50 protein-coding genes and 1 pseudogene (1 of these 51 only partly in view) are annotated in these 57,671 nt (G+C 65.4%); 22 read left to right on the forward strand and 29 right to left on the reverse strand.

All coding sequences use genetic code 11. The features are described 5' to 3' along the window. The 3 genes from LDO54_RS36715 to LDO54_RS36725 form a co-directional block, all read left to right on the forward strand. Positions 1-725 (forward strand): serine hydroxymethyltransferase (locus LDO54_RS36715; protein ID WP_224017845.1); only part of this gene is annotated, 725 nt, incomplete at its 5' end. Positions 726-765: 40 nt separating this feature from the next. Further along, positions 766-1,383 (forward strand): plasmid fertility inhibition factor family protein, encoded by a 618-nt coding sequence (locus LDO54_RS36720; protein ID WP_224017697.1) that lies wholly within the window; start codon positions 766-768, stop codon positions 1,381-1,383. Between the two features lie 124 nt (positions 1,384-1,507). After that, a complete protein-coding gene (locus LDO54_RS36725; RefSeq protein WP_224017699.1) occupies positions 1,508-1,726 on the forward strand; it encodes a hypothetical protein in 219 nt (72 codons plus the stop codon). A 29-nt stretch (positions 1,727-1,755) separates the two neighbouring features. Here the strand turns inward: LDO54_RS36725 and LDO54_RS36730 are convergent, their stop codons facing one another. The 3 genes from LDO54_RS36730 to LDO54_RS36740 form a co-directional block, all read right to left on the reverse strand. Continuing rightward, on the reverse strand, positions 1,756-3,156 hold the full coding sequence (locus LDO54_RS36730) for an MFS transporter (RefSeq protein WP_224017701.1): 1,401 nt from the start codon (positions 3,154-3,156) through the stop codon (positions 1,756-1,758). Positions 3,157-3,532: 376 nt separating this feature from the next. Further along, positions 3,533-4,912 (reverse strand): cation:dicarboxylate symporter family transporter, encoded by a 1,380-nt coding sequence (locus LDO54_RS36735; protein ID WP_224017703.1) that lies wholly within the window; start codon positions 4,910-4,912, stop codon positions 3,533-3,535. 27 nt (positions 4,913-4,939) lie between these two features. Next, positions 4,940-6,310, reverse strand: coding sequence for a class-II fumarase/aspartase family protein (locus LDO54_RS36740; RefSeq protein ID WP_224017705.1), 1,371 nt, complete (start codon positions 6,308-6,310; stop codon positions 4,940-4,942). A gap of 151 nt (positions 6,311-6,461) precedes the next feature. Here LDO54_RS36740 and LDO54_RS36745 point away from each other — a divergent pair, with 151 nt between their 5' ends. Beyond that, positions 6,462-7,223 (forward strand): GntR family transcriptional regulator, encoded by a 762-nt coding sequence (locus LDO54_RS36745; protein WP_224017707.1) that lies wholly within the window; start codon positions 6,462-6,464, stop codon positions 7,221-7,223. 397 nt (positions 7,224-7,620) lie between these two features. Here LDO54_RS36745 and LDO54_RS36750 read toward each other — a convergent pair whose 3' ends face one another. After that, on the reverse strand, positions 7,621-8,445 hold the full coding sequence (locus tag LDO54_RS36750; RefSeq protein WP_224017709.1) for an SDR family NAD(P)-dependent oxidoreductase: 825 nt from the start codon (positions 8,443-8,445) through the stop codon (positions 7,621-7,623). 111 nt (positions 8,446-8,556) lie between these two features. Between LDO54_RS36750 and LDO54_RS36755 the strand changes: the two genes are divergently transcribed. Continuing rightward, the gene (locus tag LDO54_RS36755; RefSeq protein ID WP_224017711.1) at positions 8,557-8,934 is read left to right on the forward strand and encodes a MerR family transcriptional regulator; all 378 of its coding nucleotides are present in this window, start codon (positions 8,557-8,559) and stop codon (positions 8,932-8,934) included. A 14-nt stretch (positions 8,935-8,948) separates the two neighbouring features. Continuing rightward, positions 8,949-9,479 (forward strand): AraC family transcriptional regulator, encoded by a 531-nt coding sequence (locus tag LDO54_RS36760; protein WP_224017713.1) that lies wholly within the window; start codon positions 8,949-8,951, stop codon positions 9,477-9,479. Between the two features lie 28 nt (positions 9,480-9,507). Here the strand turns inward: LDO54_RS36760 and map are convergent, their stop codons facing one another. The 3 genes from map to LDO54_RS36775 form a co-directional block, all read right to left on the reverse strand. Continuing rightward, complete coding sequence (gene map, locus LDO54_RS36765; RefSeq protein ID WP_224017715.1) at positions 9,508-10,278, reverse strand: type I methionyl aminopeptidase; 771 nt, start codon at positions 10,276-10,278, stop codon at positions 9,508-9,510. After that, the gene (locus LDO54_RS36770; protein WP_224017716.1) at positions 10,275-10,487 is read right to left on the reverse strand and encodes a ParD-like family protein; all 213 of its coding nucleotides are present in this window, start codon (positions 10,485-10,487) and stop codon (positions 10,275-10,277) included. The genes map and LDO54_RS36770 overlap by 4 nt, the downstream gene beginning before the upstream one ends. Before the next feature lie 205 nt (positions 10,488-10,692). After that, positions 10,693-11,820: a branched-chain amino acid aminotransferase gene (locus tag LDO54_RS36775; RefSeq protein WP_224017718.1), complete on the reverse strand. Its 1,128-nt coding sequence runs from the start codon at positions 11,818-11,820 to the stop codon at positions 10,693-10,695. Between the two features lie 12 nt (positions 11,821-11,832). On the opposite strand from LDO54_RS36775, the gene LDO54_RS36780 reads away from it, so the two are divergent. Next, positions 11,833-12,090: a hypothetical protein gene (locus LDO54_RS36780; RefSeq protein ID WP_224017720.1), complete on the forward strand. Its 258-nt coding sequence runs from the start codon at positions 11,833-11,835 to the stop codon at positions 12,088-12,090. 387 nt (positions 12,091-12,477) lie between these two features. Here LDO54_RS36780 and LDO54_RS36785 read toward each other — a convergent pair whose 3' ends face one another. The 7 genes from LDO54_RS36785 to LDO54_RS36815 all read right to left on the reverse strand — a co-directional run bounded on the left by LDO54_RS36785 (position 12,478) and on the right by LDO54_RS36815 (position 21,750). Continuing rightward, complete coding sequence (locus tag LDO54_RS36785) at positions 12,478-14,337, reverse strand: sensor domain-containing diguanylate cyclase (protein ID WP_224017731.1); 1,860 nt, start codon at positions 14,335-14,337, stop codon at positions 12,478-12,480. After that, a complete protein-coding gene (locus tag LDO54_RS36790) occupies positions 14,334-15,464 on the reverse strand; it encodes an extracellular solute-binding protein (RefSeq protein ID WP_436975768.1) in 1,131 nt (376 codons plus the stop codon). Before LDO54_RS36790 ends, LDO54_RS36785 begins: the two co-directional genes overlap by 4 nt. A gap of 310 nt (positions 15,465-15,774) precedes the next feature. Then, positions 15,775-16,689 carry a sulfurtransferase gene (locus tag LDO54_RS36795; protein WP_224017735.1) on the reverse strand — a complete coding sequence of 305 codons (915 nt, stop codon included), beginning with the start codon at positions 16,687-16,689 and terminating at the stop codon, positions 15,775-15,777. After that, complete coding sequence (locus LDO54_RS36800) at positions 16,686-17,885, reverse strand: phosphotransferase enzyme family protein (protein ID WP_224017737.1); 1,200 nt, start codon at positions 17,883-17,885, stop codon at positions 16,686-16,688. Before LDO54_RS36800 ends, LDO54_RS36795 begins: the two co-directional genes overlap by 4 nt. Before the next feature lie 33 nt (positions 17,886-17,918). Continuing rightward, a complete protein-coding gene (pnuC, locus tag LDO54_RS36805; RefSeq protein ID WP_224017739.1) occupies positions 17,919-18,545 on the reverse strand; it encodes a nicotinamide riboside transporter PnuC in 627 nt (208 codons plus the stop codon). A 43-nt stretch (positions 18,546-18,588) separates the two neighbouring features. Beyond that, on the reverse strand, positions 18,589-19,512 hold the full coding sequence (locus LDO54_RS36810) for an ABC transporter substrate-binding protein (protein ID WP_224017741.1): 924 nt from the start codon (positions 19,510-19,512) through the stop codon (positions 18,589-18,591). A 24-nt stretch (positions 19,513-19,536) separates the two neighbouring features. Next, on the reverse strand, positions 19,537-21,750 hold the full coding sequence (locus LDO54_RS36815; RefSeq protein ID WP_224017847.1) for a TonB-dependent siderophore receptor: 2,214 nt from the start codon (positions 21,748-21,750) through the stop codon (positions 19,537-19,539). A 353-nt stretch (positions 21,751-22,103) separates the two neighbouring features. Between LDO54_RS36815 and LDO54_RS36820 the strand changes: the two genes are divergently transcribed. Both LDO54_RS36820 and tkt read left to right on the forward strand, forming a co-directional pair. Beyond that, complete coding sequence (locus LDO54_RS36820) at positions 22,104-23,000, forward strand: LysR family transcriptional regulator (protein WP_224017742.1); 897 nt, start codon at positions 22,104-22,106, stop codon at positions 22,998-23,000. Positions 23,001-23,179: 179 nt separating this feature from the next. After that, the gene (gene tkt, locus LDO54_RS36825; protein WP_224017744.1) at positions 23,180-25,225 is read left to right on the forward strand and encodes a transketolase; all 2,046 of its coding nucleotides are present in this window, start codon (positions 23,180-23,182) and stop codon (positions 25,223-25,225) included. Positions 25,226-25,293: 68 nt separating this feature from the next. Here the strand turns inward: tkt and LDO54_RS36830 are convergent, their stop codons facing one another. After that, positions 25,294-26,421 (reverse strand): aminotransferase class V-fold PLP-dependent enzyme, encoded by a 1,128-nt coding sequence (locus LDO54_RS36830; RefSeq protein ID WP_224017746.1) that lies wholly within the window; start codon positions 26,419-26,421, stop codon positions 25,294-25,296. A gap of 264 nt (positions 26,422-26,685) precedes the next feature. Between LDO54_RS36830 and LDO54_RS36835 the strand changes: the two genes are divergently transcribed. Beyond that, on the forward strand, positions 26,686-27,204 hold the full coding sequence (locus LDO54_RS36835) for a surface-adhesin E family protein (protein ID WP_224017748.1): 519 nt from the start codon (positions 26,686-26,688) through the stop codon (positions 27,202-27,204). Positions 27,205-27,217: 13 nt separating this feature from the next. Here LDO54_RS36835 and ligD read toward each other — a convergent pair. Together ligD and LDO54_RS36845 are read right to left on the reverse strand one after the other, a co-directional pair. After that, positions 27,218-29,956: pseudogene (gene ligD / locus LDO54_RS39395) on the reverse strand (DNA ligase D). A gap of 39 nt (positions 29,957-29,995) precedes the next feature. Beyond that, positions 29,996-30,859 carry a Ku protein gene (locus tag LDO54_RS36845; RefSeq protein WP_224017750.1) on the reverse strand — a complete coding sequence of 288 codons (864 nt, stop codon included), beginning with the start codon at positions 30,857-30,859 and terminating at the stop codon, positions 29,996-29,998. Positions 30,860-31,028: 169 nt separating this feature from the next. Between LDO54_RS36845 and LDO54_RS36850 the strand changes: the two genes are divergently transcribed. Continuing rightward, complete coding sequence (locus LDO54_RS36850; protein WP_224017752.1) at positions 31,029-31,181, forward strand: DUF6496 domain-containing protein; 153 nt, start codon at positions 31,029-31,031, stop codon at positions 31,179-31,181. 24 nt (positions 31,182-31,205) lie between these two features. On the opposite strand, the gene LDO54_RS36855 is transcribed toward LDO54_RS36850, so the two are convergent. Beyond that, positions 31,206-33,281 (reverse strand): hybrid sensor histidine kinase/response regulator, encoded by a 2,076-nt coding sequence (locus LDO54_RS36855; protein ID WP_224017754.1) that lies wholly within the window; start codon positions 33,279-33,281, stop codon positions 31,206-31,208. Positions 33,282-33,451: 170 nt separating this feature from the next. After that, the gene (locus tag LDO54_RS36860; protein WP_224017757.1) at positions 33,452-35,491 is read right to left on the reverse strand and encodes an NADPH-dependent 2,4-dienoyl-CoA reductase; all 2,040 of its coding nucleotides are present in this window, start codon (positions 35,489-35,491) and stop codon (positions 33,452-33,454) included. A gap of 283 nt (positions 35,492-35,774) precedes the next feature. On the opposite strand from LDO54_RS36860, the gene LDO54_RS36865 reads away from it, so the two are divergent. From LDO54_RS36865 to LDO54_RS36895, 7 genes are all read left to right on the forward strand, one after another. Further along, entirely contained in the window at positions 35,775-36,182 is a 408-nt protein-coding gene (locus tag LDO54_RS36865; protein WP_224017759.1) for a DUF2946 domain-containing protein, read from the forward strand. 185 nt (positions 36,183-36,367) lie between these two features. Continuing rightward, complete coding sequence (locus LDO54_RS36870) at positions 36,368-37,216, forward strand: hypothetical protein (protein WP_224017848.1); 849 nt, start codon at positions 36,368-36,370, stop codon at positions 37,214-37,216. Between the two features lie 49 nt (positions 37,217-37,265). Then, on the forward strand, positions 37,266-37,637 hold the full coding sequence (locus LDO54_RS36875; RefSeq protein WP_224017761.1) for a copper resistance CopC family protein: 372 nt from the start codon (positions 37,266-37,268) through the stop codon (positions 37,635-37,637). Between the two features lie 122 nt (positions 37,638-37,759). Further along, positions 37,760-38,719: a substrate-binding domain-containing protein gene (locus LDO54_RS36880; protein ID WP_224017763.1), complete on the forward strand. Its 960-nt coding sequence runs from the start codon at positions 37,760-37,762 to the stop codon at positions 38,717-38,719. Beyond that, the gene (locus LDO54_RS36885; RefSeq protein ID WP_224017764.1) at positions 38,716-39,606 is read left to right on the forward strand and encodes a LysR substrate-binding domain-containing protein; all 891 of its coding nucleotides are present in this window, start codon (positions 38,716-38,718) and stop codon (positions 39,604-39,606) included. Before LDO54_RS36880 ends, LDO54_RS36885 begins: the two co-directional genes overlap by 4 nt. Positions 39,607-39,749: 143 nt before the next feature. After that, positions 39,750-40,904, forward strand: coding sequence for a methionine aminotransferase (locus LDO54_RS36890; protein WP_224017766.1), 1,155 nt, complete (start codon positions 39,750-39,752; stop codon positions 40,902-40,904). A 19-nt stretch (positions 40,905-40,923) separates the two neighbouring features. Continuing rightward, positions 40,924-41,703 carry an ABC transporter substrate-binding protein gene (locus tag LDO54_RS36895; protein ID WP_224017768.1) on the forward strand — a complete coding sequence of 260 codons (780 nt, stop codon included), beginning with the start codon at positions 40,924-40,926 and terminating at the stop codon, positions 41,701-41,703. A gap of 35 nt (positions 41,704-41,738) precedes the next feature. Here LDO54_RS36895 and LDO54_RS36900 read toward each other — a convergent pair whose 3' ends face one another. Then, complete coding sequence (locus LDO54_RS36900) at positions 41,739-43,268, reverse strand: methyl-accepting chemotaxis protein (RefSeq protein ID WP_224017770.1); 1,530 nt, start codon at positions 43,266-43,268, stop codon at positions 41,739-41,741. Positions 43,269-43,752: 484 nt separating this feature from the next. Between LDO54_RS36900 and LDO54_RS36905 the strand changes: the two genes are divergently transcribed. After that, a complete protein-coding gene (locus tag LDO54_RS36905) occupies positions 43,753-44,943 on the forward strand; it encodes a glycosyltransferase family 4 protein (RefSeq protein WP_224017773.1) in 1,191 nt (396 codons plus the stop codon). 78 nt (positions 44,944-45,021) lie between these two features. Here the strand turns inward: LDO54_RS36905 and LDO54_RS36910 are convergent, their stop codons facing one another. After that, positions 45,022-46,101: a GNAT family N-acetyltransferase gene (locus LDO54_RS36910; RefSeq protein WP_224017775.1), complete on the reverse strand. Its 1,080-nt coding sequence runs from the start codon at positions 46,099-46,101 to the stop codon at positions 45,022-45,024. Between the two features lie 435 nt (positions 46,102-46,536). Here LDO54_RS36910 and LDO54_RS36915 point away from each other — a divergent pair, with 435 nt between their 5' ends. Further along, a complete protein-coding gene (locus LDO54_RS36915) occupies positions 46,537-47,997 on the forward strand; it encodes an MFS transporter (RefSeq protein WP_224017777.1) in 1,461 nt (486 codons plus the stop codon). Between the two features lie 71 nt (positions 47,998-48,068). Here the strand turns inward: LDO54_RS36915 and LDO54_RS36920 are convergent, their stop codons facing one another. Both LDO54_RS36920 and LDO54_RS36925 read right to left on the reverse strand, forming a co-directional pair. Further along, positions 48,069-48,290 carry a hypothetical protein gene (locus LDO54_RS36920; RefSeq protein WP_224017779.1) on the reverse strand — a complete coding sequence of 74 codons (222 nt, stop codon included), beginning with the start codon at positions 48,288-48,290 and terminating at the stop codon, positions 48,069-48,071. Positions 48,291-48,397: 107 nt separating this feature from the next. Next, positions 48,398-49,258, reverse strand: a complete 861-nt coding sequence (locus LDO54_RS36925; RefSeq protein ID WP_224017781.1) for a LysR family transcriptional regulator — start codon at positions 49,256-49,258, stop codon at positions 48,398-48,400. Between the two features lie 148 nt (positions 49,259-49,406). Between LDO54_RS36925 and LDO54_RS36930 the strand changes: the two genes are divergently transcribed. Then, a complete protein-coding gene (locus LDO54_RS36930) occupies positions 49,407-50,789 on the forward strand; it encodes a DHA2 family efflux MFS transporter permease subunit (RefSeq protein ID WP_253074446.1) in 1,383 nt (460 codons plus the stop codon). A gap of 408 nt (positions 50,790-51,197) precedes the next feature. Continuing rightward, positions 51,198-52,595 (forward strand): MFS transporter, encoded by a 1,398-nt coding sequence (locus LDO54_RS36935; RefSeq protein WP_356792749.1) that lies wholly within the window; start codon positions 51,198-51,200, stop codon positions 52,593-52,595. 112 nt (positions 52,596-52,707) lie between these two features. Here the strand turns inward: LDO54_RS36935 and LDO54_RS36940 are convergent, their stop codons facing one another. From LDO54_RS36940 to argE, 6 genes are all read right to left on the reverse strand, one after another. Next, a complete protein-coding gene (locus LDO54_RS36940; RefSeq protein ID WP_224017791.1) occupies positions 52,708-54,024 on the reverse strand; it encodes a dicarboxylate/amino acid:cation symporter in 1,317 nt (438 codons plus the stop codon). A gap of 167 nt (positions 54,025-54,191) precedes the next feature. Continuing rightward, positions 54,192-54,479, reverse strand: a complete 288-nt coding sequence (locus tag LDO54_RS36945; protein WP_224017793.1) for a hypothetical protein — start codon at positions 54,477-54,479, stop codon at positions 54,192-54,194. 6 nt (positions 54,480-54,485) lie between these two features. After that, positions 54,486-56,138 carry an ABC transporter substrate-binding protein gene (locus LDO54_RS36950; protein WP_224017795.1) on the reverse strand — a complete coding sequence of 551 codons (1,653 nt, stop codon included), beginning with the start codon at positions 56,136-56,138 and terminating at the stop codon, positions 54,486-54,488. A 52-nt stretch (positions 56,139-56,190) separates the two neighbouring features. Further along, entirely contained in the window at positions 56,191-56,457 is a 267-nt protein-coding gene (locus LDO54_RS36955) for a DUF7661 family protein (RefSeq protein ID WP_224017797.1), read from the reverse strand. Continuing rightward, entirely contained in the window at positions 56,454-57,008 is a 555-nt protein-coding gene (locus LDO54_RS36960) for a GNAT family N-acetyltransferase (protein WP_224017800.1), read from the reverse strand. Before LDO54_RS36960 ends, LDO54_RS36955 begins: the two co-directional genes overlap by 4 nt. Before the next feature lie 41 nt (positions 57,009-57,049). Then, positions 57,050-57,671: the 3' end of an acetylornithine deacetylase gene (argE, locus tag LDO54_RS36965; protein ID WP_224017802.1), read on the reverse strand. It continues 638 nt past the right edge of the window; 622 of the gene's 1,260 nt are visible here — the last part of the coding sequence; the start codon falls outside the window, past its right edge — the gene reads right to left on this strand; it ends in the stop codon at positions 57,050-57,052.

Raw genomic sequence — 57,671 nt, forward strand, 5'->3', positions numbered from 1 at the left:
CATCGGCGTTCGCGCTGCGCATCGACTTCGAGCGTATCGCCAAGGTCGCCAAGGCCGTCGGCGCGTACTTCATGGTCGACATGGCGCACTACGCGGGCCTGATCGCCGCGGGCGTCTACCCGAACCCGGTGCCGTTCGCCGACTTCGTCACCACGACCACGCACAAGAGCCTGCGCGGCCCGCGCGGCGGCGTGATCCTGATGAAGGCCGAGCACGAGAAGGCCATCAACTCGGCAATCTTCCCGGGCATCCAGGGCGGTCCGCTGATGCACGTGATCGCCGGCAAGGCCGTCGCGTTCAAGGAAGCCGCGTCGCCGGAATTCAAGACCTATCAGCAGCAAGTGGTCGAGAACGCACGCGTGCTGGCTGAAACGCTGGTCAAGCGCGGTCTGCGTATCGTCTCGGGCCGCACGGAAAGCCACGTGATGCTGGTCGATCTGCGCGCGAAGAAGATCACCGGCAAGGCGGCGGAAGCGGCGCTCGGCGCGGCGCATATCACCGTCAACAAGAACGCGATTCCGAACGACCCGGAAAAGCCGTTCGTGACGAGCGGCGTTCGTCTCGGCTCGCCCGCGATGACCACGCGCGGGTTCGGCGTGAAGGAAGTCGAACGGGTCGGCAACCTGATCGCCGACGTGCTCGAAGCCCCGGAAGATGCCGCCACGATCGAGCGCGTGAAGGCTCAGGTCGCCGAGCTGACGACGCGCTTCCCGGTATATAGCTGAGGCGCGCACGCGCCGCCGCCCCGCCCGACAGGACAGCCTCGTGCAAACCTACCTCGGTCCGCGCCTCGCCGCGAACGGCCAGATACTCGCCCTGTTCAAGGTGCCCACGCGCCAGGGCGAGGTCTACATGAGCGTCGGCCGCACGGAATTCGGCAACGACGAACGTGCGGTCGTGGAGGTGCGGCGCGATGCGCTGTTCGGCCTGTGGCGCAACGACATGCCCGGCGCGATCCGCGCGCTTCCGGCCCGCGGCCTCGACGCTGCGGTATTGAGCGAAAAGATCGAACTCGCCGACGAAGGCTTCCGGCTCGGCATAAGCGATCCCGTTCCGCTGATGGAAGTGCGCTGCGGTGTAAGACCCAGAATCGGCGCGCCGTCGATCAACGAGACTGTCGCCTTGAACGCAACGGCGCAGCCTTATCTTTCGGTGATCGACGGCGTGGCGCGCGCGCTGTGGCTCGCATCGCAGGGCTCGCCCTGTTTTCCGGTCGAATGCGACGTTTCCGAAGCGCCGTTGCTCGCGCGGCTCGCGGGCACGCGCCGCAGCCGCTGGATGCGCGTGTCGGAAATGCTGCCGCTTTCGTCGTTTCCGCACGGCGTTCATGCGCCGCGTGCAGATAGTACGGACTCCCATTCAATGAAAGGAGCATTTCACTAACGCGGACGCGTTTCCCGAGCGGGGGACTGCGTGGGCGCGTCCGGGTTCATTTCGATGTCGATTCAACCGTGGCCGAATATAATTCCCTCATACAAAATGATTCGTCACACAGGGGAACCCCGGTATGAACCGCATCTTCATGACCCGCGAAGAAGTCATTCACCTGCTGCTCGAAGCCCACGCAACGGCCCGAGGCGGCGTGCCGACCTTGATCAAGCCGGTCGGCCGGGATCCGGCCAAGATCGAAGCCCTCGACCGGCTGCTGCTCGACGTGCGCGCCGGACGCGTCAACGAGATCCGGCTCGACGCCGAGGACAGCACGCATATCGCCATTACGGACTGATCCGCCAGCAGAAACTCGCCCGCAGCGCGCTAGCCGCGCGCTTGCGCGCCGGCGCCCGACGCCGTCAAACCGCGCGTCAGGCTGACGACCGCGCCAATGCCCGCGAAGATCGCCGCCACGGCGAGACATTTCGTCGTCCGCTCCGTGACGTTCAGCTGAAACAGCATCGTCACGAGCGACGATCCCAGGCACCATCCCACCGTCCGCGCGACCGCCACCAGGCCGCCAGCCGCGCCGCTGCGCGCGACCGGCCCGGACGTCATCATCGTCGTGTTGTTCGGCGTCTGGAAGAAGCCGAAGCCCGCGCCGCACACGGCCATGCGGATGGCGATTTCGAGGTCGGTCGGCGTGCCCGGCAACAGCACCAGCGACACCAGCCCGCCCGCCAGCACCGCGAGCCCGACGCTGCCGAGCACCGCAGCCGGGTAACGGGCGGAAAGACGACCGGCGATGGGCGCGGCGGCGGCGACGAGCAAGGGCCAGGGCGTCACCAGCAAGCCGGTCTCGACCGCCGAGCGATGCAGCAAGGTTTGCAGCAGAAACGGCACGGAGATATACGCGATGATCTGCGCCGCGTACGAGCACACCGACGTGACCGCCGAGAGCGCGATCACGGGAATGCGCAGCAAATCCAGCGGCAGCAGCGGCGTCGCACGATGGCTTTGATGCCAGACCAGGGCCATCAGGAACAACGCGCCCACGACGAGCATGATCACCGCCCGGCCCGTATCGTGGCCGAGAATATCGACGCCCATCACGAGCAAGCCCAATGCGATTGCGTTGAGCGCGGCGCCTGCCAGATCGAACGGACGCGGCGCGCCCTGACTGCGCGGCGCAACGGCGAGAAACAGCGGAATCGCCACGAGGCACGCGGGCACGTTGACGAGAAAGAGCCAAGGCCATGCGGCGATCGAGAGGATCAGCGCCGCCACCGTCGGCCCTAATGCACCGGACATCGCGACCACCAGCGCAATCGAAGCAAAGCCGCGCGCAATGAGGCTGCGCGGATAAATGGAACGCACCAGTGCCGGACCCAGCGCCGCGAGACACGCGCCGCCGACACCCTGAAGCACGCGCGCGGCCACCAGAACGGGCAGCGACGGCGCGCTCGCGCAGCACACCGAGCCGATCAGGAACAGCACCAGCCCGATGGCGTAAATGCGCTTGTGCCCGATGATTTCGCCGAGCGCGGCGGCCGGCAGCAGGCATACGGCCACGGCAAGCTGATAACCGTTGACGACCCAGACGACCGCCGCGTCGCTGGTACCCAGTTCGCGAACGAGCGTCGGCAGCGCGATATTGGCGATGGCGCTGTCGAGATTGCTCAGCAGGATGCCGAGCAGGATGCAGCTCATGACGAGCCAGCGCTGGCGCTCCGGCAAGCCTTGCCCTTCTGCCGGGCGCTGCGGTTGTTCAATGTGTGATTGCAAAGTCAGACTCCATCGGCGCTCAATTAATCGGGATGACGAACGAATTTCGCCGGATCGACGCACCTAAGCTCGTCCATCGACCGGAATCGATAGCGCGCGAATTGAAACAAGCGGGAAAGACAGCGAGAAAGTCGATCAGCGTATTCATGGCGTCGATCAAGCGTAGAAAGTCATCGACCCGCATTGACGGGCTGACGACCAGGTACGCGTTGGTTGACGTAAACGCTTACGGCCGCCATTGCGGCGACCGGGTGATCTTAATGCAGCCGCTATTTTTTCGCAATGGAATCTCTTCCATTGAAATAGCGGCTTGCATAAAGATTACATGCGACATTACATGCGCGCGCAATGACACGCGCAGCGGCTCAACGCGCGCTCAACGCACGTTCCTTCCGTCGATCGACATGATGGGCTTGTGCTCATGCGTGTGCGAATCGTCGCGCGATATCGGTGCGCGTGCATTCAGCCAGCCCTCGGCGGCCTGCGCATCGAACGTGCCCGACCACTTCGCAACCACCACGGTCGCCAGCGCGTTGCCGATCGTGTTGCAGGTGGCAATCGCCATCGACATAAAACGATACACGCCGAAGATGATCGCCACGCCTTCGACCGGCAGCACGCCCGTCGACGCAACCGTGGCCGCGAACACCACGAACGAGCCGCCCGACACCGTCGCCGCGCCCTTCGAAGTCAGCAGCATCAGCAGCAGAATGCCGAGCTGATGTTCGAACGTCAGCGGCACGTTGTACGCATGCGCGATAAAGAGCACGCCCATCGACATGAAAATCGAAGTGCCGTCGAGGTTGAACGCATAACCGGTCGGCAGCACGAGGCCGACGGTCTGCTTCGCGCAACCGAGTCGTTCGAGTTTGACGAGCAGGCGTGGCAACGCGCTTTCCGACGAAGCCGTACCCAGCACGATCAGGATTTCGTCCTTGATATAGCGGAGAAAACGCCACATGCTGAAGCCCGCGAGCCGCGCGATCGCGCCCATCACAACGAACACGAACAGTGCGATCACCGCATAGAAACTCAGCACCAGTTGAGCGAGCGCGATGAGCACCGCCGTGCCGTTGCTGCCCACCGCGAACGCGACCGCGCCGAAGGTGCCAAGCGGCGCGAGCTTCATCACCACGTTGATGAACGCGAACAGCACCTGCGAAACGAGATCGAGTCCTTCGCTGATGCGCACGCGCCGCGCTTCGGGAATCGCCAGAATGCCGATGCCGACCATCACCGCGAGCACGACCACCTGCAACAACTCGCCCTTCGCGAACGCGCCGATAAAGTTGTCGGGCACGAGGTGCATCACGAACGCGCTGAAGGTTTGCGGCGGCGGCGCCTTCGCGGCAGCCACGGCATTCGCCGCCGCGTGCGGCGCGATCGCGGTCATGCCCTTGCCGGTCTGGAACAGATTGCCGGCGAGCAGACCCACGGCGAGCGCGATCGTCGAGACGCCCTCGAAGTAGACGAGCGAGCGCCAGCCCACGCGGCCCGCGCTGCGCGCATCGCCCGCCGACGCAATGCCGTGCACGATCGTGAGAAACACGAGCGGCGCGACGCCCGCCTTGATGAGCGCGAGGAAAATGTCGCCGAGCACCTTGAGCTGCGCCGCGAAGGCCGGAAACGCAAGACCCACGCCGATGCCCAGCACGAGCGCGATCATCACCTGCATGCCCAGCCGCTTGTACCACGGTTGCCGCGCAAGCGGCGCCAACGATTCGTGTGCCTCGTTCGCGAGGATCTTGTCGTTCATGATGTGTGCTCCTCCAGCTCCGTCCGATCAGATCTCGCTCGACAAGGCGAGCGCGCGGTCCACCATCTGCGGCGCGAGGCCCAGATAGTTGGCCGGATCGGTCATGCGATCGATAGCGGCGCGATCGAAATGTTGCGTGACCTCGGGCAGCGCGGCGAGCGCCTCGGCCAGCGTGCCGCCGTGCTCGTTGACTGTGCGGCACGCGTCGTAGACCAGATCGTGCGCCTGCTGACGGCCCGTGTACGGCGCCATCTGCATCATCGCGGCCTCGGCCACGATCAGCCCCTTGCTGATGCCGAGGTTGTGCTTCATGCGCCCGGTGTCGACGATCAGGCCGCCCAGCGCGAATTTCGCCTGATGCAGCGCGCCCGACGCGAGAATGAAGCTCTCGGGAATCGCGATCCATTCGGCGTGCCACGGGCCGGTCGCGCGCTCGAAGTCCTGGATCATCGCGTCGACCATCAGGCCCGCGTGCTGACGCACGGCCTTGGCCGCCGCGAGCATCAGCTCGCTCGAAATCGGATTGCGCTTTTGCGGCATCGTGCTGCTCGCGCCGCGGCCCTTCACGAAGGGCTCGTAGACTTCGGCGAATTCGTTGGACGCCATGATCATGATGTCGGTCGCGATCTTTCCGAGCGAGCCGGTCACGAGCGCGAGCAGGTTCACGGCTTCGGCGAAACCGTCGCGCGCGACGTGCCAGGTCGTGGCCGGCACGCCCAGACCGAGTTCCTGCGCGAGCGCCTTTTGCACCGCGAAACCCTTCTCGCCGATCGACGCGAGCGTGCCCGCCGCGCCCGCGAATTCCACCACGGCCACGCGCGGGCGCAGTTGCGCGATGCGCTGCTGATGGCGGTCGAACATCGCGAGCCAGATCGCCGCCTTATAGCCGAAGGTCACGGGCAGCGCCTGCTGCAGATGCGTGCGGCCCGCCATCGGCGTGTCGCGATGCTTGTTCGCAAGGTCGCCGAGAATGCCGCGCAGTTCGCGGATATCGGCGTCGATCGAATCGAGCGCGTCGCGCACCTGCAGCGCCACGGCCGTATCCATGATGTCCTGCGTGGTGGCGCCCCAGTGCACATAGCGCCCCGCTTCGCCGCACATGCCGACGAGCTGGTGCACGAGCGGCAGGATCGGATAGCCGACGATGTCGGTTTCCTCGCGCATATGGTCGAAGTCGATGCGCTCGATGCGCGACTCGCGCGCGATGGCGTCGGCGGCTTCGGCCGGAATCACGCCGCAGCGCGCCTCGGCTTTCGCGAGCGCGACTTCGACGTCGATGTAGCGCTGGATCAGTGCGGTATCGGAGAAAACGGCGCGCATTTTGGCGGTGCCGAAGGCGTCGCGAAACAGGATGGAATCGACGACGGTGCTGGAAGCGGGCATCTGGCTGGGGATCATGTTCGGTATCAGGCTTGGACTCGACATTCAGGGACGAACCGGCGAAGGAATCGCCGAATATGTTCGGACATATTTAGAGTAATATGTTCGAACATATAGAGCAAGTCGTGATTTACCCCTACGCCGGACGTGCGCGCCTTAAACTTCCGTCATGAACAGACCCCGCTTTGCCGAAATCGCCCGCGATCTGACCGAGGGCATCGCCTCCGGCCGCTTTCCGGTCGGCAGCTACTTGCCGACCGAGCTGGAATTGCGCGACCAGTACCAGACGAGCCGCCACACGATTCGCGCGGCGCTGCACGAACTTCAGCAACTCGGTTTCGTTTCGCGCCGCAAGAACGCGGGCACGCGCGTGGAGTCGGCGCAGCCGCGCAACGGCTTTCGGCCGACGCTGGCGTCGGTGGACGATCTGGTGCAGTTCGGCAGCGAGCATCTGCGCGAAGTGCAGTCGGTGGAGGACGTGGTGGCGGACGCCGGGCTCGCGGACGTCCTGCAATGCGACGAGGGCGAGCGCTGGCTGCGGATTTCGAGTCTGCGCGTGCAGCGCGACGCGCCGCGCGCGCGCGCGGCGGAACGGGCCGTGGCGGTGGGCTGGACCGATGTCTATATCGATCCGGCGTATCAGGAAGTGGCCGATCAGGCGCGCGCCGAGCCGGACACGCTCATCAGTTCGCTGATCGAAACGCGCTACGGACGACGCGTGGCTGAGATTCGCCAGGACGTGAGCGCGCTGCTGCTCGCGCCGGACATGGCCGCGCGCCTGGCCATCGAGGCCGGAACGGCGGCGTTGCGCGTGGTGCGCCGATATCTGGATGCAGCGGGGAAAACGTTCGAGGTGTCGGTGACCGTGCATCCCGCCGAGCGCTTTTCGATTTCGATGCGCCTGACACGATCGGACGAAGACAATCCGTAATGGCCGCGCGAATGTGCTTACCGCCCAGGCGGCAAACACATTCGTCGGTCATCAACAGTCTCTCAGATTCCAGCGAATCGCCGTTCATGAATGACGGCGTGCCGAGAAGGTAATCGACGGTAAGTTTTCGATCAACTTCGCTAAATCGCTACAGCCAACACTTCATTCACAAATACCGTGAATGGCGCGTTCATGTGACGATTCACTGGACACTCCGCGCGCAATCCGCTACGTAAGCCGACGTAATTTAGGCAAATAGACGCGCGTGCATTGCCCTGATACCGTTTTCCTGTCCGTGGCGTGATTGCCGCGGATACCTCCAGATCGATTCCGCTCCGGGAAAGATCTTTCCGTCGCGTCCCCCCGGTCGCGACGGCTTTTCTAATCGCGGATGTGTTTAGCCGCCAGCGTGTTTTGTCGTGAATTGAACCGGCTTTGGTCTGAGGATTTTTTCGACGAGCCGAGCGGCGCCCTGACGATTCAACAGCCGCGGCAATTGGGCGAGCAACCAGTTCTTCGCGCCCACGACCCGATGGCAATCGTTGCGATCCACGGCCCGAAACGCTTCCTGAATGACGCTTTCCACCGGCATCGGCGCGCCAACAGCGGCCTCCTGCGCGCCGACGACATCGAAGAATCCCGTTTGCGTCGCGCCCGGACACAAAGCGAGTACGCGAATCCCCTTCTGCCGGTTCTCGGCCCAGATCGCCTCGGAAAATGACAGCACGAATGCTTTGGTCGCGCCGTAAACAGCCATATACGGATCGGGCTGAAATGCGGCGGTGGACGCCACATTAATGACGACGCCATTCGATTTCGCCAGCATGCCCGGCAGCGCGAGATGCGTCAGCTCGACTACGGCCATGCAATTCACGAGCATTTCCTCGCGCTGACGCGACATTGCAATCGTTTCGAATCGCCCGTATGTCGCAAAGCCTGCGTTGTTGATCAGCACGTCAATATGACTTCCGGTGGCTTTCAGATGCGCGGCAATGGCATCCACAGCGTCCGGCGCGCTCAGATCGATACTCAGGAAATCGGCCGCGCAGCCATACTCGCGTCGCAAGGTTTCCGCGAGATTGCGCAAGGTGTCGCCCGAGCGCGCCACCAGCAGCAGTTTGGCCCCGCGCCTCGCGAGCGCAATCGCGAATTCGCGGCCAATACCCGACGATGCGCCGGTGACGAGTGCGGTCTTTCCGCGAAAATCGAAAGGAATGGTCATAGCCAGTTGAGCGTGTGAAACACAGAGTGAAAGACGACTCCGACTCTAAACCGTTGACTAAAGACCACGGTCAAGTCCTAATGTCGGCTCACGACTTCGAATGGAAGCAGCATGCTCATTGGCGAACTCTGTAAACAGGCTGGCGTGTCTCGCGATACGGTTCGCTATTACGAACGATTTGGTTTGCTCGACAAGGCGACGCAACCGCACGTCACGAATACCTATAAGCAGTATTCGGCGCTTTCGCTTCAGCGGATACGCCTGATCGTCCACGCCAAAGCGCTCGGTTTCACTTTGGCGGAAATCCGCGATGTGATCGACGTATGGGATAGCCCGGGTTTCGGCACGGCGGACAAGGTCGCCTGTCTTCAGGCCAAGCTAAAAGAACTCGACGAAAAAAGTCACGCGCTGAGCGAGTTGCGCGCGGGACTGCTCAATGCGCTCGATAAAGTGGGCGGCGAATGCGTGGATGCGGAGATTGCCGGTTAAAGGTAGTCGTGACGATGCGCACGCTCTACATTCAACCGGACGCTGCGCAAGGTTTGCCCAGTCAGTGCCACACCGTGGCGATCTCCGATCTGCTTCGGCAATTGATTGTCAGCGCGATGGCGATAACGGGCGATTACACCGCGGATTCACGCGACGGACGCCTGATGGGTTTGCTGCTCGATGAACTCAATTTCCTGCCCGTGCTGCCGCTTCATTTGCCGTTGCCCACGCACCCGTATCTGGCCGATATTTGCCAACAGTTGCTCGATGCGCCCGACGACAAACGAACACTCGGTGAATGGGCGAAAGTCGCCGGCGTCGATGCAAAAACGCTGCAACGCGCGTTCGCCCGGCAAGTGAGCATGACCTTCGGGCAATGGCGGCAGCAGGCGCGTCTGCTCATGGCGCTCGAACGGCTGGCGACGGGTCAGAGCATTCTCGATGTGGCGCTCGGCATGGGATACGACAGTCCGAGCGCATTTACCGCGATGTTCAAAAAGCAGCTCGGCGTGGTGCCGAGCGAGTATTTCCGTATCAGCGAGTAAGCGGATCCAGGCGGATCGGCGACGGTTTTCAATGCCTGTTCAACGTCTCGCCGGGGCGCAGCGTCAGCACGCGCACGCCGTTGCGCGTCACGGCCACCGTGTGCTCGAATTGCGCGGACAGCTTTCCGTCGCGCGTCACGACCGTCCAGCCATCGTCCTCGGTCGCCACAGCGGCGCGGCCCTGATTGAGCATTGGCTCGATCGTGAACACCATGCCCTCGCGCAGCGTCAAGCCCGTGCGCGGTTTGCCCCAATGCAGCACCTGCGGATCCTCGTGCATTTCGCGGCCAATGCCGTGCCCGCAATATTCGCGCACGACCGAATAGCCATTGCGCCGCGCATGCCGCTCGATCGCGTGCCCGACATCGCCGAGCGTCGCGCCCGGACGCACGGCGCGAATGCCCTTCCACATCGCCTCGTAAGTCACATCGACGAGACGTTGCGCGAGCGGCGACACCTCGCCGACCAGATAAGTCTTGCTGGAATCGGCGATATAGCCGTTCTTCTCCAGCGTGATGTCGAAATTGACGATGTCGCCGCTTTGCAGAATCTCCGCCGCCGACGGCACGCCGTGACAGACCACGTGGTTGCGCGAAGCGTTGAGCGCGTAGGCATAGCCGTACTGCCCCTTGCTGGCCGGGCGCGACTTGAGCTCGTTGACGATGAGGCCGTCGACGAGATCGTTCACCTGCATCGTCGACATGCCGATCAGGTTCAGCCGATCCAGATAGCCGAACACGTCCGCGAGCAACTTGCCCGACTCCGCCATCAAGGCGATTTCCTCAGGCCGCTTGGTCACGCCGACGCCACCTTGAGCGCTTCCGCCGCCACGCCCGCGGCCCGCAGTTCGCGGGCGACGATCTCGTTGAACGGCGTCGTCGGATTCATTTCGCACAGCATGCCGATCTTGATCCAGAACGCCGCCTGCGCGTTGATCGAGCGGCACGACACCGCGCTCGCCTTGCGGATTTGATCGTGCAATTCGTCGTCGATATTGACGATGCCCATTTGCGACTCCGTATATATGAAACGTATATGGATCGTATAGCGTAAACCGGACGCCGTGCAACCGATTTCTGATTTCCGGCTCAGCTGCACGACCGAGGGCGGAATTCCGGTCCGACGCGCGTCCTGGGCACGTAAACGCAAAAACGGCGCTCAACGAGCGCCGTTTTTACGCGATATCGGCATCGCGCGATGCCGAGAGAACCGCTTACTGGCCGGCCGTCACGGGCTGAGCCTCGACCGTGCGCACCCAGCCGCGCGAATCCGGCGCCTTGCCGCGCTGGATGTCGGTGAGCAGCGTGCGCAGCTGGCGCGTGACCTGGCCTTCGCCGCCGTCGCCAATCGTGAACTCGCCGCCGGCGTGACGCACCGCGCCAATCGCGGTCACGACCGCCGCCGTACCGCAGGCGAAGGTTTCCTTGACGCGGCCCGAAGCCGAATCGGCCTGCCATTCGTCGAAGGCATACGGCGCTTCATTGACCGTGAAGCCCTCGGCGCGCGCCAGTTCGATGATCGACGCGCGCGTGATGCCCGGCAGGATCGTGCCCGACAGCGGCGGCGTGCGCAGCGAGTTGTCGTCCATCAAGAAGAAGATGTTCATGCCGCCGAGTTCCTCGATCCAGCGATGCGAGGCGGCGTCCAGGAACACCACCTGGTCGCAGCCGTGCGACGAGGCTTCCGTCTGCGCGATCAGGCTGGCCGCGTAGTTGCCGCCGCACTTGGCCGCGCCGGTGCCGCCGGGCGCGGCACGCGTGTAGGTGTCCGACGCCCAGACCGTGACCGCCGACTTGCCCGACTTGAAATAGGGGCCGACCGGGCACGCGATCACGCAGAACACGTATTCCGAGGCCGCGCGCACGCCCAGATAGTTCTCGATCGCGAACATGAACGGGCGCAGATAGAGGCTGCTGCCGTTGCCGCCCGGGACCCAGGCGCGGTCGATGTCGACGAGCGCCTCGACGGCGCCGAGGAACAGTTCTTCCGGCAGTTCTGGCATCGACATTCGGCTGGCCGAGGCGCGGAAGCGCTTGGCGTTCTCGAGCGGACGGAACAGCGAAACCTCGCCGTTGTCGCGACGGTAGGCCTTCATGCCTTCGAAGATTTCCTGCGCGTAATGCAGGACGGCGCAGGCCGGATCGATTTCGAACGCGCGGCGCGGACCGACTTTGGCGTCGTGCCAGCCGAGCCCTTCCTTCCAGCGGATCGTGACCATGTGGTCCGTAAACACCTTGCCGAATACGGGTTCGGCGATCAATGCGGTGATCGCGTCGGCGGGCGTCGGCTGCGGGTGGCGTTCGAGGGCAAACTCGGGCTGAGGGGTGGCAGTCTTGTTCATGGCGTGTAAAAAATGCAGAAAAAAAGCGCCCGTAATGGTCGGCGGCCCTCCAGTATGGCAATTTCGCCGCTCACGCGCCAGCGAACACACCGTTTTGTGCACTGCAACGTATTCGCTGCCCCGAAACGTCCGAATGAAAATGTAAGGAAATGGGATGCCCAGTTGAACGATCAGGGCATCCAGCGGCCGGCAGGCGATAGTCGATTTGGCGGCTTCCGCGACTCCGAAGCGCAGGCATTCGTCGCGCAGAATCACGCGGGAACGTTTTGAAAAGCGGAGAGCGTTGCGCACGCCGATCGACTCGCATCGCTATGGGGAAAGTGGCGCGACACAGACTTATCGGGTGTCGGCGGACAACGAATGTCGACGCGCGAGCAAAGCGCCCGCGCATTCGATCCAGGGATATCCGCGAACGGCAATGGTCCGACGGATGAAATAAAAAGAGCCAGCGCTAGCTGGCACAAGCCGATCGTTGCCGGGGAAGCAAACGCGGCGGGGAAATCAGCTTACCGAATTAACCATTCGGTACAAATCTGCCCCGAGTGTAATCGCAGCGTCAGCAAAAATCCATGACACCCTAAATTTGTTTTGTAACGTCGATGGAATAAAAGCAGGCTTAATCAGGAAGCGGATCGAGCAAACGCACGAACGATTGTTTTATTCGTCGCCGCGCGAAGGAGTGTCGGTATCGGCGACCCCTTCGGGCGCAATGTCGTGTGAATCGGCCTGTGAATCGGCCTGTGAATCGGCCTGTGAATCGGCCTGTGAATCGGCCTGTGAATCTGCACGTAAATTAGCGCGTGAATTGGCGCGATCCCGATAACGCACATAGTCGGCGCCCACCGATGTCTTGGCGATATACATCGCGGCATCGGCTTTCGCGAGCAATTCCCTCGCATGGTCGCCATCGTCTGGAAACTCGCTGACGCCGATGCTCACGCCAACATCGACCCACTGCGCGCCGAGCGGCACCGCCACTTCCATCGCGGCCTGAATGCGCGCCGCCGTCGCCGCGATCGACTCCGGCGAGCGCACGTCGCTGGCGAGGATGACGAACTCGTCGCCGCCGAAGCGGGCCACGATGTCCGTATCGCGCAGCGCCGCGCGAAGACGCTGCGCCACCACCGCGAGCGCCGCGTCGCCGGCCGAGTGGCCGAATTGATCGTTGATCTGCTTGAAGCCGTTCAGATCGACGAACAGCACCGCCAGCCTTTCGCCGCACAGCGCCGCGCGCCGGATCGACATCTCGAGCTGATCCATGAAGCGCATGCGATTGGGCAGACCGGTCAGCGTGTCGTGCCCCGCGAGATGCGTCAACTCTTCCTGCCGCGCATGGAGCGCGTGGACCTGCGAGCGAATCTCGCTGCGCATGTGTTCGAAGCAACGCGCGAGCACGCCGATTTCATCGGAGCGCGACACGGGCAGACGCTGCATGGCGTCGTCGTCGAAAATGTGCGTCACCGCGTGCGCGAGCGTGCGCAGCGGACGCACCAGCGCACGCGCGAACAGAATCGCCAGCACGATCGCGACGACACTCGATATCAGCGCGAGACGCACGATCTGCGCGCCCAATGCGTTGGCGGGCGCGAGCACATCGCTGAGCGGCCGCGCGAGCCCGAGCGCGACGAAACGCTTGCCGTCGACGACGCCATACGGCAGGCGCACGAACGCGAACACTTCGGCGGGCGGCTGATGCGGATGCGCGTAACCGGTAAACGTCACGTTCGACTGGCTGCCGTCGAACAGCGAACCGGTGAGCGGGAAACTCTTCTGCATCAGCACGCGCCGGCCGCGCTCGAAACCGAAGGTCTGCGCCGGGTCGGGATGAACCAAAAAATCGCCCCACTCGTTCGCCATGTACACCGCGTAATCGGCGGGCAAATCGCGTTCGATCCGCTCGAACACGCGGCCCAGATCGACGTCGATCACCAGCACGCCGACGTTGCCGCCGCCCGCATCGGCGATGGGCGTGCCGATCCTCACCACAGGCTGGTCCGGGTCCGATCCGCCGCCCCCTTCGAGCCCGACCGGCGAGAGATAGACGCGCCCCGCGCTCGCGAGCAGCGTATCGAACACGTAGGGAAACTGGCCCTTCTCCTGCAAGTCGTCGTCGGGGACGATCGCGATGTCATGCTCGCCGCGATTGACGCGCACGCGTTCGAGCCCGAAGTGGGAGCGCGAAATCAGACGAATCTGCCGATACTCGGGATGCTGCCGCATGAAGCTGACGAACACCTGCTTGAGCCGCGCGCTGCCGGGATCGGGCGCATCGCCGCGCGCGAGCGGCGCGGACGAAGGCAGCGTCGCGAGCACGAGCGCGTCGGCGGCGACGTCGCCGAGCGCGGCGGTGAAGCGCTGGCCGAGCAGTTGCGTCGACGTCAGCAGGCTGTGCTGGGCTTCGCGCATCAGCATCTGGCGATTGGCCTGATAGGTCGAATAACCGGTGGCGCCCGACGCGAGCACGCCGATGCACACCAGCAGAATCGAGAGTCTGGCCGCCAACCCGAGCTTGATCATTCCGGGAAGGTCCTCAAACGGTCGCCCGATTCGATGCGCTGCCAGAGCGCTTCGCGTTGCCCGATGCTCTCGACGAGCTGAAGCCAGACGAGGTTCGGCCCCGCGCCGGACGCGCCGCCGGGCACGGGCGTCATCGTGTTCGCGAGCCCTTCTCGCTGCGTCAGCTGCTCGCCGATCGACGGCTCCTGCATATAGTTGATCCACGCGTGCGCCAGCGTCGCATTGCTCGCGTTGCGCGTGATCGCCCAGCAATCGAGCCACGCGAGCGCGCCTTCGTCGGGCACGACATAGCCGACATCGACGCCCGCCTTGCGCAACTGCTCGACCTGCTGCGTGCCGTAGTTGCCGAACATCAGCGCCGCGTGATGCTGCACGAACAGCGCGGTCGCCTCCTCGGGCAACGTGTAATACGTCAGCAGATTGCGGCGCAAATTGACGAGTTCGCGCGTGACGGTACGCATCTGTTCCGGCGTGAGATGAAACGGATCGGGATAGCCCAGCGAGAGTGCCGTGAACGAGAAGTTGTGCTGCGCACTATTGAAATCGAGCACCTTGCCGCGATAGCGCGGATCCCACATCGCGCGCATCGAGCGCGGCGCGACCGGAATCTGCTTGCGGTCGTAGATGAGGCCCATCGACGAATAGGTGAACGGAATCGCATAGGCCTGGCCGCCATGCACGAGTCCGCCGATGTCGGCGAGCCGCTGAAAATACGGCTGCTGCCAGTGGCGATTGGGAATCTGCTTGAGGTCGAGCGTGGCGAGCATGCCCGCCTGCGCGTAGCGCGCGATCTCGGCGGTATTGGCCGCGAGCACGTCGAAGGGCGGCGGCACGGCGCTATGCATGCGTGCCCATAGCGCTTCGTCGGAATCGACGAACGTGACTTCGACCTTGGCGTGAAAACGTTTTTCGAACGCCTGGACCCAGTCGTCGTCAGCGTAGCCGGGCCACGCGAGCACGCGCAGCACCGACTGGCGCGGGGTGTTCGAATCCGCGAGCGTGCCGGTCCAGAGAAAGCTCAACCCGAGGATGACAACGGAAATGGGCATAGCCCATCCGCGCTTGCGACAGGGGCTGCCCACACCCGGAATGACCTTGCCAACGACGGTAGTGAAGCGTCGCCACATGTCGCCAACTTATTCGATGCTGTTTCAGGGTTTCGCATCGCGCGTACCCCTTTTTGACGGAGCGAAGACCCGGCTTCGCTCGCCCCCGATTTACAGCGGTAATCCAATTATGGATTCCCGCTGCATATTCTAGCGAAGAAAGAAAAACAGAATATGCGTTTCGGGTTTTTATCCACATGGGGAAAAAGGGGTCGTTTTAAATGGGGAAATCGTGTAATGGGAGGCGTGTTTCGTTGCTGGAACGGCGTTGCAATAAATCTGTCACCGGGACGCTAATTCCTCGTATCGAATCATTAACCAATCCGATGAATCACCCGCGCCCCACCACCACCGGCAACGCCAAATCCGCCGCCCATTCCTGCCACGACGCGTCATAAATCGACACATCGCCGCGCCCGGTCAGCGTCAGCGCGAGCGCGTCCACGGCAGCCGAAATACCCCCGCCGCAATACACACAAACCGGCTGCTCCCGATCCAGCGCGCCCAGCGCCTCGCGCAGCACCGAAACCACCGCGTACCGTCCGCTCGCATCGAACAATCCGCGCGCGGGCACATTCAAACTGCCCGGAATATGTCCGCGACGCGCATAGCGGCTCGCCGCCTCGCCCGCGAACACCTCCGCCGACAGCGCGCACACGAGCGTGCTGCGAAGCTCGCCTGCCACGATCGCCTCGACGTCGGCGCGATCGGCCCACATGCCATCGCGTTCACACACGTCGATCACCCCACGCGCCACCACTTGAGCCGGCCCGCTCTCGACCGGCAGATCCGCCTCGCGCCATGCCCGCCAACCGCCATCGAGCACACGCGCCTCGATGCCGATCCAGCGCAGCATCCACCAGAGCCGCGCGGCCCAGAATCCATCGGCGCGATCGTAGATCACCACGCGCGACGTGTTGCTCACGCCCAGTTCGCCAAGCGCCTGCGCGAGCACAGCCGGCGCGGGCCGCATGAACGACAGCGTCGCGTGCGGCGCGCTCAACGCGTCGGTCAGATCGGCATGCCGCGCGCCCGGCACGCGCTGCGCGAGCCAGCCGTCGCGCCCGCTCGCCACGCGGTAGTCGCCGTCGAAACGCGGCGACGGCAACTCCACCTGCGCATCGAGCACGACGAGATCCGTCGCGCCCAACTCGCGCGCCAGCGCCTCCGGTTCGACCAGCACGCGTGCGCGGCGCGCGGCATCGTCGGCCTCGCTCTGCGCCTGGATGGCCTTTGCAACGTTCATGATTCGCCCTCCTCACTACGTCGCGCGCGCAGCCACGCGAGCAAACGTTGTCCGTCCTCGCTCTCGAACCAGCGCGCGTGTCCGATCAGATAGCCGTCGTAGGCGGCGCGCACGCCCGTTTCGTCGCCGAGAATATCGTCGAAATATTCGACTTCGAGCAGCGCGAATTCCGTGTGCACGATCGGCAGCAGCGCGATCAGCGCCTCGTATTCGGCGTCGCTCAGCGGCGCGAGCGACGCATAGCCGTCGAGCAACGCGCCGATGTGTTCGTACTGCACCGTGCACGTTGCGGGCGCGGCGAGCCAGTCGATGGCATTGCGCTCGATGGCGAGCGCGAGATCGTAGACCGCGCAGGTGCGATCCGCGAGGCCGAAGTCGAGCACTGTGCGCACCTGCGCGCCCGGCGCGGCATCGGTCCACAAAAGGTTCGAGGCGTGCCAGTCGCCGTGCGTCCATTGCGAACGCAGCGCGGGCAATAGCGGCACGAGGCGCGCGTGCGCGGGCGCGATGGCCTCCGCGATATCGGCGCGCCAGTCGTGCTTCGCCAGCGAGCGCGCGAGCCCCGGCTGCGCCTGCACCCAGACGTCGAGCGCGGCTTCGAGATCCGGCGAACTCAGCACGCGAAAGCTCGACAACAGCGGCTGCAACGCGCGTGCGGGCGCGTCGTAATCGGCGGCGGCCCGATGCAGGCGCGCGAGCGTGCGGCCAGCCGACCACGCGTGGCTCGCATGAAAGAACGGCTTCCACGACATCACGCCGCGATACGTATCCATGCCCGGCGCGGCCGCGTGCACTTCCCAGGTCCAGTCGCCCTGCGCGATGGCGGTGTGGCCTGCGCGATCCACGAGTAAATCCGCGACCGGCACGCCACGGCTGCGCAGATGCGCGATGAAATTATGCTCCTCGGCCAGTCCGGCGGCGCTGCGCAAACGCGCGTGATGGCGCTTCACGAACCACGCGCGGCCATCGAGCGTATGCGCGAGCACCGCCGAAGAAAACGGCCGCGGGCTATGCCACGCGATCTTCGCGAGCGGCGCGAGATCCGCGTAACCGGCGAGCAGGCGCTCGACTTCGTCGCGCGTGATAAGCGGCCAGTCGCGCTCGGTTTTCTCGCCGTCGACGGTGAATTGCGGCGCGGCTCCGGTCGCGTCCTGATTCGATGCCGGAGCCGAGTTATGCGATGTGTCGTGCTTCATGATGTCGATAATATCGATGGCCTTCCCACCGCATCAAACGCGGCTGCCCGGAGCGGCATACTCAGCTTGTGCAGCCTGAGCGGCATCGGCGCGCCGCGCGCGCGACCAGTCGCGCCAGCCGAGCGCCGCGAGCACCAGAAACAGCGCATACAGCCCCGACGTCAGATACAAGCCCTTGTAGATGAACACGCCCACGTAAATCACATCGACGACGATCCACAAGGTCCACGACGCGATATAGCGACGCGCGGTCCAGTACTGCGCGACGAGGCTGAACGCCGTCAGCGAGGCATCGACCCAGGGGAGCGCCGCATCGGTGAAATGCGCCATCGCCGCGCCGAGCAGCACGCTGCCGATCACTGCCGCGAACAGATCGGGCGCGAGACGCGCGAGACTCACGCCGCCGACCGGCACGACGGGCTGAACCGCTTCGCCATCGCCGCCGCGCTGCTGCGCGAGCCAACGATGCCAGCCGTAGAGTTGCAGCACGGCGAACGCGCCTTGCAACAGCGCATCGGAATAGAGCCGCGCGTCGAAGAAGATCCAGCCGTACAGCGCCACCGAGGCCAGCCCGATCGGCCAGCACAACATCTTGCGGCGCGCCGTGAGCCAGATGGCGAGCGCGCTGACGATAACGCCGATGATTTCGAGTGCGGACATGATGTGTAAGAGGTTCGTTGTCGGGTAGACGCGGCCGCGTGCCTTACTGGCGCGGATCGTCGGGCAGGAAAGCGTTGGTGAACGCGTGCGCGCTCTGCGAGGCGTCGCGCAGCACGCCATGCTTGCCAAGCCACTGCGCGTACGGATGCACGAGCGCATCGCGCTGCACGCCCCACGCGCCGTCGTGCGTCCATGTGGGCGCGATCAGCGGCAGCGAGCGCTTCAGCAGCGCGCGCGGAAAATACGGAATCACGCGCTCCAGCGAGGGCAACGCACGCTCCGGCTCCTGCGCGACCGCGAGATAACCGCGCCGCGCCGCCGCCAGAAACCCGCGCACGAGTTCGCCGCGCGTCTCCAGCGTGTCCTCGTGCGCGCCGAGCAGATAGCTATGATAGGCGGGCGCGCCGATTTCATCGACGGGCCAGATGCGGCGCTCGTCGTCGGGCACGCGCGAGGCGAACAGCGTATCCCACGCCCAGTAGCTGCCGAACGAGGCATCGGCCTCGCCGTCGAGAAAACTCTCGGGCGGCAGTTCGCGCACGCCGCTATCGACGATCGTGATCGCATCCGGGTCGCCGCCGTCGTGCGCAACGAGGTGACGCACCATCGCGAGACCGCGCGGCGTCGGGTTCAGCGCGAGACGCCGCCCGGCCAGATCGCGCGGCCGTTCGATGCCGGTGGACGCCACGGTCTGGATCGTCTCCAGCGCGCGATGGTTGATCGCCGCGATGCCGACGAGCGGATGGCCCGCCTCGCGCTGCACGAACAGGCGATTGCTCGGGAACACGCCGAAGTCCACATCGTGACGCGCGAGATGCGCGAGCGCGTCGCCGCGCGCGGGATCGGGCACGACGATCTCCAGGTCGAGTCCCGCCTCGGCGAACCAGCCCTCGTCGCGCGCCACGTAGAAGCCCGCCGCGTTCGTCCACGGATGGAAGTATTCGAGCATCAGGGTCATTCGGGTCATGCACAGTCTCCAGAGGCCACGCGATCAGAAGTCATACGTCACGGACAGACGCGCCGTGCGCGGCGCGCCGAGGAACAGATACGCGTCGCCCTGCTGCTCACCCGCGTCGCGCCAGTAATAGCGGTTGAAGAGATTGTCGACCCACAGGCGCACCACCGTGCGATGGCCCGCGAGCTTCGTCGTATAGCGCGCGCCCGCGTTGAACACGATCCAGCCCGGCACGCGCGCCGTGCCCTCTTCGTTCGCATTGCGGCTCGAACTGTATTCGAGGCCGCCGAGCAGATCGAAGCCCGCGATGCCCGGCACCGACCAGTCCGCATTGAGCGCCGCGCGCAAGGCGGGCACGTTGATGACCTGATGCCCTTCATACGCAGGCGTGCCCGAATCGTAGGCGCGCGCGCGTATCGCCGCGACGCTGGCCGTCACCGAAACACGCTCGGTCACGCGTCCCGCCGCCGAAAGCTCGATGCCGTCGTGACGCTCGGTGCCGCGCTGCACGAAGGTATAACCGGCTTCGGACGCATCGGGCTGCGCGTACTCGAACGGCTTGCTGATCGAGAACACGGCCGCCGTGAGGCTCAGGCGATTCGCCCAGTCGTACTTGGCGCCGATCTCGTACTGATGCGACTCGACGGGCGGCAGGAACGTGTAAGCATTGCTCGCGCGCACGGGCGCCTGGTCGCCGAGCGACAGGTCCTTGCTGTACGACGCATAGAGCGACAGCGGCTCGACCGGCTTGTAGACGAGCGCGATCTGCGGCAGCAGCGCCGACTTGTCGGTGCCGGTCTCGGGACCGTCCTGGCTCGTCCACGCCTTCTGGCGCAGAAACACCGCACGTCCGCCCGCCAGCACCTGCCAATGCTCGCCGAGGCTCACGCGATCGGTGGCGAACAGCGAGTACTGCCACGCATCGAGCTGCGGATACGACACGCTCGGCGAATTCGGCGACGGCGTGAAATCGACATCGTCGCCATAGATGTTTTCGCTGCCCACGTAGTCGTAGACGGCATCGGACAGATGCACCACGCGATGCAGCGCGCTCGTGCCGAACAGCACGTCGTGGCGCAGCGCGCCCGTGGTGAACTTGCCGTCGATAGCCGCGCGCACTTCGTCGTTGCGGCGGTATTCGCCGGGGCTGCGATAGTCGTAGACGTCGTAATCGCCGTTCGAGCTGAAGAAGTACGGCGAGGTGCCGCCCGCGCCGCAACTCGACACGTAGTAGCAGCCATACGCGAACGCGACGTTATCGTCGATCATCGTGCGGCTGCGGCCGGCGGCGACATAGGCGCGCCAGTTGTCGTTGAACGCGTAGTCGAAGCGGCCGTTGATGTTGAGCGCGTCGGTGGTCACGGGCTTGGCCCACGACTGCGCGCCCAGCAGTTTCGACGACGAGACCGCCGACGGCACCACGGTGCCGCCGAGCAATTGATAACCCGACGCCGAACGCTGAATCCACTGCTGGAATTCCGCGTTCAATTGCAGGCTCGCCTGCGGGTCGATGTTCCAGTCCGCCGCGATCGAGCCGAAGGTGCGCCGCCCGTTCGTGCCGTCGATATACGAATGCATGTTCTCTTTCGCGGCATTCACGCGCAGGCCGAACTGATCGTCGGGACCGAAACGCCGCCCGAGATCGACGGCCGCCGACGTCGAGCCGCGGCTGTCCACGTCCGCCGTCACACTCGCCACGTTCTCGGGACGCTTGCTCACGTAGTTGACCACGCCGCCCGGCGACATCACGCCGCTGTCGATGCCCGCGAGACCCTTGAGAATCTCCACGCGCTCCTTGTTTTCCAGCGCCACCTGCTGCTCGCCGGACAGCGTGAGACCGTCGAGCCGGTAGGCGCTCGCCGGATCGAGCGCGAAGCCGCGAATCGAAAAGCCTTCGTAGTAGCCCACGGGCGCGTAATCGTTGTTGACCGACGCATCGTTGCGCACCACGTCGCTCGTGCGTTTGGCCTGCTGATCGTCGAGTTGCGCGCGCGTGACGACCGTGATCGACGCGGGCGTGTCGCGCAGCGGCGCGTTGTCGTAACCGGCGACAGACGCCGTGCGGGCGCGCCACGCATTGCCGCTTGCACCGTTGACCGTGACGGTCGGCAGCACCGCGCTGCCCGACGATGCGGCCGTGGGCGGCGCGGCTTGTTTATTCTGTTCCGCGTTGTTCGCTTTCTCCGCCTGCTCCGTCTGCTCCGCCTGATCCGTGGTGGCGGCAAGCCCATGCGCGGCCATCAAGCTCATGCTCAGACCCACGCCCACGCTCACGCTCAAGCGCACTGGCCGCGCGAATCGACGCGCCACGACGCGCGGTACGGATGCCGCGCGTGATCTCCCCGAATATCGTTTCATGTATTTCCTGCTAATGGTCCCGCCTTTGAACGAATCACGAAACGATTGCGTTGACACGCATCGAACCGTATTCGCTTAGGGATGGGCGGAATAACGAAATCACCGTTTGCAATATATGAATTGCATGGCACTCCGACTCAAATGTGCCCGCTATACTGCGCGAAACGGCATTCGAACATAGCCGCGCCGCGCGGTCCAATGACTTGTTGTCGTTGTGGTGATAACTGGCGGTGATAAACGCGGATATGAACTTCCATTTACTCAAATCTTTCGTCACGCTCGCGAACTCGCTGCACTTCGGCGCTGCCTCGCAAACGCTCAATCTCTCGCAGCCCGCGCTCACCAAGCAGATCAAGCGGCTCGAAGACGACCTCGGCGCGCCGCTGTTCCATCGCGACCGTCACGGCACGGCGCTGACCGAACTGGGCCGCTATTTTCTGGGCGAAGCGCGGCCGCTCGTCGAGCAGGCCGAGCGCGTGTTCTCGCAAGGCAAGCGCGCGGCGCGCGGCGAAGTCGGACGGCTCGCGATCGGCTATAGCTTCTCGACGGTCGAAACGGTCTCGCGCGTGCTGCCGCGTTTTCGCGCGCGCTTTCCCGATGTCGACGTCACGCTGCACGATCTGTCCTCGGCGGAACAGATGGAGCGGCTGCTCGAAGGCAGCCTGCAGGCGGGATTCGTGCGTCTGCCCGTGCAGGCCGGGCTCGCGCACCGGCGCATTCTCTCCGACCGGCTCGCGCTCGTCGTGCCGCGTTCGCTCGCCCACACCATCACGGGCTTCGACGCGGACGCGCTGCGCACGCTGCCCTTCCTGATGCTGCAACGCTCGCGCGCGCCGGGCCTGCACGATCACATCGTGCGTTTCTGCGCGTCGCGCCGTTTCGAGCCGCGCTCCGTGCAGCACGCGAACGAGTCGCTGACGATTCTTTCGCTGGTCGGCGCTGGCCTCGGCGTGTCGATCATGCACGAATCGGCCTTGCATTCGCCCGGCGACAAGGTCGTGTGCCTGCCCATTCACGACGCCGACGCGCGCTGGGACGTCGGCCTCACGTGGCGCGACACGGGCGCCGATTCGATCGTCGAGAATTTCGTGGCCCTGCTGCCCGAAGCCGACGCGAAGGCGTGGATATTACAGGAAAGCTGAGCCCGCCCGGCACGCTTCCATCGCACCGGGGCGCAAAGCGGCGTATCGTCGATGTGGTGCTGGTCCGTTCGACCTTCATCGCTCCGAAAGCCCGCTGTAACGGCACGCATCTTGCGGGAATCCGGATTCACCCTCCGCCATCCGCACCCTGCCATCCGCCATCCGAAAGAGGACGCCCCATGACCGACCCGACCGCCAGCGGCAGCGCGCCCGCGCATGCCATTCCCTCGCCACGGGACCCGCATCTGCGCGCGATGGCGAACTGTATCCGCTTCCTTTCGATGGATGCGGTCCAGAAAGCGAATAGCGGCCACCCCGGCGCGCCGATGGGTCTGGCCGACGTCGCGACCGTGCTGTTCCGCGATTTTCTGCGTTTCGATGCCGCCGAGCCGCACTGGCTCGACCGCGACCGCTTCATCCTCTCGAACGGCCACGCGTCGATGCTGCTCTACAGCCTGTTCTATCTGACCGGCTACCAGGACATCACGCTCGACGAGCTGAAGCACTTCCGCCAGGTCGGCAGCAAGACGGCCGGGCATCCCGAGTATTCGCACGCCGCAGGTATCGAAACGACCACCGGGCCGCTCGGCCAGGGCATCGCGAATTCGGTCGGCATGGCGCTGGCCGAACGCATCATGAACGCGCATTTCGGCGATGAACTCGTCGATCACCACACCTACGTCTTTCTCGGCGACGGCTGCCTGATGGAAGGCGTGAGCCAGGAAGCGATTTCGCTGGCCGGGCATCTGAAGCTCGGACGCCTGATCGCGTTCTGGGACAACAACTCGATTTCGATCGACGGCGCGACGAGCCTCGCGGTCTCCGACAACGAAATCGAGCGCTTTCACGCCTCGGGCTGGCAGGTCCTCGACATCGACGGCCACGACACCGACGCGATCCACGACGCCATCACGACCGCACGCGCGACGCACGACCGCCCGACGCTGATCGCGTGCCGGACGATCATCGGCTTCGGCTTTCCGACCAAGGCGGGCACGCAGAAGGCGCATAGCGACGCGCCCGGCGAGGACGAAATCGCGGGCGCGCGCAAGATTCTCGACTGGCCTTCGCCGCCGTTCGACATTCCCGCCGATCTGCTGAGCGCGTGGCGCGAGATCGGCGCGCGCGGACGCGAGGCGCGGCTCGCATGGGCCGAACGCGTCAAGCAGGCGCCGCAGCCATTGCGCGAAGAATTCGCGCGCCGCAACGAGCACCGTTTGCCGTCCGACTGGAAAGCGGCCATCGCGGCCGCGCGGCAAGCCTTCGTCGAGAAAGGCGACGCGATCGCCACGCGCAAGGCCAGCGGCGATGTGCTCGATCGTCTCTTCGACGCCATTCCCGAACTGCTCGGCGGCTCCGCCGACCTCACGCCGTCGAACAACACGAAAACGAAGCATCAGGTCGAGATCAAGCCGGGGCAATACGCGGGCTCGTATGTCCACTACGGCGTGCGCGAGCACGGCATGGCCGCGGCCATGAACGGCATCGCGCTGCACGGCGGCCTGATTCCCTACGGCGGCACCTTTCTGTGTTTTTCAGACTATTGCCGCCCGGCGATCCGCCTGAGCGCGATGATGCGCATCCGCTCGATCTTCGTGATGACGCACGATTCGATCGGTCTCGGCGAGGACGGCCCGACGCATCAGCCGGTCGAGCATCTGGCCGCGCTGCGCGCGATTCCGCAACTGGCCGTCTACCGGCCCGCCGATCCGGTCGAAACGGCGGAATGCTGGGAGTTGATTCTGGATCAGCCGCGCCGCGCCGCGCTGATTGCGCTGTCACGTCAGCCGGTGCCGTTGCTGCGCAAGGATGCGAGCGGCGAGAACCGTTCGGCGCGCGGCGCATACGTGTTGCATGAAGCCGAGGGCGGGCCGCGCAAGGTCACGCTGATCGGGACCGGATCGGAGTTGCAACTGGCCGTCGCGGCGCGCGATGTATTGCAAGGCGAAGGCGTGCCGACCGCCGTGGTGTCGATGCCCTGCCGTCTGCTGTTCGAGGAACAGGATCGCGCGTACAAGCGCGCGGTGCTCGGCGACTCGCCCGCGCGGGTCGCGGTGGAAGCCGCCGTCGAACTGGGCTGGGATCGCTATATCGGACCCGAGGGCCGCTTCGTCGGCATGCACAGCTTCGGCGAGTCGGGCAAGATCCAGGACGTCTACGCGAAGTTCGACATTACCGCCGATGCCGTCGTGAAAGCGGCGCGCGAAACGCTGGCGTCGTCGTAAAGCGACCGTTGTAATGAAAAGGGGCAGGCGCGCGCGCCTGCCCCTGCAACCTCAGATCAAGCCACCACTCAATCGAGCGTCTTCAACGCATTGGCGAAACGCGCGACCGCGCCTTCGATGTCGTGCAGTTTGTCGAGCCCGAACAGGCCGATGCGGAAGGTCTTGAAATCGGCGGGCTCGTCGCATTGCAAGGGCACGCCCGCCGCGATCTGCAAACCCGCATCGGCGAACTTCTTGCCCGAGCGAATGCCGTCGTCGTCGGTGTAGCAGACCACGACGCCCGGCGCCGCGAACCCTTCGGCGGCCACGCTTTTAAAACCGTTCTCGGCGAGCAGCGCGCGAATGCGCGCGCCGAGTTCGAGTTGCTCGGCTTGCACCTTCGCGAAGCCGTAGGCCTCGGTTTCCTTCATCACGTTGCGCAGCGTCGCGAGGCTGTCGGTCGGCATCGTGGCGTGATAGGCGAAGCCGCCGCCCTCGTAGGCTTCCATGATCTGCAGCCACTTGCGCAGATCGCAGGCGAAGCTCGTGCTGGTGGTGCCGTCGATGCGTTCGCGCGCGAGCAGCCCGAGCATGACGAGCGCACAACACGGCGACGCGCTCCAGCCTTTTTGCGGCGCGCTGATCAGAATGTCGACGCCCGTGGCCGCCATATCCACCCACACCGTGCCCGACGCGATGCAATCGAGCACGAACATGCCGCCGACCGCATGCACGGCGTCGGCCACCGCGCGCAGATACGCATCGGGCAGCAACATGCCGGACGCCGTTTCGACATGCGGCGCGAACACGAGATCCGGCTTGTGCTCCTTGATGGCCGCGACCACTTCGTCGATGGGCGGCGGCGCAAAGGCGGCCTGCCTGCCCGCTTCGACCGGCCGCGCCTTCAGCACCACCGATTCGGACGGAATGCCGCCCATTTCGAAGATCTGCGTCCAGCGGTAACTGAACCAGCCATTGCGGATCACCAGACATTTCTTGTTGGTCGCGAATTGCCTGGCAACGGCCTCCATGCCGAATGTCCCGCTGCCCGGGACGATGGCGACCGCCTGCGCGTGATAAACGCTTTTCAGGCTCGCGGACAAGTCGCGCATGACGCCCTGAAACAGTTGCGACATGTGATTGATCGAGCGGTCGGTGTACACCACCGAATACTCAAGGAGCCCATCGCGGTCGACATTGGGAAGTAAACCTGGCACGCTCGCCTCCGTTAAAGGATGAATCATCTGAGCAGCATTCGCGCTTCGATCATGCCGCGACGAAAACCGATTCTAACGAAAGCCTGCGTTCCGTGGGGATGGTGCGACGCAGCAGATGCGCCGCGCCACTTCACACGCGCGTCACACGCGCTTCACACGCGCTTCACGCGCGTTGCGGGCGAAACCGCTTGCGTCTGCATCAACCGCTTACAATGGCGATCGCTCGCCGCCGCCCGGCGAGCCGACCTGTCCGCAGAGAAACCTATGAGTACCGAAGCGAGTAACGCAGTGAACACCGACGTGAGCCACGAACTGAGCGTCGAAACCGGCACCCAGGCGCCGATCTCACGCCATGCGCCACGCGCCCCGTTGCATCGAATCGCCCAGCGGCTCCTGACTTGTTTCGCCCTCGCCGCCGCCGCGCCGCTGGCCCATGCGGCGACGTGGACCACCGTCGGCTCGGTGCCGAATACGTGGACCGAATCGGTCGACACCTCGTCCATCGTGCGCGAAGGCGCGATTCGCCGCGCGTGGGTGCAGATCCGCTACGACCAGCCCACGGCGGTCGCGCATGGCGTCGCGCCCGCGTCGTTGCTCAAGCAACGGGTGGCGTTCGACTGCACCAAACACCAGGCCTCGCTCATGACGCGCCTGAGCTACGACGCGCAAAACCAGTTGATCGATCGCGTCGACATGATGCCCACGGTCGGCGCAGGCAAGTTCTTCGACGTCGATCCCGATACCGAGTGGGATCGCGCGCTCACCGCCGTGTGCGCGCATTGAGCGCCACGCGACGTCATTCGCCCGTGAGCTTCTTCCACATCGCCGCCGTGATGCGCTGCTTCGCATCGGCGTAGTCGTGCCACGGATCGGTGCGCAACGCGTCGAGCCGTTCGTGCAGATTCGCGACGTTCCACTGATCGCCGCTCGTCACGCGCGCCAACTCGTGCCACGCGATAGGCGTCGAGACACCGAGGCCGGGCCGTGCGCGCGGCGCGTAGGCTTCGATCGCGGTCGCGCCGCGCCCGTTGCGCAAATAGTCCACGAAAATGCGGCCTTTGCGATTCTGCGGCCCCATCTTCGCGCTGAAGCGATCGGGCAAGGTGGCGGCCATATGCCTCGCCACCGCCTGCGCGAAATCCTTCGCTTCGTCCCAGCCGCTATGGCGCGTGATCGGCACCACGACGTGCAGTCCCTTGCCGCCGCTCGTCTTGCACCACGAACGCAACCCGAGCGCATCGAGCAGATCGCGCGTGAGCTGCGCCGCTTCAAGCATGCGGCTCCAGTCGAGCGACGGATCGGGATCGAGGTCGAAGATCAGACGGTCGGGCTTCTCGATCTGCTTCGCGAGCGCGTTCCACGTATGCAGTTCGATCGTGTCCATTTGCGCCGCGCCGATCAGCGCCGTGAGGCTGTCGAGCGTGAGCAGCGGCGCGTGTCCGGGATCGAGACCGGCATGTTGTGTGGCGTGCGGAATCTGCAATCGGCTCGCGTGCTTCTGGAAAAACAGTTCGCCGCCGACGCCCTTCGGCGCACGCACGAGCGCGACGGGGCGATTGCGCAATTGCGGCAGCAAACGCGGCGCGATCCACTCGAAGTAATGCACGAGGTCGATCTTGCGCGCGCCGCTGCGTTCGTCGATCACGCGCTCGGAATGCGTGATGCGCACGCCTGATACTTCTGTGTCCACGTTGGCGTCCACGTTGGCGTCCTCGTTGTCGCGCGGTTTATCGCGCGGTTTATCGTGCGATTTGTGCGCCGCCGGCGAGGCGCGCTTCGATGTCGCTTTCAATGCCGATTTCGTATTCACCGGCGGCGACTGCGGCTCGCGAACGATCGACTCCGGCGCCTTGTCGCGACGCAGCCCCACGAACGACGCCTGACGCACCACGCCCGCGCTTGTCCAGGTCTTGAATCGCACTTCGGCCACGAGTTCCGGCTGCACCCAATGCACATTCGCGCGCCGCTCCGCTGCGGGCACCGCCGCGAACGGCGCGGTCTTGCGCGAGCGCGTCTTCAGCTCACGCGCGAGTTTCTCCAGCATCGCCGTATCGAAGCCGGTGCCGACACGCCCTGCGTATTGCAGCGCGCCCGCCTCGTCGTAGACACCGATAATCAGCGCGCCGAAACCCGTGCGGCTCCCCGCAGGCTCCGTATAGCCGCCGATCACGAATTCCTAGCGGCGCGCGCAACGCAGCTTGAGCCACGACGCGCTGCGCGTCGACGTATAGGCGCTTTCGCGTCGCTTTGCGACCAGGCCTTCGAGATTCGCGGCGCAAGCGGCTTGCAGCAAGTCGTCGGGATCGCCTTCGAACGCCGCCGAGAAACGCAGCGCGTCCTGCCCGTTGCGTTCGAGCAGTGCCGCCAGCTGCGCGCGCCGCGTCTCCAACGGCACCTTGCGCAGATCGACGCCGTCGAGCCACGGCAAATCGAACAGCCAGAACACGATGGCGTCCTCATGCCCTTCGTCGAAGGCATTTTGCAGCGCCTGAAAATCGGGCACGCCTTGCGCGTCGAGCACGACAGCTTCGCCGTCGAGCCACGCGGAATCGATATCGAGCGCGCCCAGCGCCTGCACCTGACGCGAAAATTTCGCGCTCCAGTCGAGGCCCGCGCGCGTGAAGATGCGTACCGCGTTCTTCCCTTTCTCGCCGCGATCGACGCGCGCGAGCACTCGGTAGCCATCGAATTTCAGTTCGTAGAGCCAATCATCTCCTTTGGGCGGCACATCGGCAGGCGTGGCGAGTTGCGGCGCGAGCGCTTCCGGCAACGCGGCACGAACCGCGCCTTCGAGCTTGCCGAGCGCGGTGGTGTTCACCGATTTCCCTTTGAATTTCGAAGCGCGCTTTGCCTCCGCCTTCGAATCGGCCAGTGTGCTTTTCATGGCATTGCGCGTTTTCGGCGTGGATGTCTGGCGCTTTGGCGCGCGAGCGCTTTCGCGGGCGCCTTTGCGGGCGCCTTTGCGGGTGCCTTGTCCCGCCGCGGGCTTTTTCGCGCCGTTATCGTCCGTGACATTGAACGCGTCCTCGCTTATCGCATCGTCGTCGCGTTGCTTGATGAGGAGCCAGCGCTCCTGTTTGCTGTCGCCCATCGGGCTGCGCACGAGCGCCCAGCCGCCGTGCAGCCTGTCGCCATCGAGTGTGAATTTCAGGTGCCCGTGCGCGTAACCCTCGCGCGCGGCACGCATGCCGCCTTCGGGTTGCCAGCTGCCGTGATCCCAGATCTCCACCGTGCCCGCGCCATAGTGGCCCTCAGGAATCGTGCCTTCAAACTCGCCATAGTCGAGCGGATGATCCTCCACATGCACCGCCAGCCGCTTCACGCTCGGGTCGAGACTCGGGCCCTTCGGCACCGCCCACGATTTGAGCGTGCCGTCGAGTTCGAGCCGGAAATCGTAGTGCAAGCGCCGCGCATCGTGGCGCTGGATCACGAACGACGCGCTGCCGTTACGGCGCGTTGTCCCGCGCTTCGGCGCAGGCTCGGGCGTCTCGCCGAACCGGCGTTTTGATTCGTAATCCTGTAGATTATGTTTCATCGCGGACGCCCCTCATGGACTCGTCGTCAGCACATCGCATCAAGCCGCGCGGCGTCCGCGCCGTGGCGTGCTCTTGCGTGGCGGCGCATCGTTGCTCGCCGCGCCGCCGCGTTTGCCGAGGCTGCGTTTGAGCAGATCGGACAGATCGACGATATCGGCACTGCGGCGCTCGTGCGTGGGCGCGTGCACGTGCTCCACTTCGTGCGCCTTGCCTTCGCGCACCTTGCGCTCCACGAGCGCGAGAATTTCGTCGCGATAGGTGTCGTGATACGACGCAGGCTCCCACGTCGTCGTCATGTCGTCGATGAGCTTGCGCGCCATCTGCATCTCGTGCGCGCTCACGCCCGCTTCCTTAGCGGCCTTGGGCAGCGAGGGAATCGCGTCGTCCTCGCGCACTTCGGTCGACCAGCGCAAGGTCTGGAGCGCCAGCGCGGGACCGGTCGCCACCAGCGCCGCCAGATGCTGACGGCTATGCATCACCACATTCGCAATGCCGATCTTGCCGCTCGCCGCGAGCGCATCGCGCAGCAGCGCATAGGTCTTGCCCGCGCGCTTGTCGGGTGCGAGCCAGTACGGCGTATCCAGATACAGAAACGACACCTGCGCCGCTTCGACGAACGCGAGAATATCGACGGTCTGCGTGGCTTCGGGACTGGCCGCTTCGATTTCCTCATCGGAAATCACCACATACGAGCCCTTTTCATATTCGTAGCCGCGCACGATGTCGTCGCGTGCAATCGGCTTGCCCGTGCGCTTGTTGATGTTCTGATGCCCGACCGGATCGAAGCTGCGCCGGTCGAGCAGGCTGAAACCGGTGCGTTCGCTTTGCGTGGCCGGATACAGTTCGACGGGCACATACACGAGCCCGAAACTGATGGCGCCTTTCCAGATTGCGCGCGGCATGATGGCCTCCTGTCGCCTCGGCGGGCATGGGAATCTACCTAGCGCAAACACGATGCCCGCCGTGCGCATCATCGCGCGAATCAAGTATGGAAACGTCCATGCGGCACGCGGCATGCGCGCACGAACGCGTCATTCATCAACATAGCCGCTCCATGCAAAGGAGGTCGTCATGCCGCTCAGCAAAGGCAAATCGCGCGAAGCCATTTCGAAGAACATCAAGACCGAAATGAAGGAAGGCAAATCGCAAAAGCAGGCGGTGGCGATTGCCTTGAATCAGGCGCGCAAATCGGGCGCGAAGATTCCGAAGAAGCACAAGCATTGATCCGACGATTGGGCGCGCCGCGCGTCATCGCCGGGCTTTGGCGAGCGCGCGGCGCAAGGCGTCGAGCGTGACCGGCTTGACGAGATGGTCGCCGAAGCCCGCTTCGAACGCACGCGCGCGGTCCTCCGGCTGGCCGTAGCCCGTCGCCGCGATCAGCGTGATGTGCGCGAGATCCGGCGTCGCGCGGATGCGCTGCGCCATCTGATAGCCGTCGATTTTTGGCAGGCCGATATCGAGCACGATCGCATCGGGCGCGAACTGGCGCGCGGAGTTGAGCACGGCGTCGGCGTCGTAGACGGCGGTGGCCGCGTGGCCCTCCGCTTCGAGCAGCATCGCGAGCGAATCGGCGGCGTCGGCGTTGTCGTCGACCACAAGCACGCGCAGCGGGCCGCCCGTTTCCGGCGGCGCGGCCTCCGGCTCATGCTCGTGCAGCACGGCGTCGTAATCGGCCAGCGGCACTTCGAGCGTCACCGTGGTGCCGTGCCCGACGCCGTCGCTCGACGCATAGGCATGGCCGCCATGCAGCTCCATCACCTTCTTGACGAGCGACAGCCCGAGACCGAGGCCGCCTTGCGCGCGGTCGAGCGTGCGCTCGCTTTGCACGAACAGATCGAAGATATGCTCGATCAGTTCCGGCGCGATGCCCTGCCCCGTGTCGCGCACGCGCAGCGCGCCGAAGCCGTCGCGCTCGAACGATTCGATATGCAGTTCGCCGCCCTTGCCGGTGTATTTCGCGGCGTTCGTCAGCACGTTGACGAGGCACTGCACGAGCCGCTGCGGATCGCCGTCCACGCGCGCCGCGCCCTCGCTCGTCACCGTTAGCCGGTGCTGCCGTTCGCGGATCAGCGCATCGACGCTCTCCAGTGACTGCGCGATGATTTCCTGCAGCAGCACGCCGCGCTTGTGCAACTGCACGCGGCCGAGCGTGATGCGCGACATGTCGAGCAGATCGTCGACGAGACGGCTCAGCACCGCCGCCTGGCGGCGCAGGATGTCGATGCAGCGCGCCGCCTGCGGCCCCGTGAGACCCTCGGCGCCGAGCCGGTCCGCTACGTGCCGGATCGGCGCGAGCGGATTGCGCAGCTCGTGCGCGAGCATCGCGAGGAATTCCGTTTTCTGGCGATTCGCCGCTTGCAGCGCCTCGCGGCCGAGCGCGCTCGCGACCACGGCTTCCACGCTCGCGGCGACGAGATCGAAAAACGCGCGATAGCTGTCGTCGAGCACGCAGCGCGGACTCACGCCCAGCACCGCGATGCCGCTGACGTCCTGCACGCCCGCGCGGCGCAGCGGAATCGCGAGCGCGCTGCGCGGCGCCTCGGGCCAGCCGCTGTCCGCGTCGCCGCGCCAGTCGAGCGACGGCAGCGCGAACTCGCGCGTCTCGCCTTGCGCGAACACCTCATCGAGCGGCCACGCGTGCGCCCGCGCGTCCGCCAGCGTGTGCAGACGCGCGACGAGCGGCGCGTCGAGGTGGCTGCTCGCGACCAGTTCGAGATCGGTGCGGCCGAGCGGCACGGCGTAGATCGCCGAAAACGGCACGTCGTAGCCGTTCGCCGCGAGAATGTCGGCCGCGCACTCGCATGCGGCCACGACCGAGCCGGTCTGCGCCGCGCACGCGCTCAGGGCGCGCAAGGTCGTGAGGCGGCGCTCGCCCTGCATGCGCGGCGTGGTTTCGCTGCACAGGCAGAACACGCCCGCGATCGAGCCGTCATCGGCGTAGAGGGGTTCGTAGGCGAAGCTCGCGTAGACCTCTTCCTGAACGTCTTGCTGGTCGAGATGGCGTGCGAGGAAGACGTGCTCGTCCTCGCTCAAGGCAGCGTCGCCGCTATGCAGCACGCCTTCGACGTGCGCGCCGAGTTGCGCCCAGGTGCCGGGCCAGCCGGCCGCGCCGGGCAGGCCGAGGACGCCCGGATGCTTGCCCGCGCCGAGGAACGGAATATAGGCGTCGTTGTAGAGCACGCGCGCGTCGTCGCCCCACCAGATCGCGGCGGGGGACTGCGAGCCGAGGCACAGGCTCAGCGCGGCGCGCAGCGGCGGCGGCCAGTCCGCGAGCGCGCCAAACGGCGTCGCGTCCCAGTCGAAGTCGCGCATGCGCCCCGACATCTCGCTGCTTCCTCGAATGAAACTCGCGTTCCGTGCGACAGACACGCTCCCTCCCTGAAATCGTGGACGATGTGGCCCTTCGCTCCCTAGCGAAGGTCGCAAGTTCCACTCCTGGGAGACAGGCGCGATGAAGGGGCGCGAACGGCTACGCCGCTCTCAGCGCTGAACGATCAGAGTGCTACGGCGAGGCGCGTGGCCTGGTCGATGGCCCGCAGCGCGTCGAGTTCGGCGGCCACATCGGCGCCGCCAATCAGCTTCGCGTGGATGCCGCGCGCGGCCAGTTCGTCGTGCAGCGCCCGATTCGCAAGCTGGCCCGCGCAGAGCACGACATGATCGACCGCCAGCACCTGCGGCGCGCCATCGACGCGATAATGCAGCCCCTGATCGTCGATGGCGTCATACGTTGCGCCCGAAATCATCATGAGATTCGCGCGGCGCAGACGCGCCTTGAGAATCCAGCCCGTCGATTTGCCGAGTCCCTTGCCGAGCGGTTCGGCCTTGCGCTGAAAGAGATGGACGCTGCGACGCGGCGTAGTGTCGTTCACCGCGTTCGCCACATTCGCCACGTTCGCCAGCCCGCCCGCTCCCGCGTTCGCGGCATCCACGCCCCAGGCGCGGAAAAACGCATCGGCATCGAGCGATTCGCGCGCATCGCCGAGCAGAAATTCGGCGACGTCGAAACCAATCCCGCCCGCGCCGATGATCGCCACGCGCGCGCCCACCTCGACCTTGCCGCTCAGCACATCGGCATACGACACCACCTTCGGATGATCGATGCCCGCGATCTCGGGCACGCGCGGCGTGACGCCCGTGGCCAGCACGATTTCGTCGTACGCGCCGCTCGCCAGCGACGCCGCGCTGACCGCTTCGCCCAGCCGCACATCGACGCCGAGCTTCGCGAGCCGCACCGCGAAATAGCGCAGCATTTCGTTGAATTCGGCCTTGCCCGGCACCGCTTTCGCGAGATTCAGCTGCCCGCCCAGACGCGCGGCGGCTTCATACAGCGTGACCGCGTGACCGCGCTCGGCCGCGTTCACGGCGAATGCCATGCCCGCCGCGCCGCCGCCCACCACGGCCACGCGTTTCGCCACGCGCGCGCGGCCCGCGGGAAATTCGATCTCGCGCCCGGCGCGCGGATTCACGAGACACGTGGCCGTGCGCTCGGTAAAAATGCGATCGAGGCAAGCCTGATTGCAGCCGATGCAGGTGTTGATTTCATCGGCGAGACCGAGACGCGTTTTCTTCGCGAACTCGGGATCGGCGAGCAACGGGCGCGCCATCGACACCAGATCGGCCACGCCCGAGGCAATCAGTTCCTCGGCGACCTCGGGCATGTTGATGCGGTTCGACGCCATCACCGGAATGCCCACGGCCTGCTTGACGTTGCGGATCGCCTCGCGCCAGGCCGCGCGCGGCACGGAAGCCGCGATGGTCGGCACCGCCGATTCGTGCCAGCCCACGCCCGTGTTGATGAGGTCCGCGCCCGCCGCTTCCACGCGCTGCGCGAAGGTGGCGATCTCTGCGCCGCTCAGGCCGCCTTCGACGAGATCGATCGACGAAATCCGGTAGATCAGCATCGGCGCGTCGCCGAGCCGCTCGCGCACCGCGCGCACGATGTCGAGCGCGAAGCGGATGCGCGCCTCGAAGCTGCCGCCGTATTCGTCGTCGCGATGATTGGTGGCGGCGGCCGCGAACTCGTTGATCAGATAGCCTTCCGAGCCCATGATTTCCACGCCGTCGTAACCCGCCTCGACGGCGAGCGCCGCCGTATGGGCGAAGTCGGCGATGGTGCGGCGGATGTCGTCGAGACTCAGCGCGCGCGGCGTCCACGCGTTGATGCGCGCCTTGATCGCCGAAGGCGCGACGCACTCGGGCACCTTCGCATAGCGGCCCGCGTGCAGGATCTGCAACACGATCTTGCCGCCCGCCGCGTGCACCGCGCGCGTGACGGCGCGATGCTCGTCGAGTTGCCCGGCGCGGTCGAACAGCGGGCCGCCCGGTTCCATGACGCCCTCGGCGTTCGGCGAGAAGCCGCCGCTCAGGATCAGGCCGATTTCGCCCGCCGCGCGCGCCGCGTAGAACGCCGCGAGACGCTCATGCGGACGGTCGAGCGTTTCGAGCCGCGTATGCATCGCGCCCATCACCATGCGGTTGGGCAGCACGGCCTGGCCGACCGCAAGCGGGGTCAAAAGCCGGTCGAATGTCGGCATGGCGGATGTCTCGATGTTGTTGTGGGGTGTCGTGTGTACTCTAGGGTGGCTGCGGTTTTACGTCAATATCTTGACGTATTGATAGGGTTACGTGTCTGCACGAAGAATGATAGCGACTTTATATACGCAATCATCTCTTTCGCTCCGCGTAGTCAACCGCGCCAAATAGGTAAATACATTACCTATCTACTCGTTGAGGCATTTTGCCCGCGCCAACCGGCCCGTTGCCGCGCGCGTGGCATAATGATCGCCTCGTTTTTTACTGTCCCGTTCGCTGATCACCGTGCGCCGGCTCCGCCTCCAGTTCGTCAGTCTATTAGGAACGCTCGCGATCCTGATGACGACGTTCGCGCCCGTGATTTCGCATCTGCTTGCCGGCTCCACCACTTCCAACGCTTCCGCCAGCGCATCGATCATGCATTGCGACATGCCCTCGATGCGCGGCATGGCGATGACTTCGCACAGCGGCAGCCACGCCACGCAGCACGCGGATCAGCACGCCAATCCCGGCGACATGCAGGATTGCGGCTACTGCAATCTGCTCGTCCATCTGCCGGTGGTGCCCGGCGTGCCGCTCGCGCTGCCGCTCGCCACGCGCCTCGTGCACGCGCGCATTGCCGCGCGTTTCGACAGCCAGCGGCGCATCGAGCCGCTCACCTTCGCGCTCGCGCGCGCCCCGCCTCTCGCCTGAACGAAGCCTGACCCGCTTGCCCCGTTTGCGCGGCCCCACGTTCTGCGTGCCGCCGCGCGTTCGCGCGCGCCGTCGGCACGGCGCGCGGACCACTTCGTTACAGGATCATCATGTTCCATCACTTGCCGTGCCGGAGCGCGTTCGACGCGCCCGCACGACGTAGCGGCGCGCCTGCGCTCGCGCTCATGCTCACGTTCGCCGTCGCTTGCCTGGCGTTGGCGCCGCACGCGGCCCACGCTCACGCGATCGCGGGCGACCGCGTGTTTCCCGCGACCATGGCCGTCGACGACCCCGGCGTCGGCGACGAAGCCGATCTCCAGTTCGGCCACCAACGCGTGCCCGGCGACGCGGGCGACCAGAGCGTCAACACCTTCGACTTCGAATACGACAAGCTGATCACGCCACGCCTCGCACTCTCCGTCGACGGCGGCTACGTCATGCAGAACAACCCGACTGCGCGCGGCTTCGACAACTTTGGCGTCGGCCTGAAATATCTGCTCTACGTGAACGACGCGCACGAGTTCATGACCTCGGTCGGCGTGGACGCTGAGATCGGCGGCACCGGCAGCCGCGCCATCGCCGACAACTTCTCGACGATCTCGCCGACGATCTACGCCGGCAAGGGCATGGGCGACCTGCCCGACTCGCTCGCGTGGCTGCGCCCGATCGCCATCACCGGCGAAGCGGGCCCGGCGCTCACGACGGGCGGCGGCCAGCCGAACGCCTTCAACTACGGCTTCACGTTCCAGTACAGCCTGCCGTATCTGCAACAGCACGTGCACGATCTCGGCTTGCCGCAACCGCTATCGAATCTGATTCCGCTCGTGGAAGTGCCGCTCTCGCGCAGCCAGGGACAGACGACCGGCACCGTGAATCCCGGCTTCATCTGGATGAACCGTTACGGCCAGCTCGGCATCGAGGCGCAGATTCCGATCAACCGCGCGAGCGGCTCGCACGTGGGCATCCTCGTGCAAACGCATATTTTCTTCGACGACGTGGCGCCGCACAGCATCGGCAAGCCGCTCTTTCAATAACCGCATTCAACACGCGCATTCAACGTAAATTTTTTCTGAGGACTTCATCATGAATTTCAACGCCATTCGTTCGCTTCGTCTGCTCGCCGCCACCGTCGCCCTCGCGGGCGCGCAACTCGCCTGGGCGCACGCTTACCCGACGCATCAAACGCCCGCCGCCGGCTCGACCGTCGCCGCCGGGCAAACCACCGTCGCGATCGATTTCGACGACGAACTCGAACCCGCTTTCAGCTCGATCGACGTGACCGACGCGGCGGGCAAATCGGTGATCCGCGAAAAAGCCGCCGTCGACGCGACGAACAAGAAGCGCATGTCGGTGGCGGTGAATCCGCTCGGCGCGGGGCAATATGCGGTCAAGTGGATCGCCGTGGCCGCGGACGGTCATCGCACCACGGGTCATTACAACTTTACGGTGCACTGAGCGGATGCGTTGAGGCGGGGTGCGAGGTCCGCCCCCTCGCTTCCCCGCCTCCCCAGGCGCGCGCCAATCGCGTAAACTCCCGGCCATCCGAACCCGCTTTTCGGCATCCGGCCGAACCCGCCATGCATGAGCTCACGCGCCGCCGTTTCCTGATCGCCAGTGCCCTGGCGGCCTGCGGCGCGGCTACGCCCCTTGCGCGCGGCGCGGGACGCGACATCACCGTGGCGCTCGTCCTCAAGGCCAGCAACGATCCGTTCACGGCCGGGATGATCCGCGCGGCCACGGCCTTCCAGGCGCATTCGCCCTATCCATTCAAGCTGATCGTGCGCAGCACCGAAGGCGAGACCGATGTCGCGCAGCAGGCCGCGTACGTCGAGTCGCTGGCGGCGCAATCCGTGAGCGCCATCGTGCTCGCGCCCGTCGATTCGCGCCGCCTCGTGCCCGCCGTCGCGAAGTGCGTGCGCCAGGGCGTGCTGGCCGTCACGATCGACAATCCGCTCGACGCGGGCGCGCTGCGCGAAGCCGGTCTGCGCGTGCCCTTCGTCGGCCCCGACAACCGGCGCGGCGCGCGGCTCGTCGGCGACTATCTCGCGCGTCGGCTGCATCCGGGCGAGCGCGCCGCCATCGTCGAAGGCGTGGCCTCCGACCGCAACGCGCAGCAGCGCGACCAGGGCTTTCGCGAGGCCATGCGGGCCGCTTCGGTGAAGATCGTCGCCACCGAGACCGGCGACTGGGACTACGCGAAGGGCCGCGCGGCGGCCAGCGCGCTGCTCGCCACGCAGCCCGGCTTGCGCGCGCTCCTGTGCGCGAACGACAACATGGCGCGCGGCGCGGTAGACGCCGTGAACATGGCGCATCTGCGCGGCCGCGTGCTGATCACCGGCTACAACGCCAGCGCCGCCATCAAGCCGATGCTCGCCGACGGCCGTATCCTCGCCACCGTCGACCAGTTCGCGGAAAAGCAGGCCGTCTACGGCATCGACGTCGTCTTGCAGGCGCTGATCGAGCAGCATCGCCAGGACGACTTGCCCGACGTGGTCGAAACGCCGCTCGTGCTGGTCACGAAGGACAGCGCGTCGTGAGGCGCCTGCCGCCGCTCAACGCGCTGCCGATCTTCGAAACGGTCGCCCGCTACGGCAGCTTCACGCGCGCCGCCGAACATCTGTGCCTCACGCAGGGCGCGGTCAGCCGCCAGATTCTCGCGCTCGAAGAGTATTACGGCCTGCCGCTGTTCAAGCGCTCGCCCAAGGGTCTCACGCTGACCGCCGAGGGCGAGCAGTTGCTGCCCGCCGTGCGCGAGGGTTTCGGGCGCATCGAGGAAGCGTCGATGCCGCTCACGCGCCAGCGCGGCGAACTCGCGCTCAAGATGCCCACCTGCGTGATGCGCTGGATGCTGCCGCGCATCACACGCTTCCAGACCGAGCATCCCGAACTCCAGGTGCAGATCACCACGACCTGGCAGCACGAAGTCGACTTCCAGGCCGAGCCGTTCGACGCGGCCATCATCTACGGTCCGTCGCCGGGCGCGGATGTGCATTCGGTGCCGCTATTCGACGAATACCTCACGCCCGTCTGCACGCCGGAATTCCTGCGCCGCCATCCAATCGCCCACGCCGACGACCTCGCGCCGCTCACGCTGCTGCATCCCACGCGCGATCACGCCGACTGGAAGCTCTGGCTCTCACGCGCCGGCGCGACGCAGATCGACGCCCATCGCGGCCCCACGTTCGAATCGCTCGATCTGGCGACCAGCGCGGCGATGCAGGGCTTCGGCGTGGCGATCGGCGACCGCACGCTCGTCAGCGAGGACGTGGCCGCCCAGCGGCTCGCGCTGCCGATCGACTTCGCGGTGGCCACCGGTTCGCGCTACTACTTCGTCTATCCCGACTTCGCCGCGCAGCAGCCGAAAATCCAGCTATTCAGCGCGTGGATCGAGCGCGATCGCGCGCGCGGCGCACCGCCAGCCTGAGCCGCCGGGTCGCAGCGCACACGCGCATGCACGAACAAAAAAGCGCGCCATGAGGCGAACGCATGGCGCGCATGAGAATAATTCGATTGCCGCCGCGCGGGCTTTTAGGCCAAATGGCCGTTTTTCCTTCTGCCTTTCGGACGATGCACAGCGCCGCCCCTTCCCGCTCGAAACTGCCCGACGTGGGCACCACCATCTTCACCGTGATCGGCCAGCTTGCCGCCGAGCACGACGCCCTGAACCTCTCGCAAGGCGCGCCGAACTTCGCGCCCAACCCGCGACTGATCGACGACGTGGCTGCCGCCATGCGCGCGGGCCACAACCAGTACGCGCCGATGGCCGGCGTGCTCGCGCTGCGCGAGGCGCTCGCCGCCAAGTACGCGGCGCTCTACGATGCGCACTACGATCCCGCCAGCGAAGTGACGGTCGTGGCGAGCGCGAGCGAAGGACTCTATTCGACGATCAGCGCGCTCGTGCATCCGGGCGACGAGGTGATCTACTTCGAGCCCTCGTTCGATAGCTACGCGCCCATCGTGCGCCTGCAAGGCGCGACGCCCGTCGCCATCAAGCTCGCGCAGCCGGACTTCCGCGTGAACTGGGACGAAGTCGCCGCCGCGATCAATCCGCGCACGCGCATGATCATCGTGAACACGCCGCACAATCCCACGGCGACGGTGCTGGGCGCGAAGGACATCGCGCGCCTCAAGGCGCTCACGCGCAACACCGATATCGTGATTCTCTCCGACGAAGTCTACGAGCACGTGGTGTTCGACGGCGCGCGTCATTGCAGCATGGCGCGCTATGCGGAGCTGGCCGAGCGCAGCGTGATCGTCTCGTCGTTCGGCAAGTCGTATCACGTCACGGGCTGGCGCGTGGGCTACTGCCTCGCACCCGCCGCGCTGATGGACGAGATTCGCAAGGTGCATCAGTTCATGACCTTCGCCGCCGACACGCCCATGCAGCACGCGTTCAGCGCGGCGCTCGCCGACGCCTCGTCGTATCTCGATCTCGGCGGCTTCTATCAGCACAAGCGCGATCTGCTCGCGCACGCACTCGCTGATTCACGCTTCGAATTGCTGCCGAGCGAAGGCAGCTTCTTCATGCTCGCTCGCTTTCGCGGCTTCTCGGACGAACGGGACAGCGACTTCGTGCTGCGCCTGATCCGCGACGCGCGCGTGGCGACCATCCCGCTCTCGGCGTTCTATACCGACGCCACCGATCACGGCATCATCCGCCTGAGTTTTGTCAAGGACGACGAAACATTGCTCGAAGGCGCGCGCCGTCTTTGCACGATCTGATTCACACAAGGAGATCACGATGAAGCCCCTCACCACGCTGCTCGCGCTCGCGTGCGCGCTCGGCTCGCTCCCGGCGTTCGCCGATTCCAGTTCGCTGCGCTTCGGCGTGGAGGCGCAGTATCCGCCGTTCGAATCGAAGGGCGCGGACGGCCGGCTGCAAGGCTTCGATATCGACATCGGCAATGCGGTCTGCGCGAACGCGCGGCTGCATTGCGCGTGGGTCGAAACCTCGTTCGACGGGCTGATTCCCGCGCTTCAGGGCCGCAAGTTCGACGCCATCAATTCGGCGATGAACGCCACCGAGAAGCGCCGCGAAGCGATCGACTTCACGACCGTGATCTACCGCGTGCCGAGCCGCCTGATCGCGCGCGCCGACAGCGGCCTCGTCGCCACGCCCAGCTCGCTCAAGGGCAAGCGCGTGGGCGTGCTGCAGGCATCGATCCAGGAGACCTACGCGAAGACGCATTGGGAACCGGCGGGCGTGAACGTCGTGCCGTATCAGGACCAGAACCAGATTTACGCCGACCTCGTGTCGGGCCGCCTCGACGCCACGCTGCTGCTCGCGCCCGCCGGTCAAAACGGCTTTCTCTCGAAGCCCGACGGCAAGGGCTTCGCGTTCGTGGGCGAGCCCGTGCGCGACGACAAGATCCTCGGCAACGGCGTGGCCTTCGGCATCCGCAAGGGCGACGCCGCGCTGCGCGAACGTCTGAACGCGGCCATCGCGAAGCTCGAAGCGGACGGCACCGTCACCACGCTCGCGCGCAAATATTTCGGCGATATCGACGTCTCGCCGAAATAAGCGCAACGTCGACAGCCGCGCCCGGGCGCAGAAGCTCAGGTGCGGAACATCGACACCGCCTCCGACAAGCGGCGCGCCTGCGTCGACAACGAATCGGCCGCCGCCGCCGCTTGCTCGACCAGCGCCGCGTTCTGCTGCGTGACGGTATCCATCTGCGTGACGGCGCGGCTGATCTGCTCGATGCCCGTACGCTGCTCCGACGAGGCATCGGCGATGCCCGAGATGATGTCCGTCACGTTGTCGACGGAACGCACGATGCTCTGCATCGTGCCGCCCGCCGCGCGCACGCGTTCCGAGCCTTCGCGCACCTGCCCGACCGACGCGTCGATCAGCGCCTTGATCTCGCGCGCCGCGCTCGCGCTGCGTTGCGCAAGCGAGCGCACTTCGGAGGCCACCACCGCGAAGCCGCGCCCTTCCTCGCCCGCGCGCGCGGCCTCCACGGCGGCGTTGAGCGCGAGAATATTGGTCTGGAACGCGATGCCTTCGATCACGCCGGTGATCTCCACCATCTTCTCCGACGACGCCTGAATGCTCGACATCGTATCGACCACGGCCGCCACGGCGGCGCCGCCGTCGGCGGCCACCGCGCTCGCGGTGGAGACCAGCGTGCGCGCCTCGCCCGCGTTGGCCTCGTTGTGCTGCACGGTCGACGTCAGCTGCTCCATGCTCGCGGCGGTTTCCTGCAGCGACGCGGCCTGTTCCTCGGTGCGCGACGAGAGGTCGGTGTTGCCCGCCGCGATCTCGTTCGCGCCCGTGGTCACCGATTCGGCGCCCGTGCGGATCGTCTCGATCATCGCCACGAGGCTCGCCTGCATGCGCGCAATCGACGCCAGCAGACTGCGTTCGTCGCCCGCGCGCAATTCGACGCGCCCGGTCAGATCGCCGGTCGCGATACGGTGCGTGACGGCCACCGCGTACTGCGGCTCGCCGCCGAGCGTGCCCACCACGTTGCGGATGATCTGCCACGACAGCGCCGCGATGCCCGCCACGCCCAGCACGATCAGCGCGATCAGCACGCGGCCGGTGCGCCAGAACGCGGCGTCGATATCGTCGAGATAAAAGCCCGTGCCGATCCACCAGTCCCACGGCTCGAACGCGACGATGCCGTTCATCTTCTGCGTGAGCTGGCCCGTGACGGGATGCTTCGCGAGCGTCAGCATCACGGGAATGTGCTCGCGCGCGAGCATTTCGCGGTAGAGGTCGCCGTCGGGCCGACCGTCGGGCGCCTTGCCCGCGTTGACCTTGCCGATGATCGCCGCGTTGCGGTGCACGAGCGTCGTGCCGTCGGGCAGACGCGCCCAGAAGAAACTCTGATCTGAATAATTGAGCTGGCTGAGCGCGAGCTTCGTGGCGGCCTGCGCCTCCTCGCGCGTCATTTTTCCGGCGCTTTCCTGATCGTGATAGTAGGTGGCGAGATGTTCGGCCATGTGCAGAAGATTGGTGATCTTGCCGCGCGTGTCGTCGAGCATCGCCTGCTTGAGACTGACGAGGCCGTAGCCGCCGATGGCCACCAGCGCGACGAGCGCCGTCGCGACCAGAACAAGAAGTCTCGTGGATATTCTCATGATTCGTTCGGTGAACTTATCTGTTTTGGGTCTCGCGCGCGTGGCGTCGCGAGGGGTCTCCGTGGGGTGTTTCCGTACCGCTGCTGCTGGGGCTTCGACGATCACGATCCGTCCCCGATACGTGGATCGCGATTTCGACGCGAAGTCATTGTTGTATGACAAGCCGCAATTGTCAAATTGTCGTCTTACAAATTTATGGACTCGTGCGCAGGAGCCCCGGCGTTTGCTTGACAATCGCCTGCACCCGTTCCGGCTCAAGTTGGCGGCCGCCTCAATCGATGCGCGGCGCATCGCAGCCCGCGCCCCGTCGATTCGGACAAACCCTCGCCGCTGACAGCCAGTGCGCCGCCTGGCGACGCTGCCGCGCAGGATGGGCGGTTACGATGATGTAAAAGGCGCGACTGCCGCGGGCCGCTGATCGTGGACCGCAGGCGCGTAGCGCGACGGACCTTCCAGCCAACTCAATCGTGAGCGGTCTTTGTCCATGCGCATTCTCTTCGTCGTCGGCAATCTGGGCGACTACCACGTGCCTCGCTACGAAGCCCTCGTCGACGCCGCCACGCGCAGCGGCCACGACGTGTCGCTGATCGAAGTGTTCGCGCGCTCGGGCGTCTACGGCTTCCCGCAGGAGCGCCGCGCGGCGTTCTTCGCGAGCCGGCCGCCGCACGCCGTCACGCTCGTCGAGGACGGCTCGGACAGCGACGGACTCGGCCTTCGCGACTGTTCGCGCCTCGTCGCCAGGCTGCGCGCGTTCGCGCCCGACGTGGTCATCACGCTCGGCTACAACACGCAGTATTCCGCGCTGCTGTGCGTGCTACGCCAGCTCACGCGGCGCTTCAAGCTCATCTACATGTCCGATTCGAAAGCCGACGACGGCGTGCGCAGCGCCACCAAGGAGCGTCTCAAGCGGCTGATCGTGAGCCGCTTCGACGGGGCGCTCGTCGCGGGCGAGCGGCATCGCCGCTACGCGCTTTCGCTCGGCATTCCGATGGCGCGCTCGCGCATCGGCTTCGACGTGATCGACATCGACTATTTCGCGCGCCTCGCGCAACGCGCGCGCGACAACGCCCGCAGCGTGCGCGAACGTTACGGCCTGCCGCCGCGTTTTCTGCTTTGCGTGAGCCGCTTCGTGGCGCGCAAGAATGTCGACGTGCTGATCGACGCCTACGCGCAATCGCGTCTGCGCGAACGCGGCATCGGACTCGTGCTCGTGGGTCAGGGCCCGCTCGATGCGGAGCTGCGCGCGCGCATCGCCGCGCACGGACTCGACGCCGACGTGTCGATCCTCAGCTCGCTCGCCAATCACGAAATGCCGAACCTCTATGCGCTCGCCGAGTTCATCGTGCTCGCGAGCGAGTTCGATCAATGGGGGCTGTGCGTGAACGAAGCGTTCGCCGCGGGCTGCCCGGCCATCGTCACGCGCACCTGCGGCGTGGCGGGTGAGATCGTGCTCGACGGCGTGAACGGTTTCGTCGTGGAGCCGCGCGACGTGCCCACGCTCGCGCAGCGCATCGGCCAGCTCGGCAGCGACGGCGTGCTGCGCGAGCGCTTCGCCAACGGCGCGAGCGATGCGATCCGGCGCTGGTCGCCGTTGCTGTTCGCGTCGAGCGCGCTCGAACTCGCGCGCGCCACCACGCGGCACGCGACGCCGCACGCGCAGCACGAACTGGTCTGATCGTCCCGCCTTGCATTGATGCATTGATGCGCCGATCACGTGGATCGAAGCGCATCGACACCCATCGGCACAATACCCCTATAAATTAGGCACAAAAACCGATCCCGGCGCGAGCCGCCGCTTGAGCGTGCGTGCGAGCAGATACGCCGTGCCGTGCCGCTCGACACCCAGACGCTGCGTGAGCGTCGCGCCGAAGCCATTCAGGAAGCTGAAGGTGGACGGACTCGAAAAGCCGTCGAAATCGAAGATGAGCCCGCTCTCGATCGCGCGCTGGATGCCGCTCCAGATCAGCAGGCTGATCGAGCCGCAATGCGCTTCGTGCATGCGCGACGAGAGCAGAAAATACATCGCCTGCTGATCCCACACGAGCCCGATCGCCGCGACGAGTTTCGCGCCCGGCCCATACGCGCCGAGCAGCACGCCCGACTGGCGCTCGACGAAGGCGTTGACGAGCTGGCGCATCACCGCGCTGCCATAGGCGTTGCTGCGCGAGCGGGCGCGCAGATTATCCTCGTAGAAACCGAGGAATTCGCCAGGCGTGGCGATCGGCGCGACAGTCAGTTCGCGCGCCGCGCCGCGAATCACGTTGCGCGTCTTGCTGTCGAGCCGCGACCACGCTTCGTCCTGCCCGATGTGCGCATCGATGCGGAAGGTGTAGCGCGCCGACACGGTATAGCCATGCAGCGCGAACGCAATCGCATCGTCGACGCGCGGATCGAGCACCTGGAAAAAGCTGTCGCACGCGGGCAATTGCTCGATCAGCCGCGCGGTCACGTCGAGCTGATGACGACGCTGCCGCGCCTCGCTGCCCGCCACCGGCGTGATCACGGGACCGAGCGTGCGCGTGAGCGGCGGCAGATGCGAGATGCGCCACAGGCGTCGGCGCACGAGCGCGTAGGGCATTTCGCCGAGCACGGTGTCGTCCTGCTTGACGGTCGCGAGCGCCCAGTTGCCTTGCGTGGCGATGTCGAGCCACCATCGTTCGTGGAAGATCGAATGCGCCTGCGCAACGGATTTCGCGTCGACGCTCGCCGATGACGCGGCCTTCCTGGCGCGCGGCGGCCTGGGCGGCCGCGTCGGCTGCGTGAGCCGTTGTGGCGATAGCGGGGCAATCGGCGGCTGTTCCCCGAACAACAAGCGGTCTCTTATGGTCGTCATCGTTCACCCGTTTGCATTCCGCGCTGCAACACGGCTTGCCGCGCGTTGTCTCCATGCTGTTCTAATGCTCTGGTCTATTCCTTTGGTCTGATCTTCTGGTCTGCACGCCTGGTCTGCGCTTCAGGTCTGCGCTTCTGGTCCATTCAGCGCCGACGCTCCCGCCAGCAACACGCGCGGTATCTTTTCGCACAACAGTCTACGGTTTCGGGGCTGGCCTTTTACGCCAAGATTTAGCCCGCGCGTACACGCTGACACGGCGATGCCTTACAGCACGACAACAACCGGTCCGCGCCCGCGCGACGGCCGCATTCCATCCCCTCGCCGGTTTCGTTCTATGTCGGGCATTAATGGCGGCGTCTACTGAAACGGCCCGGTCATCGGCCGGCGCGCGCCGCGCCCGCGCTCCGGGTCGCGCATCCGAACGACAGGAACGCCATGACCCGCCCATCGCCTCATTCGCCGGCACGCACGGCGTCGGCCAACGCCGCCGCGCGTCTCGAACGCCTGCCGTATTCGCCGTATCACCGCACGATTTTTCTGATCATCGCGGTGGCCTTCTTCTTCGATTCCGTGGATCTCGGCACGATGACGTTCGTGCTCGGCTCGATCAAGACCGAGTTCGGTCTCTCCAGCGCGGCGGCGGGACTGGTCGCCAGCGCGAGCTTCTTCGGCATGGTGCTGGGCGCCGCGCTCGCGGGCCTGTTGTCGGACCGTTTCGGACGCCGCCCGGTCTTTCAGTGGAGCATGGTGCTCTGGGGCGCGGCCTCGTATCTGTGCTCGACCGCGCAAAGCGTCGACGCGCTGATCCTCTGGCGCGTCTTGCTCGGCATCGGCATGGGCATGGAGTTTCCGGTCGCGCAGACGCTGCTCTCCGAGTTCGTGCCCGCCGCCAAACGCGGCCGCCTCGTCGCGCTGATGGACGGCTTCTGGCCGCTCGGCTTTATCGCCGCTGGCGTCGCCTCCTATTTCGTGCTGCCGCAATTCGGCTGGCGCACGGTGTTCGCGCTGCTCGCGATTCCCGCGCTGTTCGTGCTGATTGTGCGCCGCATCGTGCCGGAGTCGCCGCGCTGGCTCGAACATCGCGGCCGTGTCGCCGAAGCCGACGCCGTCACCACGAAGATCGAAGCCCAGGTCATGCGCACGCTCGGCGTCGCCACGCTGCCTGCGCCCGCGCGTGCTTCGTCATCGGCGTCGTCGGCTGCTACGGCGGCCAATCGCTCGCGCGGCGCGTTCCGCGAGATCTGGAGCGCCGCGTACAGACGACGCACGATCATGGTCTGGGCGCTGTGGTTCTTCGCGCTGCTCGGCTTTTACGGCCTCACCTCGTGGCTCGGCGCGCTGATGCAGCAAGCGGGCGCGACCGTCACGAAGTCGGTGCTCTACACCGTGCTCATTTCGCTCGGCGGCATTCCCGGTTTTCTGTGCGCGGCGTGGCTCGTCGAACGCATCGGCCGCAAGCCGACCTGCGTGGCCGCGCTGGTCGGCGCGGGCGCGATGGCCTGGGTCTACGGGCAAACCGCGCTGCATCTGCAGAGCGCCGCGCTGCTGATCAGCGCAGGGCTCGCGATGCAGTTCTTCATGTTCGGGATGTGGGCCGTGCTCTATACGTACACGCCGGAGTTGTACGGCACGGGCGCGCGCGCGACGGGATCGGGGTTCGCGTCGGCGATTGGACGCGTCGGCTCGCTGATCGGACCGTATGCCGTGGGCGTCGTGCTGCCGATCTTCGGACAGAGCGGCGTGTTCACGCTCGGCGCGCTGTCGTTCGGCGTGGCGGCGCTGGCCGTGGCGATCATGGGAATCGAAACGAAAGGCCTGTCGCTCGAAGCGCTGGCCGAAGACGAAGAAGATGCGCCCGTGCGCGCTTATGCTGCACGTGCGGGGGAATCGAGCTGAAAAGCGAGGTGAAACGCGGCTGAAAAGCGAACCGATAAAGCGCGGGCCACTAGCCCGCGCTCAGGCGAGCATCAAGCCGCGGGGGCTTCCGGCAATTCGCCGTGGCTTTTGAGCGCGTCGTAGAGATCGGCGACGGGCACGTCGCCCGCCTCGCGCTTCAGATAGAGGCTGAAGGCGTGGTCGTAAAGCTCGCGCCCTCGCGGCATTTCGAGCGTCAGGTCGAAACACTCCAGAACGAATTCGGCAATCCTGTCCGCGTCGACGAGCAGACGCTCCGCTGTTTTTCGATCCATATCACTCACCTGCTGCGAATACCCGCTACCAATACCTTATAACCAGGCGGCGGATATTACACCAGACGTGCGTGCGGCGCGCGCCCGATCGTGCGGAAACAGACGCCTTATTCGCCGATCCACGAACCGCGCAGATCGCTGTCGTGCAGCAATTGCATCAGCGTTTGCGCGGGACGGCTGAGGCGCTTCGCCGCGAGCGCGATGAACTCCACATCCGGCAACACAGGCAGGCTCGCGACGTTGATCGGCGGCGCCAGCCCGCGCGCCGCCAGATACTGGGGCCGCACCGTGATGCCGAGGCCGCCGCGCGCCGCCGCCACGCAGCCCGAATGACTGCTGCTCGTGCACACGATCTGCCAGCGGAAGTCGGTCTGCGCGAGCGCGTCGAGCACCACGGCGCGCGTGACGCTCGGCTCGGCGACAAGATTGAGCGGCAGCGGCTGCGTGAGATCGACCATCGTGCCGGTGCGCGCGAGCCATTCGAGCCGCCCGGTAAAGAGCGCCACGCCGCGCTTGTCGCCGAGACGCCGCTTGCCCACCATCAGGTCGATCGCGCCCGCGTCGAGCAGCTCGTAAAGCCGCCCCGTCATGCCGATGATGATTTCCAGCTCGACGTCGGGATGCGCGTTGCGAAACGCCGTGAGCACCGTGGGCAGCGGGCCGAGCGCGATGTCGTCCGAGGAACCGAGACGCACGCGCCCCTTCAGGCGCGGCGCACGGAACTGCGATTCGGCGCGGTTGATCGCCTGCAGGATCGCGCCCGCGTGCGCGAGCATCGCCTCGCCGTCGGGCGTGATCGCGAGCGAATGGGTGTCGCGCACGAACAGACGCCGCCCGATCTCCTGTTCGAGCCGGCGGATATGGTCGCTGACACTCGACTGCGTGAGGCCGAGCTGGCGCGCCGCCTCGGTGAAGCTGTGGCAGGCCGCAACGGTGGCGAAAGACTTGAGCCAGGTGGGATTGAGCATGCCCCATTGTTATCGGCATTGCCGATAACAGTCAATGTCCTGAGTGGGGTTCCCGATTGCCCGCGATGACAATATCATGACGTCATTGCAGATTTTTGCGCCGCGCGCCCGTGTTTCCCGCCGTTCGCGCCGCGCCCAAGACGTTCCCATGAACAAGGATTCGAGCCAGACGGCGTTGCTGTGGATCGTCGCCGCAGGCTTTTTCATGCAGGCGCTCGACACGACGATCGTCAACACCGCCCTGCCTTCGATGGCGCACAGCCTCGGCGTCAAACCGCTCATGATGCAGCCGGTGATCGTCGCCTACACGCTCACGATGGCCATGCTCACGCCCGCTTCGGGCTGGCTCGCCGACCGCTTCGGCACGCGTCGCGTCTACTTCACCGCCATCCTCATCTTCGTGCTCGGCTCGCTGTGCTGCGCGAGCGCGCACACGCTCGGCGAACTCGTGATTGCACGCGTGCTGCAAGGCATCGGCGGCTCGATGCTGATGCCGATCGGCCGCCTCGCCGTGCTGCGCGCCGTGAGCGGCGAGCAATACGTGTCCGCGCTCGCGCTGATTTCGGTCGCCGGACAAGTGGGCCCGATCGTCGGCCCGACGCTCGGCGGCTGGTTCGTGCAGGCCATCACGTGGCACTGGATCTTTCTCATCAACGTGCCGATCGGCGCCGCCGGTCTGTTCATGGTGTGGCGCTATCTGCCGCGCAGTTCGAGTACCGCCGCGCCGCCGTTCGACGTGATCGGTTGCGCGCTGGTTTCCCTGTGCATGATCGCGTTTTCGCTCGCCTTCGACGCGCCGGTGCAGACGCATCGCGCGGCCTGGTCGGTGGGACTCTTCGTGCTCGGCCTCGCGTCCGCGTTCGCCTATGTGCCGTATGCGCGCCGCCGCCGCGATCCGCTGTTCAGGCTCGCGCTGTTCGGTGAGCCCAATTTCAGCGTCGGCCTGATCGGCAACCTCGTCTGCCGTGTGGGTTCCAGCGCCGTGCCGTTTCTCGTGCCGCTGCTCATGCAGCTCGAACTCGGCTACACGCCGCTGCATTCGGGCCTCATGATGTTGCCCGCCGCACTCGCGGGCACGGTCGCCAAACGCTGGATCGCGCCGCTGATCCGCCGATACGGCTACGACACGTTCCTGCTCGTGAACACGCTGATCGTGGGCGCGTCGATCGTTGCGTTCGCGCTGATTTCGCGCGACACGCCGGTCATCATCTCGCTCCTCGTGCTGGCGATTTTCGGCGCGGCCAATTCGATGCAATTCGCGGCGATGAACAGCGTCACGCTCAAGGGTCTCTCGCACGAAGATGCGGGCAGCGGCAACAGCCTCTTTTCGATGGTGCAGATGCTCGCGATGGGCCTCGGCGTGACGATCGGCGGCGCGCTCGTGAGTCTGGTCGCCGCGCATTGGGATTCGGTGGCGCTGGGCTTTCGCGTGAGCTTCGCGGCTGTCGGCGCGATCACGCTGGTCTCGGCGCTGATCTTCCGCGGCATCGAGGAAGCGCCGCCTGCGGGCGCCAAGCCGCGCGCCGCGTAACGCATCAAACGCGTCCGGACACGCTTCAACGCGGATTAGGCGTGCCCCGCGCGCCCTGTAGCGTGGGGGCCGCACAACGGCGGCAAATACCCCACGCCATCCGCGCTTCTCTCTCGCTTCTCCGTACCTTCGCACCGCCACGCCCGACGCCGCTGCGCAACGCGCAAGCGTCGGCGCCCTCGCCCTGAACTCCCAGAACGCGCTGAACCGCGCCGTAACGCCCCGCGTCGCCTTTCGCGCGGCTGACGAACGCCGTCCACGCGCCCGCCCGACGAAACCGCGAGTTGGGTTTCAACCAGGTGCCGTGAAGCGCCGCGTCAATTAAGCTCCGGCATAACTCCTGCGCGCACGCGCCCGCGCCCGCGCCAGGCGTCACCTCTCGCAACCCAAACCAACAAAAGGAATTCGATGTCGACTCCCACATCGGCGGAGATCGCGGCCCGCCTCGACCGGCTGCCGCCGTCGCGCACCGTCTGGACCATGGTGATCCTGCTGTCGCTCGGCGGCGTGTTCGAGTTCTACGATCTGTTCTTCACGGGCTACGTGGCGCCCGGCATGGTCCACGCGGGCCTCTTCACGCCCGAATCGCTCGGCTTCTTTTCGGCGCTCGGGCCGCTGAAGGTCGCGGGCTTCGGCACCTTCGTGTTCTCGACGTTCGCGGGGCTCTGGGTCGGCGCACTCGTGTTCGGCCAGGTCGCCGACCGCTACGGCCGACGCAAGATCTTCACCTGGTCGCTGATCTGGTACATCGTCTGCACGGCGATCATGGCGTTCCAGACCACGGGCCTCACGCTGAACATCTGGCGTTTCATCGCGGGCATCGGCATCGGCATCGAACTCGTGACGATCGACACGTATATTTCCGAACTGATTCCGCGCGGCGAACGCGGCCGCGCCTACGCGCTCAACCAGGTCATCACGTTCAGCGCGGTGCCGGTGGTGGCGTTCCTCGCCTACGCGCTCAAGGACACGCAGCCGCTCGGCCTCGATTACTGGCGCGTCGTGATCCTGTTCGGCTCGGTGGGCGCGATCGTGGTGTGGTTCCTGCGCCGACGCATTCCCGAAAGCCCGCGCTGGCTCGCGCGCAACGGTCACGAAGCCGAGGCGGAGCGCATCGTCGCCGACATCGAGCGCCGCGTGGAAGCCGAAACCGGCGCGAAGCTGCCCGCACCCGCACCCGCCGCGCCGGAAAAAGCCGGCGCGGGCTCGCTCGCCGAAGTGCTGCGTCCGCCCTATCTGCGCCGCACGGTCATTCTCTCGATCTTCAACATGGCGCAGGTGATCGGCTTTTACGGCTTCGCCGCGTGGGTGCCGACGTTGCTGATCGAGCGCGGCATACACGTCACGCAGAGCCTTGCGTATGCGTTCGTGATCGCCATTGCGAATCCGTTCGGCCCGCTGATCGGCTATTGTTTCGCCGACAAACTCGAACGCAAGACGCAGATCGTCGGCGGCCTGCTGATCATGGCCGTGGTGATCGCGCTGTTCGCGCAGGCTTCGCAGCCCTGGCTGCTGATCGTGCTGGGCGTGCTGTTCACGCTCGCCGCGAATGTGATGTCGTATGCGTATCACGGCTATCAGGCGGAGCTGTATCCCACGCGCGTGCGGGCGCGCGCCGTGGGCTTCGTCTATTCGTGGAGCCGCATCGCGGCCGCGTTCGCGGGGCTCGCGATCGGCATTCTGCTGCATCACTACGGCGTGCCGGGCGTGGCGATGTTTATCGGCGTGTCGATGCTCGTGGGCATCGTGATGGTGCTGCTCGGACCGGCCACGCGCGGACGCTCGCTCGAAGACATCAGCCGCTAGACGCACCAGGCTGAAGCGCAATAAAAAACGGCGGCGCCGCATCATGCGGGCCGCCGTTTTTCTATCCGATACTCGCGAATGACGATTGATTCGGATTCCGTATCGAACCTGTTCAGGTCGTCGCGCCTTCCACCAGATCGATCGTGCCATGCGCCTGCTCGCGCGCATTCGCGAGCGCTTCGTATTCGTCCTCGCTCAGCACCGGTCCGAGCTGCCCTTCCCACTTCGTCACCACGGCGGCGGCCACGCTGTTGCCGAGCACGTTGGTGGCCGTGCGGCCCATGTCGAGGAAGGTGTCCACGCCCATGATCAGCAACAGGCCCGCTTCGGGAATATTGAATTGCCCGAGCGTCGCGGCGATCACGACGAGCGACGCTTTCGGCACGGCCGCCATGCCCTTGCTCGTGAGCATCAGGATCGCGAGCATCGCCGCCTGATCCATGAACGACAGATGAATGCCATAAGCCTGCGCGATAAAGAGCGTGGCGAACGTGCAATAGATCATCGAGCCGTCGAGATTGAACGAGTAGCCGAGCGGCAGCACGAAGCTCGAAATGCGGCGCGGCACGCCGCTGCGTTCGAGTTGTTCGAGCAGCTTCGGATACGCCGATTCGCTGCTCGCCGTGCTGAACGCCAGCAGCATCGGCAGACGCACCGAACGCACGAGCCCGAACACGCGGCGGCCGAGCACGAGGCCGCCCGCGGCGACGATCGCGCACCACAGCAACACCAGCGCGCCGATGAACACGCCCATGAAGCGCCCATAACTGAGCAGCACGCCGAGCCCCTGAATGGCGACCACGTGCGCGAGTGCCGCGAATACGGCCACCGGCGCGAATGCCATGACGTAGCCCGTGACCTTGAACATCACCGACGAAATCTGTTCGAGCAGCGTGACGATACCCTTCGCCTGCTCGCCGATCGCGATGATGCCGAGGCTGAAGAACGCCGCGAACACCACGATCTGCAGGATTTCGTTCTCGGCCATCGCCTGCACGACGCTCTTGGGCACCAGGTGCGTGACGAATTCGCGGATCGAAATCGCGCCCGCCTGAATGCCGGTGGCCGCGTGCGAATCGGGCAGCGGCAGATTCAGGCCCGCGCCCGGTTGCAGCCAGTTCGCGACGACCGCGCCCAGCAGCAGCGAAACAAAGGTCGCGCCGATAAACCACGCGAGCGTGCGCACGCCCACGCGCCCGACCGCCTTCGCGTCGCCCATCTTCGCGACGCCCACCACGAGCGTGGTGAACACAAGCGGCGCGACGATCATCTTGATGAGCCGCAGGAACAGGTCGGTGACGAGCGCGAAGCCGTCGGCGACCGATTTGAGGCTTTGCGCGTCGCCAATCGCGCGATGGCAGCCGTAACCTACGGCGATCCCCAATAGCATGCCGATCACGATCCAGCCGGTCAGCTTCATACGTTTCATTGCGACACTCCTTTCTGGCCCCTTCAACGAGCGGCCGGCAACAGGCTTACAAATCCATTTGTTGCCGTACTGTACTTCGTTGCACCATATGTTGCAAACTTGTCAAAAACCCTGGTGTTGGGGGCTCAGCTTTGGTGAGACGCAAACGGCTGCCAAAGCACCTGCCGTTAGCCATGGCGATGCCAGGTTTCGAACACCTTGTTTTGAATCGGGCTTAACGGCATCAAGCAGCGCTCGCCATGCTCGTCGGCAGTCTTGAACGGGTCCGCATGATTCATCCACTCGCAAGATGCGCAGGCATCCACGACGCGCGAGACGCGCGTACCGTCACCGTTCCTTTGAGGGGGTTGCAGCGTAGAGCCGCGCAAAAAAATGACGCGCCAAAGCTTCACCCAGATGTTCCGATAGAGTGCCAAGCAAACCACGGATGGGAATAGCGCTTGCAGGCGTGCCATTTCGCTTCACTGTAACGAGACGCCATCGAACCGATGGCTTCCCAACGGCGAAAACACCAGCCCCTCCACGCGCTTCGAGGCCGGTAGCGACACGATCGAATGCGCGATCGGCGTGAACGGCACCTGCTGCTTGAAGATCACCTGCGCCCGCTCATAGAGCGCGGTTCGCTCCTTCAGGTTAGCGTCCGAGCGCGCCTTCTCGATGAGCGTATTGAACGAAGCGTCGCACCATTTCGACACGTTGCTGCCATGCACGGCGTCGCAACCAAGCAGCGCACCGAGCCAGTTGTCAGGGTCGCCATTGTCGCCCGACCAGCCGTATAGCAGCGTATCGTGCTCGCCCGCCAGCTTTGCGCGACGGTTGTATTCACCCCATTCGTAACTCACGATCTTCGCGCGCACGCCGATCTTCGCCCAATCCTGCTGAATCAGCTGTGCCATCAATTGCGCATTCGGGTTGTACGGCCGCTGCACCGGCATGGCCCAAAGCGTGATTTCGAATCCATCCGGCAAGCCCGCTTGCGCGAGCAACGCCCGCGCTTTCGCGGGATCGTAGGGCGCGTCCCTGAGCGTGTCGTTGTACGACCATTGAGCGGGCGGCATCGGATTCGTCGCGGACTTTGCATTGCCTGCGAACACAGCGCGGATGATCGCGGGCTTGTCGATCGCCATGTCGAGCGCGCGCCTAACGTCCACGCGGTCGAGCGGTGCATGCTGCGTGTTGTACGCGACGAAACCCACGTTGAATCCCACGCCCGACACGACCTTCAGCGCCGGATTGCGCCGGATGACCTCGATATCGGCGGGACGTGGAAACACCGACACCTGGCACTCGCCGCTCGCGAGTTTCTGCACGCGCACGGCGGGATCCGGCGTGATCGCGAACACGAGATGAGCGAGCTTGACGTCCTCGGGCCGCCAATAGTCCGGGTTGCCATCGAAGCGGATCAGCGCGTCCTTCTGGTATGAGCGGAACACAAACGGACCGGTGCCCACCGGCAACTGGTTGATGTCGGCCTCGCGATGCGCAGCGCTCAACTGCGCGGCGTATTCGGCGGACAGAATCGACGCGAAGCTCATCGCAAGATTGCGCACGAAAATCACGTCGGGCGTCTTGAGGTCGAAGCGAACGGTGTAGTCGTCGAGCCTTTCGATGTTCGCGATATTCTTGTCGAATCCCAGATCGCTGAAATAAGGGAAAGTCGCGGGATACGCCTTGCGAAACGGCATCTGCGGATCACGCATGCGATTGAACGTGAAAAGCACATCGTCGGCGTTGAATTCGCGCGTGGGCTTGAACCACGCGGTCGTCTGGAACTTCACGCCGTGACGCAGATGAAACGTGTAGACGCGTTGATCGGGCGAACTGTCCCAACTCGTCGCAAGGCCGGGCTCCAGATCCAGTGTGCCGTTGCGGAACTGCACCAGCTCGTTGTACACGGTATAGGTGCTGGCGTCGAAATCGGTGCTGGTGGTGTGCTGGCCGGGATCGAATCCCGCAGGGCTGCCTTCGCTGCAAAATACGAGCGTGCCTTTGGGCGCGGCGTGGGCCGCTAGCGGCGCAGCGAATAGCGCGGCGATGCAGGCAAGCGTTGTTGCGAACGACGCAGCAACATGGCGGCGACGCGAGCATGCGCGGCGAGTAAGGCACAAGGACATGACGCGGTCCGCATGAAAGAGTGACGGGATACAACCGGCAGGCACCGCGGTATCAGCCGCCTGCTTTCAGGCGCACCACCGCGACTCGATCGGGCGATGCGCTTTCGTGAAAGAGATCGTCGAGATATTGGGCGAGTTCGTCGGCTTCGATAAAAGCCGGAATCACGAAATCCGCGTGGCGGCGTTTTCCGTCTTCGCCGACGAACCAGGCCTGCCACGCGTCGCGCACTTTCGCCACGGCAACGATACGGCCAAAGACATCGAAGCGATGCACGTCCGCCGTGCGTTCGCTTACTGGCAATTCAACACGCGCAGTCATGAGCGTGAGCCACGCGTGAGCAGCTTTTCAAAGTGGTATCCCGGCGGCGCATCCTCGCCGAAATCATGCGCCGAAAGCAAGGTATAACCGCTATGCGTATAGAGCGAAATAGCTTCCGGCTGCCGTGGCCCCGTGCCGAGAAAGACGCGCGTATAACCGAGACGCGCGGCCTCGTTCTCCAGTTCGCCGAGCACGCGCCGTGCAAGCCCCTGGCGGCGCAATGCGCGGCTCGCCCAGATGCGCTTGAACTCGGCCGTGCCCGAATCGGCATGCGGCATGAACGCGCCGCCCGCCACCGCCGTCTCTCCGCGCAGCAGCAGCACGAACGCGCCCTTGGGCGGCGCGAACAGCTCGTCGGCGTAGCGCGTCATTTCATTGCGCAGTTCCTGCGCCGGAATCACATCCTCGTAACGGCTGCGGTATTCGTATTCCAGTTCCTCGAACAAAGGCCGCGCGCGCGGATCGCGCACCGACACGCGTTCGAAACGCTCATCCAGCGCGGATGAAATGGCGATGTCGTCGAATGTCTCGATGCGTTCGCGTTTGCCCATGATGTCGTCGTCTCCGGGTGTTGTTGGGATGCCTGTCACGTTCACACCGATACCGCCGCGCGTTCCGCCTCGGCGGCCAGCCCATCGTCCGCTTCGAGGCTGCGAATCACGCTGCGCAAGAAACGCTCGCCGCTCGCGAGTTGATCGAGCGAAACGTATTCGTTGGCGCGATGTGCCTGTTCGATATGGCCCGGCCCGCACACCACGGTTGGAATCCCCGCCTGCGCGAACAGACCCGCTTCCGTACCGTAGGCAACCTTGCGGCGCTCGCGTTCGCCAGTCAGCGCGCGCACGAGTTGCGTGATCGCCGCCTCCTCGGCAGCATCGAGTCCCGGCGACGACGAGAGCCGCTCGAATTCGATCGCCGCCGCTGGATGCTCCGCGCGCATCTGCGGCAGCAGCGTCTCGCGCGCCCACGACTCGATGCGCCCAATCACCGTCTCGGGCGCCACGTTCGGCAGATTGCGGAATTCGAACGAGAAGCGACATTCGGCGGGCACGGTGTTGATCGCGTTGCCACCCTCGATCAGGCTCGTTTGCGCGGTGGTGAACGGTACGTCGAAGAGTTCATCGAACGGCCCATGCGCGCGGAATTGATCGGCGATTTCGCGGATATGGCAAATCAGGCGCGCGGCGTATTCGATCGCATTCAGCCCCTTCGGC

It is taken from the genome of Paraburkholderia tropica (genome assembly GCF_914484835.1).
Classification (GTDB): Bacteria; Pseudomonadota; Gammaproteobacteria; order Burkholderiales; family Burkholderiaceae; genus Paraburkholderia; species Paraburkholderia tropica_A.

What these genes read in the sequence shown, in the direction of transcription:
- LDO54_RS36880 (WP_224017763.1), top strand. Translation starts at nt 37,760, where the DNA reads ATGCATGAGCTCACGCGCCGCCGTTTCCTGATCGCCAGTGCCCTGGCG.
- LDO54_RS36735 (WP_224017703.1), bottom strand. Translation starts at nt 4,912, where the DNA reads ATGAACGACAAGATCCTCGCGAACGAGGCACACGAATCGTTGGCGCCG.
- LDO54_RS36930 (WP_253074446.1), top strand. Translation starts at nt 49,407, where the DNA reads ATGAACAAGGATTCGAGCCAGACGGCGTTGCTGTGGATCGTCGCCGCA.
- LDO54_RS36890 (WP_224017766.1), top strand. Translation starts at nt 39,750, where the DNA reads ATGCACAGCGCCGCCCCTTCCCGCTCGAAACTGCCCGACGTGGGCACC.
- LDO54_RS36795 (WP_224017735.1), bottom strand. Translation starts at nt 16,689, where the DNA reads ATGAACGTTGCAAAGGCCATCCAGGCGCAGAGCGAGGCCGACGATGCC.
- LDO54_RS36950 (WP_224017795.1), bottom strand. Translation starts at nt 56,138, where the DNA reads ATGTCCTTGTGCCTTACTCGCCGCGCATGCTCGCGTCGCCGCCATGTT.
- LDO54_RS36855 (WP_224017754.1), bottom strand. Translation starts at nt 33,281, where the DNA reads ATGTCGGGGCGCATGCGCGACTTCGACTGGGACGCGACGCCGTTTGGC.
- LDO54_RS36785 (WP_224017731.1), bottom strand. Translation starts at nt 14,337, where the DNA reads ATGATCAAGCTCGGGTTGGCGGCCAGACTCTCGATTCTGCTGGTGTGC.
- LDO54_RS36845 (WP_224017750.1), bottom strand. Translation starts at nt 30,859, where the DNA reads ATGCCGCGCGCAATCTGGAAAGGCGCCATCAGTTTCGGGCTCGTGTAT.
- LDO54_RS36760 (WP_224017713.1), top strand. Translation starts at nt 8,949, where the DNA reads ATGCGCACGCTCTACATTCAACCGGACGCTGCGCAAGGTTTGCCCAGT.
- LDO54_RS36940 (WP_224017791.1), bottom strand. Translation starts at nt 54,024, where the DNA reads ATGAAACGTATGAAGCTGACCGGCTGGATCGTGATCGGCATGCTATTG.
- LDO54_RS36850 (WP_224017752.1), top strand. Translation starts at nt 31,029, where the DNA reads ATGCCGCTCAGCAAAGGCAAATCGCGCGAAGCCATTTCGAAGAACATC.
- LDO54_RS36960 (WP_224017800.1), bottom strand. Translation starts at nt 57,008, where the DNA reads ATGGGCAAACGCGAACGCATCGAGACATTCGACGACATCGCCATTTCA.
- LDO54_RS36870 (WP_224017848.1), top strand. Translation starts at nt 36,368, where the DNA reads ATGCTCACGTTCGCCGTCGCTTGCCTGGCGTTGGCGCCGCACGCGGCC.
- LDO54_RS36745 (WP_224017707.1), top strand. Translation starts at nt 6,462, where the DNA reads ATGAACAGACCCCGCTTTGCCGAAATCGCCCGCGATCTGACCGAGGGC.
- LDO54_RS36750 (WP_224017709.1), bottom strand. Translation starts at nt 8,445, where the DNA reads ATGACCATTCCTTTCGATTTTCGCGGAAAGACCGCACTCGTCACCGGC.
- LDO54_RS36925 (WP_224017781.1), bottom strand. Translation starts at nt 49,258, where the DNA reads ATGCTCAATCCCACCTGGCTCAAGTCTTTCGCCACCGTTGCGGCCTGC.
- LDO54_RS36810 (WP_224017741.1), bottom strand. Translation starts at nt 19,512, where the DNA reads ATGACCCGAATGACCCTGATGCTCGAATACTTCCATCCGTGGACGAAC.
- LDO54_RS36915 (WP_224017777.1), top strand. Translation starts at nt 46,537, where the DNA reads ATGACCCGCCCATCGCCTCATTCGCCGGCACGCACGGCGTCGGCCAAC.
- LDO54_RS36905 (WP_224017773.1), top strand. Translation starts at nt 43,753, where the DNA reads ATGCGCATTCTCTTCGTCGTCGGCAATCTGGGCGACTACCACGTGCCT.
- LDO54_RS36920 (WP_224017779.1), bottom strand. Translation starts at nt 48,290, where the DNA reads ATGGATCGAAAAACAGCGGAGCGTCTGCTCGTCGACGCGGACAGGATT.
- LDO54_RS36935 (WP_356792749.1), top strand. Translation starts at nt 51,198, where the DNA reads ATGTCGACTCCCACATCGGCGGAGATCGCGGCCCGCCTCGACCGGCTG.
- pnuC (WP_224017739.1), bottom strand. Translation starts at nt 18,545, where the DNA reads ATGTCCGCACTCGAAATCATCGGCGTTATCGTCAGCGCGCTCGCCATC.
- LDO54_RS36770 (WP_224017716.1), bottom strand. Translation starts at nt 10,487, where the DNA reads ATGGGCATCGTCAATATCGACGACGAATTGCACGATCAAATCCGCAAG.
- LDO54_RS36755 (WP_224017711.1), top strand. Translation starts at nt 8,557, where the DNA reads ATGCTCATTGGCGAACTCTGTAAACAGGCTGGCGTGTCTCGCGATACG.
- LDO54_RS36945 (WP_224017793.1), bottom strand. Translation starts at nt 54,479, where the DNA reads ATGGCACGCCTGCAAGCGCTATTCCCATCCGTGGTTTGCTTGGCACTC.
- LDO54_RS36790 (WP_436975768.1), bottom strand. Translation starts at nt 15,464, where the DNA reads ATGTGGCGACGCTTCACTACCGTCGTTGGCAAGGTCATTCCGGGTGTG.
- LDO54_RS36775 (WP_224017718.1), bottom strand. Translation starts at nt 11,820, where the DNA reads ATGAACAAGACTGCCACCCCTCAGCCCGAGTTTGCCCTCGAACGCCAC.
- LDO54_RS36900 (WP_224017770.1), bottom strand. Translation starts at nt 43,268, where the DNA reads ATGAGAATATCCACGAGACTTCTTGTTCTGGTCGCGACGGCGCTCGTC.
- tkt (WP_224017744.1), top strand. Translation starts at nt 23,180, where the DNA reads ATGACCGACCCGACCGCCAGCGGCAGCGCGCCCGCGCATGCCATTCCC.
- LDO54_RS36725 (WP_224017699.1), top strand. Translation starts at nt 1,508, where the DNA reads ATGAACCGCATCTTCATGACCCGCGAAGAAGTCATTCACCTGCTGCTC.
- LDO54_RS36860 (WP_224017757.1), bottom strand. Translation starts at nt 35,491, where the DNA reads ATGCCGACATTCGACCGGCTTTTGACCCCGCTTGCGGTCGGCCAGGCC.
- LDO54_RS36780 (WP_224017720.1), top strand. Translation starts at nt 11,833, where the DNA reads ATGCAGAAAAAAAGCGCCCGTAATGGTCGGCGGCCCTCCAGTATGGCA.
- LDO54_RS36875 (WP_224017761.1), top strand. Translation starts at nt 37,266, where the DNA reads ATGAATTTCAACGCCATTCGTTCGCTTCGTCTGCTCGCCGCCACCGTC.
- LDO54_RS36895 (WP_224017768.1), top strand. Translation starts at nt 40,924, where the DNA reads ATGAAGCCCCTCACCACGCTGCTCGCGCTCGCGTGCGCGCTCGGCTCG.
- LDO54_RS36820 (WP_224017742.1), top strand. Translation starts at nt 22,104, where the DNA reads ATGAACTTCCATTTACTCAAATCTTTCGTCACGCTCGCGAACTCGCTG.
- LDO54_RS36740 (WP_224017705.1), bottom strand. Translation starts at nt 6,310, where the DNA reads ATGATCCCCAGCCAGATGCCCGCTTCCAGCACCGTCGTCGATTCCATC.
- LDO54_RS36815 (WP_224017847.1), bottom strand. Translation starts at nt 21,750, where the DNA reads ATGAGCTTGATGGCCGCGCATGGGCTTGCCGCCACCACGGATCAGGCG.
- LDO54_RS36955 (WP_224017797.1), bottom strand. Translation starts at nt 56,457, where the DNA reads ATGACTGCGCGTGTTGAATTGCCAGTAAGCGAACGCACGGCGGACGTG.
- LDO54_RS36835 (WP_224017748.1), top strand. Translation starts at nt 26,686, where the DNA reads ATGAGTACCGAAGCGAGTAACGCAGTGAACACCGACGTGAGCCACGAA.
- LDO54_RS36910 (WP_224017775.1), bottom strand. Translation starts at nt 46,101, where the DNA reads ATGACGACCATAAGAGACCGCTTGTTGTTCGGGGAACAGCCGCCGATT.
- LDO54_RS36800 (WP_224017737.1), bottom strand. Translation starts at nt 17,885, where the DNA reads ATGAAGCACGACACATCGCATAACTCGGCTCCGGCATCGAATCAGGAC.